The following is a 57,671-nucleotide window of genomic DNA, read 5'->3' on the forward strand; positions in this document are numbered from 1 at the left end:
CACTCCTTCTAGGCGACATTGTCGCCGATTAAAAGTGTCCGTTAAACTGGGGGAATGTCAGATCTACATTTAAGCATTTAGAAAACGTGGCAGGTGGAAAGTGAAGAAATCTATTTAATTTGGATCCAACCCTTTTTATTTTTTAGAGTGAAATCATGGGGTCAGACACGATTGATTATTTCAAGCCCCCAAATTTCAGTTTTGAGACGGATTATTTCTTCTTACGACGCCCAGCCCTGTTAAACGCAGAATAAAGCTGGTAAAGAATATACGGGGTGATAGCCAATATCACTGCTTCTGTACCCGTCAGTTTTTCACCTGCCAGTACAAGAATAATGATCAGCAGAAATCCGACAGCCAAGAGCTTGAGCAGCTTGATCGATTCTTTAGCTAACACCTTCTGCATTTTGCTTCCTTCTCTATAATTCCAACAACGCTGAGACGACTAAAATAATCCCAAGGGTTAATCTACTCTTTTGTTTGCAAACCTAGCAACGCATTGAGCCAGTTAATCTGATAATCATTCGATGATTAAAATTCAAATGCGGTATATGCCAAGCCTCATTAGCAAATGTCGCAGCATGATTGCCTATGAAAATTAACCCCAATAACGTACCCTAACTTCCCTAAAATCATATCGACCCGCGATATGAGATGATTCAGGAAATTAAATGAAACAAATCACTGTAGAAACTAACCCAAGCGAAGAGAAACTAAAGAAATTAGGTGTAAATCACTGGCCGACATGGCAGAAAGAAGTATCTGTGTTCCCCTGGAGCTTTATCACCACTGAGTATGCCTACATCCTTGAAGGGGAATGTGTGATGACGCCAGAAGATGGTAGTCCAGCGGTGACATTCAAAGCGGGTGATTTGGTGATTTTCCCGAATGGTTTCAAAGGTACATGGGAAGTGACAAAGCCATTCAAAAAACACTTCAAACACGCCAATGGCAATTTGGCAAAATGCTTCTTGTGCCGTGTGAAAATTTTGGTCAATCGTATCAAGTCACTGTTTGGCTAATCGACTTTTTGTGTCTAACTAATATTAACGAGAGAGAAAATGAGCGAAAACGCCCCAGCTGAAAAAACATTCCAAGAACGTTGTGATGAGTTTATTGACGTTGCTAACCAGCAGCATGCAGAAACCGAAGCAGAAAATGTGAATTCTGCAATACTCTTTTCTGCCGCACGTTTCAGCGTATTTAGTACGGCACCTCAGTTTGATGAGGTTGAAAAGTTAAAAGAAGAAAAACAAAAAATCATTGAGTATTTCACTCAGCGTTTTGCAGAAATGATGGCGACGAATCTCGACGAATATATCGAACGCTTTGATGAGTACAACCCAAAGTAAGTTGACGTCGCTTATCCGCTTAAAATAAAAGCCGACATTGCGTCGGCTTTTTTGTCTCTGCGTCTATTAAGTGGCTAGCTAGTCTTACTGACCGACCGTATAGCAGCTTGAGATATCCGGCCATTGTTCAGCTTGGATAGTCGTGTAATGACTCCAGAAGGCATTGTCGATAGCCTTCAATTGGGTGGGTGTGTCGTCGCGACGGTATCGTGCCAAGTGTCCCGGCCCGCCGTTATAAGCGGCATAGGTTGCCTTTATCAAATTGTCATCACCGCCGGGCTGCTCGTGCTCGCCTCGCCGGATCGCATAATCAACCAAGTAATGGGTCAGAATGTCGATGCCGGCATTCACGTTGTAGTCGACCTCATCAACGAGGCGATCCAGATCGTAGACCTTGCGCCAGACCCGACCGTTGATCTGCATCATGCCCACTGCGCCACCGGCTGAACGCAATACTTGAGGATTGCTACTCGACCCTGTGAGTTGGCGCCAGCAGGATTCTTTCCATGCTGTAGCACGAACCAGAGGGTCGAGTCGCTTTGCCAGTCTTTTCGGCATCTTATTATTCTCGGCTAGCCAAGCACTGGACTGCTGTTCCAGTAAGTTGGCGACCAACTCAAGGTAATGATTCAGGTTCTCCGGCTGCGGGACTAGCCCCTTTAACGCCTCAGCTGGAGGGATGTTGTCGGCATAAGCGACCGGCAACAGCCAAGACCCTACCCGGCCAAAACCGCCGGCGATGTGTTGCGTTAATTCTTCCGTTGTCTCTTCAGCCTGATCGCTGTCATTAAACCCAAACAAATCGCGAAACTCGGGATCGACCTCCAAAGGTAACGGTGTAAAACTCGGCGGCACCGCTTCGTTCAGCAGCAAGCGGGCAAGCCTGCGCAGCCCGTCACGCGTGATCTCAAAACCATATTCAGACCCAAGCGCATCAAGTGCCTTCAGTGCGTCACCACCCGCTATAAACGCGGCCAGCCTGAAATCAGCTTCCAAACCCGGAGTCGCCAGACTTTCAAGTTCGCTCATGAGTGGTCGTAACCTATCCCATGTCGTCAGGAACAGTTCTCGAACAGGATCAGAATCAGGATCATCGATGGTCAGCGCCTCGGCAATGGCGTGTCGTGCATCCAGGAGCACGGCGAGTAATTCAAGGCGTAAGGTATGAGAGTTTGTTGAGTGGGCCAGCGCCGAAATGATGGTGGTCAGAAAGCCGTCTAACTCATCTTCAAGCGTTTGCCATTGAACAAGCTCGTTCTCGTCAAGAATTGGCTCGGACACGTGTTCGGCCGGTTCAGGAGTACGTACCTGAAAAGCTAGCCAAGCCCTGACGCCTGTTTCTTCCGTTTGGAGACGGCTAATACGCGTCCGCTGAACCAAGGTCTGTTCATCACCCTGTCCCAGCGATTGCTCAATCAATGCATCAAGGCTACTCAGTGGCTCGGCCAGGTCAATTTTCACACTTTTCATGCGGGGCAACACCAGCGTATTGGCAATAACCTTAGCGGGTTTGCTCAAAAGGCCGGGGCTACTATCTGGTCGCGACAATTCGATCGAATCAGGCACAAACTCTATGGCCAGTCCCGACTCCATAACCCGCGGAGTCAGTTTCAATGCAAGACGGCCCTTCCCTGGCTTCAGGCCGCGGCAGGCACCGAGCACGTGGGCACCGGTCGTGGCGGTCAATACCATGCCGACAGACAGTTGGGCATCCTCGGTCACCACCTGCAGATCTGACAGCTCAAGACGGTTACATGGGTCGTCACCCAATTTACCCTGACCGTTTTCATCAAATTCAAGGGCGCGACCGATCGCAGTCTGGAGGTGAGCAGTTTCAGCCAGTAAAGGGATTTCAACTTCGCCCGCAGACAGCGCGTTCGAACTGAATAAGACGCAAACCAGCCAGACAATAGACTTCATTCGAAGGTTTTTCTGACTAACGTGAAAACTCAAGGGAATCAATGGCGTAGGCAACTCGAAAATGGGTGTCCTCGATCAGACACCGAAGTCGCGAATTTTACAACAAATCAAAAGCAAATCAAAAGGGTCACAAATCAAAAGGGTCAGACACGATTGAAAACGGATCAATGGTAAAGGTCAGATTTCTAATTTATTGTTAAAGACTGCGATTCGGTGTTCATTAGCTGACCACTACAGACACAATTGAGATCATTCTGATAAATAAATCCACCCTGCCCCCGTTGATCATTAGTGGACGTCCCTGTCCAGCTTAACTCTCAGTATTGTTTATTCAGTAACAACCTGTTCGTAATTAGCAAAAGCTTTATGCAGGTTTTCATCCTGTTTTTTCAGGAAATCTTTTTTTGCTTGTTGATTACCAAAACAGTATTGGTTGCCGTTCGGGCCAGTCCAGTCGACTGAACAGTCTGTTTTGAATTCTTCGCCCATGACAATGCCCATCGCACAGCGACCACCAAATTCAGGGTAGTCTGCGGCTATAACAAAAGATGACATAGCAAGGACAAGAGGAGAGATTGTGATAAGAAGCAATTTTTTCATTTCTGCCTCCTTGATTGATGTGTTTGGTATTTGAATAAACACCATCATTATGACAGCCCATTAACGCTCTAAGTTTTTGAAGTTTCGCTTTTTATCTCTCAGGTTTTATGTAAACCCGGACACCATTATAGGCGGTATCACAGCAAATCAAGGGGCCAGATCACTTGAACTACGTGGTTTCGGCAAACGTATTACAGAGCCGCTATTTCCATTGATCACTGTTCCGGTGATGGGTATCTGGAGTACACATGACCACCACCTGCTGCAAGCGCAAATGAAAGAATCAAGGTGGAATGTAACCGGCACGTGGCGCTATGAAAAGATAGAAGATGCAGGTCACAGGTTCATGCTGGAGAAGCCAGCAGAAATTAATACAGTCTCCAGGATTCATGTTAATCAGGCACTAATGCTTTTCAGCACTTCCTCAAGTTTCGCCTTGGCATCGCCGAAGAACATGCGGGTGTTTTCCTTGTAGAAGAGAGGATTGTCCACACCGGCATAGCCTGTTGCCATACTGCGTTTCATGACGATCGTGGCCTTGCCTTTCCAGACTTCCAGTACTGGCATGCCGGCAATCGGACTGTTGGGTTCTTCAAGCGCTGCCGGATTTACAATATCGTTTGCACCTATGACGATGGAAACATCCACTTCCGGAAAATCTTCATTGACTTCTTCCATCTCAAATACGATATCGTAAGGCACATGCGCTTCTGCGAGTAATACGTTCATGTGTCCCGGCATACGTCCCGCCACCGGATGAATACCGAAACGGACATTCACACCTTTATCGCGCAAGGTTTTGGTGATTTCAAAAACCGTATGTTGTGCCTGTGCGACGGCCATACCATAACCCGGCACGATCATGATTTCTTTGGCATCAAGCAACATGCCGGCAACTTCATCTGCTTCGATCGGATTTACTTCTCCGGCTTCTTCACTACTGGCTGCAGCTCTGCCGCCGCTGGTACCGAAACCACCGGCAATTACAGCAACAAATTTACGGTTCATGGCGCGGCACATGATGTAACTCAGAATAGCGCCACTGCTGCCGACCAATGCGCCGACAACGATCAGCAAATCATTGTTCAACATAAAACCGGTAGCCGCCGCCGCCCATCCGGAATAACTGTTTAACATGGATATGACGACCGGCATATCTGCACCACCAATGGCCATGACCATGTGAATACCAAAGATCAATGCAATTGCAGTCATAATTGCGAGCGGTATCATTCCGGAACCAACAGCAGATTGATCAACAAAATCGAAACACAACCATATGGAAGCGATCAATAAAATGAGATTAAACCAGTGACGTCCGGGAATGAGCATCGGTTTACCAGTAACTTTGCCGCTGAGTTTACCGAATGCGATCACAGAACCGGTAAATGTTACGGCTCCGATCAATATACCAAGATAGGTTTCGATATCATGAATGGTTTTATCGACACCGGTGATAGTTGGATCATGCCCCATGAAATTGGCATAACCTACCAGGACAGCGGCCAGGCCGACCAGACTGTGCAGTATGGCAACCAGTTCCGGCATCTGTGTCATCTGCACTTTTTGCGCAAGGATATAACCGATTACCCCCCCGACGATCATGCCGCCGAACAATATTTCGTAATTATCAGAGACAACGCCAAAAATGGTGGCAAGCAGGGCAATACCCATGCCTGTCATACCATAATAATTTCCACGTCGGGATGATTCCGGATGACTTAACCCACCCAGGGCCAGAATGAAAAGGATGGTCGCCCCGATATATGAAACTGTAACTAATCCTGCTGGCATCTTGGCTCCCCTTTATTATTATTTTCTGAACATCTGCAACATACGGCGGGTCACTGCAAAACCGCCGGCGATATTGATGCTTGTTATTAGGATGGCGAATCCGGCCAGATACATGATCCATTTTTCTGGTGATGAAATCTGGATAAGCGCGCCAATGATTATGATGCTGCTGATCGCGTTAGTCACACTCATAAGTGGAGTGTGCAGGGCAGGAGTGACATTCCAGATCACCATGTAACCGACAAAGCAGGCCAGCACGAATACTGTAAAGTGCTGCATGAATGCGGGAGGTGCAACCAGTCCCAGACCAAACAAGGTGATACCACCAATAATAAACGGTACCAGGAAACTCAATACACCAGGTTTCTTTACTTCTTTCTTGACGGGTTCAACTACTTTGGCTGCTGGTTTGGCAGGTACTGCGGACAGTTTTGGTGGTGGCGGTGGCCAGGTAATCTGTCCATTATTTATAATGGTTGTGCCACGAATCACTTCATCGTCCATATCAACAGTGATGACACCGTTTTTCTCCTTGCACATATCAGTCAATAAATGCCGGATGTTGGTGCCGTAAAGCTGACTGGATTGTGTAGGCAGGCGGCTGGGTAAATCGGTATACCCGATAATCGTCACACCATGTCTGGTTACCACGTTGTTGGCTTCTGTCAGTTTACAGTTGCCGCCTTGTTCTGCTGCAAGGTCAACGATCACACTGCCTTCTTTCATGGTTTTCACCATGTCTTCGGTGATGAGTTCGGGCGCAGGCTTACCGGGGATCAGTGCAGTGGTGATAATGATGTCAACTTCTTTGGCCTGTTGTGCAAACAATTCCATTTCGGCCTTGATGAATTCCGGACTCATAGTCTTGGCATATCCGCCAGTTCCCGTTCCTTCTTCTTCAAAATCCAGCATCAGGAATTCCGCATCCATACTTTCAACCTGTTCTTTTACTTCAGGGCGGGTATCAAAAGCACGGACTATTGCGCCCAGGCTTTTTGCAGTACCGATAGCGGAAAGGCCGGCCACACCAGCACCGATGACCATTACTTTTGCCGGGGGAATTTTACCGGCGGCGGTTATCTGGCCAGTGAAAAACCGGCCAAAATGCTGGGCAGCTTCAATAACTGCGCGGTAACCGGCTATATTTGCCATGGAACTCAAGGCATCCATTTTTTGCGCGCGGGAAATTCTTGGAACACTGTCCATCGCCTGGACAGTTACTTTTTTGGCAGCCAACCGATCCATTAATTCCTTGTTCTGGGCCGGCCAGAAAAAACTGATCAGGGTCTGGCCTTCATGGAGCAATTCAGTTTCGTTATTGTCCGGCGCCCTGACTTTCAGGATAAGGTCAGCGGATGACCACAGGGAACGGGTGTCACTGACGATTTCTGCACCGGCTGCTTTGTAATTTTCATCGGTGAATTTGGCGAGTGTACCGGCACCGGATTCAACAGCAACAGTGAACCCCAGTTTTTGTAATTGAGTAACGACCTCAGGGGTGGCGGCGACACGTCTTTCGCCCGTATAAATTTCTTTAGGAATACCAATTTTCATTCTTATTCTCCCGGTATACGCGAGTCAGATCAGATTGGTAATAACTGGGCTTTAACATTCCCCCAATAAAACGGACGGATTTAGTTAGAGACTCATTTTGCCTCGTATTCCTCAGGACTTACGTAGTTCAAATACGAGTGCCGCCGCTTTCGATTGTAAAAGACTTCGATATATTCGAATAGGCTTTGTTTGGCCACTGTTCTTGTTAGGTAGTCCTCATGATCGACCAACTCGGTCTTCAGTGTGCCAAAGAAGCTTTCAGCCACAATCAAAAGGGTCAGACACGATTGAAAATCAATTCATCCATCCCTTTTGATTGGTGTTGCATTTGTGAGGCCCGTCGATACTCCGCTCAATTGCAAGCAGACAAACAATAATTGGGGTCAGATCCGGATTAAAGACCAGCTTGAAACATAACTGATGATTGAAATATGTGGTTGAGTTAGGCTACTGCCTAACCCAACCTAGCAAATGGACTATCCCCCATTTTTAAATCGCTGCTTTCACTTTGATATAGCATACCAATCCTTTCCATGGCCACGATAACAATCAGGCAACGGCCGAGCATATTGCTTCGACATGCCGATGGTCGGTGCCACAGCAACCGCCCAGCACGTTAAGGTTAGGCAAGATCTGCCGCAATTGCTGGTAGTGGTTGCCCAGTTCACGCGGATTACCATCGTCCAGTTCGGTGCTTTCATCCAGTTCAGCATGACTGCGCTTCGACGCATTGGCCCGCACACCATGAATGCGTTCTCTCCAACCACTAGCGTCATTGAGCACGTGCTCAAAGTGCGTGGGATGGGCACAGTTGATCATGTAGTACACAGGATAAGCGTCAGTTGCCTCGTCCGTTTTCTGGATCGCCTCAGCAAGGGTATCGCCTGAAGGCAGGAGGCCGTCAGTTTCCACGGTGAATGAAATGGCCACCGGCATGTTGTTATCACGCGCGGCCAGTGCAATACCCATTGCCTCTTCGATATAATTCAGGGTGAGCACCGACACCATATCCGCGTCCGTTTGTGCGAAGGTTTCAATTTGCTGCTTATGATAGTCACGGGCTTGCGTGACACTCATTTTCGTATCAGCCACATAACCGTCACCGCGCGGCCCCAGATTACCGCTGATCACCATGGGTGATGCCGACGTTTCATAAGTTTCACGAACTTCCAGCATCAAACCGATGGCCTTGCGGTTGGCATCGGCCAGGGTAACGGCATCATAGCCAAGCTGTTCGGCCCAATCCCTGCTGGCGCGCCAGGTTGGGGCTTCCAGGATAAACCCCATACCCCGTTGCCGCGCAATAGTGGCGTAGCGTTCGTAATAACTGCGCAGCGTATCGATGCCCTGCTCGTCTTTTAACAGATCGAAGGCCGCAAACAATGGCAGCGCCAGTTCTTCATGAAACACAAGGGTGGTTTCCAGGCCACCATCGGTCACAAAAAGCTTATCTCTCAATTGTGGCAAATTGTTACGATATTTACTCATGCCAGATCCTCCTTCGATGTTTTAAACTCATGATTGTTCAACGGTTAACACTGTTGCAATTGCTGTTCTCCTTGTGTTTTCCGTTGATGCTTTGCAAGATACGCGTGTTGGCACTGAAAGATTAAAGCCATTTCGGCAAACATCTGGACATATCGGCCATGAATACAGAAAAAGCGACTATTGGCTTGCTGATTTTCCCGGAAACCACGGGAGCCGTAGTCTATGGTATGTATGACCTGTTCCTTTCCACCGGCCATGATTGGGATGTCATTACCCAGGGCACACCGGGGCGTTCACTTATCCACACCTTGTTAATTGCCCGCGAGGCGGCACCGCTCAATATCTGTAACGGCGTAAACATCACGCCTCACACTGCCATGGCGGACTGTCCGCCCCTTGATGTCATTTGTGTACCAGAAGTGAATTTGCCACCCGGCACACCGTTAGCCGACAGATATGACAAAGAACTCCAGTGGCTGAGAGATCGTTACGAACAAGGCACGATTCTGGCGGCTGCCTGTTCCGGTGCCATGTTATTTGCCGAAGCGGGATTACTTGACGGATGGGATGCCACCACTCATTGGGCATGGTGTGATGTCATGCGGGAACGCTTTCCCATTGTTAAGGTGCACGAGCAGCGGGCGTTAGTTGTGACCGGAGAAGGCCAACGTCTGATTATGGCCGGTGGTGGTACATCCTGGCTTGATTTATCCCTGTATCTCATCGCGCGAAACGTGGGTGTGGAAGCCGCCATGCAGGTGGCACGTATCAACCTTATCGACTGGCATCATGTGGGCCAGCAACCCTTTGCGCGACTGGCCCGCACACGCCAGGTCGACGACGCGATTATCGCCCGTTGCCAGACCTGGATTGCCGAACATTACGATGAACCCAGCCCGGTAACCAATATGATCCGGTTATCGGGTCTTGCTGAACGTACCTTTAAACGGCGTTTTCAGCAGGCAACCGGCATGTCGCCACTGGAATACGTACACGCCATGCGCCTTGAAGAAGCCAAGCAAATGCTGGAAAGTGGTGACACACCCATTGAGGCCATCGCCAATGAGGTGGGGTATGAAGATGCAGGATATTTCGGCCGATTATTCAAGCGCAAGGTAAACCTCACGCCCGCGCAGTACCGTAAACGTTTTGGCGCATTGCGAAAATCACTAGAATCAAAGGGTCGGCCAACTTGATAATTTAAGGTTTATTGAGATATATACGGCCTATCCCTGATAACAATGGATTTGATATGAAAGAAAAAGGAAGTGCTGCTTATCAGCTATTTATGCTGTCATTGAGCATCTATGTGTTAATCGCTCTTTTTATTCAAGAATTCATCATCTCCAATAGCGAAGTAAAGCTCTTACTTCAATACGTCGACTTTGCAGTATGTCTGTTCTTCCTCGCTGACTTTTTTATCAATTTCTATACCGCTGAATCTAAACGCAGCTATATGAAATGGGGATGGATTGATTTACTAGCCTCGATCCCAATGTTAGATCCGCTTCGCTGGGGACGAATTGCCAGGATAGTGAGAGTAATCAGGTTTCTAAGAGCAATTAAATCTGTGAAGTTGCTACTGACAAACCTAAATAAAAGCAAGCTTCAGAGTCTAACGCTGAGTGTGATTTTGATTACATTCGTAACCTATACAATAGGCAGTGCACTGATACTCGAATTTGAAAGCCAAGCCAGTGGAGCTATCAAGACTGCAAATGATGCACTATGGTGGTCATTTCTCAATCTTTTAAATGCAAAAATGTCTATCGATCAGGCTTCAACCCATGAAGGGATGTTAATAACCGTAGCTCTCAATAAAATCGGTTTACTGGTCTTCGCATACCTCAATGCTATGATCATTGCTTGGCTTTTAAACCAACGTAATAATGCGGCTAGGTAGCCCACATAGATACTCCGTTTGAGTTCAAGCAGACAAATGCGTTTGATAAAATAATAAGGTTGCATCAAACGAGGTCCTTTTAGGAGGTAAAAAAACAGAGAGAATCACTGTTTTCAACTCGCATTAGCTCTGATCAACCACCAGGTCGCCATCAATGAGCAGGGTGGAAAGATCGGTAAAATCCCCCGTGACAATGATAGTTTGTGTCACTATAGCTGCATCTTCTGCCGCATCACCGTTATTGAAAACTTCAAATGTAGTATGAGTACCATCGAAGCTTGCTCTGAGGTAATCATCCAGACTATGCACGCCCCCAATATCCAGTGAGCCCTCAGGGTCCAGAAGTTGAGATATATCCATAACATCGTTGCCTTGTTCGAAATCTGTCACCGTGTCCGTGCCTGTTTCACCCGGCCCCCAGATCAGTTGGTCATTGCCATCACCGCTGGTAATAGTGTCATTACCGCTACCACTCCTGATGACATCATCACCATTTGTTCCCATAAGAGCATCATCTGAAGATGTTCCGGCGATAGATTCGACGTAGACATCTGAGCCATATTCTCCATTGAGAGTAAGATCAAAGCTCTGACTGGCTGTATCGCCATCGGTATCCTCAATTTCAACGGTGATACCAGTAAATTCCAGATCAGTGGGCGCAGAAGTGCTTGAGGTTGTAGCGACAATATTGTTTAAACGAAAGCCATCGTTGGTATCCTGGCTTGAGGCGTCACTTTCAACTTCTACAGCCCAAATTGTGTTGACGGAACTCAGGTCTGAGCCGAAGCCATCCAATTGGTTGAGCTGAATCGTCTGATTTGACTCGGCAGTGACAGAAAAACTCTCATAGTCAGTCTTCGACTCATCGTAGTAAACCGTTATATTGAGCCCGATGCTGTCATCTGATGGTGCTCCAGTAAAGCCAGTAGCAGCAAAACTGAAATCACTGACAGGGCGATCGAAGCTGAAAGTGATGGATTCACCCACATCAATCTGGTTATCATCCACAGCCCAGCCGAGCTTACTGGGGTTGACCTCATCCTGAGGCTCATTTGGCAGCGTGTCTCCATCACTACCGGTGATGGTCACATTTAACTTTTCGGAGTTGATGTATTTCACTAACTCGGGACCAGAGGCGCTTACCGATGAAGTCAGTAAAGGAATCGTTTCGATATCAAACTCTCTGTTAAATACTTGCAAGCTATCGCTACCATTCGCATTCAAAGTCAGTGTCGCAACGACCGCATCACCGTCAAGGAAATTCAATACGATGCTGTCCTCACTCTGTGATACCACTTGTGCATTCACCCCCTCCGGGATAGTAACATTGGCACTCGCAAAGCCATCTGCGCCGAGCACCCAGTCAGCCAATTGAATATCATCGTAGGTCGTTTGATCTGACTCACTGTTAAAGGCGGTCAGAGATACAGTGTTGTCAGCGTCGAACCCTTCATTCACGATAGTAAACGTCGGCACGTCATCCATAATCGTAAATTGAAGACTGACGGGGGAAGAGAAGTTGATACCATCATCAGAAACAGCCATGCCGAACAAGTCCAGCTCATCAGCGTCTTCGATATCTATAGCTGGATCGGTAAGGTTGTATTTGAATATGGCTTCACCTGTTTCGCTGTTATAGTCAATAATTAGCAGCTGCCCATATTGTCCCTGAATCAGGTTGTTATTACCCAGTTCGGCAATATCAATAACCGTATTGTTTATTTTGACATGGGTAATATCATCGTTGCCATCAGGATCAGAGAGTGTAAAGCTGCCGGTCAACGTATTGACTGTCATGCCGACGTTTGAGCCAGTGTTCAACCCAGCCTCATAGAGAATACCTGTCTGTCCCTCATTAACTGATAATGACGGCGGATCATTAAGCCCGACAAGGGAAATAGACAAGTTTGCCGAGTCGCCTAAGTTGACGCCATCAGTGACTTGATAGGCGTTTTCAAACAGGATTTCTGCGGTCTCTTCTTCACCAAGGCTTTTAAGAAGCGCTACACCGTTTGCATTTAAATCAAATTGGTAGTTGCCGTCGGCGGAGAGCGTCAATGTACCGTATTCATGATTGATCACAATGTCATCGGACGTTTCAATCCGAAGCGAGCCATTTTCATCATCCTGGTCAGCGTCAGTGTCATTAATCAGCACATTTCCAGTGACTGTAAAGCTCTCAACGCCCTCTTCGTCGTATATCGTATTGGCATCGTCATTAGCATCTGGTGTTGCGTCGTCGTCATAGATAGATACTTGTATCGTGTTAGCCTCTGGGTTGATATTCGCATTAGTGGCGCTCAGAAGTACCAATTGAAAAACGCCGTTACCCTCGTCGATGCGGTCTTCAACGACATGTACATTCACTCTGTACTCAGTCTGGCCTGCAGGGATAGTGATCGTCTGGGGCATGATGGAATTACCCAACCAGTCTTCACCAAAATCAGCAGCGGCATTGTCACTTACCGGCTGAAGTTGATAGGTGACTTCTACAGCTTCAGTGGCAACCTCGCTTAGACGAATGATAAACACGATTTCTTTCGTGCCCTCACTCGTCCCCTCAATCACGCTGGCACTGTTGCCATCAATCAATAATGAATGCTCTGGCGTAGGAGGACTGCCCGGTGGGAAGCCTGCTTCTCCCCCCTCAATCTCTACCGAAACGGTCAACTCGAGTATGCCAGGTGTTTGTTGCTGTACAACAATATTGTCTTCTTCAGGAAGCGTGTACTCATTGGTTACGCCTGTGGTGTCAAAACCAGCCTCTGGAATGACTTCAGGATTCAGGTAATCAACAAAAACGGCGTCGTGTCCCTCATTGCCGGTTTGCGTGCCGGCACCCGCTGCTGTTGCTTCTTGAATTAGTGTCGGATCTTCACCTTCCAACACTGCCTGTTGAATCGCTTCAACATCGGGCGATGATGGCTGTCCGGATGCGCCCGTGGTTGTCGCATCATAAATATCGCCGTCCAGCATTACTTGTGAGTTTCTGCCCAGATCCATGGTGTGATTGTTAGCAAATCCAATTTCAACAACGCCATTCTCTCCAGTAATGATAAGGTCATCTTCATACACCACATCATTGAGCTGAAGGTTTCTGATGGTTCCATCAGAGCTTGTTGCGCTTACCGCACCTGAAACTGCGTTGACTGTACCGATCTGCTTAGCCATGGTTAACTCCTTTCAATACTGTCTGGCATTCAGCAATAAATGCTGGTCTTAGAATTTTAAGCATGTGGCTATATTTGTTTTTTGTCCACTGTACCTAAGTACTAGTTCGGTTGTCTTATCCGCCTGATACACTCTCCGCGGCTGCAATAATTGTGACCCCAATTATTATTCATCATCGGTGAACGCAGATCGATGAAAAGCTGCAGCTTCCGTGACTTCCTTGATCCCGCTTTCTGCCAATTCCGGTATATCTCCCCCGGCCAGTACTTCTAACACTGCGTGAACACCTCGGGCGAGCGATGTCAGGTTGTAACCACCTTCCAGCACAAGGGCTAACCTGCCATCACAGTGTTGGTCGGCGATATCCTGAACAATACGAGTGATAACCTTGAAGCCATCATAAGTGAGATTCAGGGCCATATCATTGTGATGCGGGTCGAACCCCGCCGAGACCAGCACCAGGTCGGGTTTAAAATACTCGGCAGCCGGAATCAGTATTTCACGAAAAGCTTTCTCGAAAGCGATGTCCCCGGCGGTCTCAGGCAACGGCACATTGATGGTATAGCCCTCACCGACCCCGGCGCCCACCTCATTCAAATATCCTGAGCCAGGATAAAACGGGGCAGCGCAATGGGTATCAAAGAAAAGCACATCGGGATCAGCCCAGAATATTTCCTGGGTGCCATTACCATGATGTGCATCCCAGTCAACTATCAGAATACGTTCGCAGCCCAACTTCGCTTGAGCATGAGCCGCTGCCACAGCAACATTATTTAACAGACAAAAGCCCCTCGCCCGAACCGGAGCAGCATGGTGTCCCGGTGGCCGTACCAATGCGAATGCGCTTTGTGCCCCACCCTTTACGACGCTTTCTACCGCCGCGATGGCATTACCAGCCGCCGAGGTGGCAGCTTTGATACTGTCAGGGGATACAGCGGTGGTATCACTATCCAGCCAGGCTCGTTTCCCCGCCAGCGAGAAAATATGGTCCAGATATGCCGTGGTATGTACTCGGCCCAGCTGGTCGTAGGTGGCACTGGGGCCAGACTTGAAGTTAACACCTGGCACAGGGTTTTCTTCCAGGTACTTTGTAATCGCAGCCAGCCGTCCGGGATGCTCGGGATAGCTCCATTTGAAATTTAGTTCTTGCAGCATGGTCCTGACGCGCTTCTCCACCCGACTGGGAAGAAAAGGCAGATTCACTTCCGGGTTGTGGCCCAACATCACCTCGTCAGTAAATACATTTACGCTGCGATCGCCTATCACTTAATCCTCTCTTTGGCCTCAAAGGCACTTGTATACAGGCGTCATCTTCATGGCCGTTTTGCCAAGGCATCCTGCACCGTTTGTATGAAGGCAGCAGCGCGGATACCCGTGGGTTTAAATCCGAGCTTGGTCCACACCGCTTCCGCTTCTTTATTGGAAACGGCATATTCAAGGATCAGCTCATGGACACCGTGACTTTCAGCGAATGCAACCAACTCCCGAATTATCGCGCTGAAAATACCCAGGTTCCTGAAATCCGGTTCCACCCAGACATCATCAATGAATCCAGACTTATATTCTACCTCTCCTGCCTGCTCCCAAATGCCCTGGTCACGCCACACGTATAGATACCCCATCCCTACCGGGCTGGCATCAGTTGTTTCTGCTACGATGAGCAGCTTGTTCGGATCGGACAGGGAAGAAAGCAGCACATTCATAAGCCGGTTTCTCTCTTTTTTCTTAAGGCTTTGATGCGACTCCCCTGCGACATGAAGCGCCAAGCTGCCAAGAAAGTCGACAAGCACAGGGAGATCGGCTTCCATCGCTTTCCGTATAACAAATTTATCGGTCTTGCCCTGCTTTATGGCCATCTGGACACTCCTTGCTATCAAGCTTGAATTAACGGCTTATTCACATGCCCTGGAATATAGAGACTCCTCCAGATAATGAATTGCTTATCAGACAACCTGCTGAATCGGCGTTAGCTATAAATATGCTTGATGATTGAAATATGTGGTTGGATTAAAGATCGGGGGCAGGTTCAGAAACTCATAGGCAATTAATGGACTCCCGCCTTCGCGGCAATGACAAAGCCTATCAACTCACCCGCCGTTGTCCCGACTTTGTTGGACTGCCTCTAAGATTTCTCGACTGACGCTCGAAATTACATAGTAAAAAGGCCCTCATTTTGAGGACTTTTTTACTGATGTGAGACTGATTGCACGATGAGTTATGTTCAGCGAATATTCAGGAACCGCCTGTTTTAATCGTTTCTACACTTACTTGCATACAATGTGAGTTTCGGCTGATAAATTTTTACGTCTAATGTGTATAGTCAATGAAAATTGAAAGGAGATAACAATGAAACGATTTCTGCCCTTACTTTTGAGTTCTTTAATCACCACAACAGCAATGGCTGATAACTCAACTGTTGATGCAGCCATTGGCGGTGGCATTGGTGGTGCTATCGGCGCGGCTGTAGGTAATGAAGTTGGCGGTCGTGACGGTGCCATTGTCGGTGGAGCAGTTGGCGGTGCAGTCGGTGCTGGTGTGAATACAGACGATGATGAACATCGGCACTATGAACGGCACGAAGCTGAACGCGATCATCACCGTCATCACGACGACTGGGATGATGACGATAAGGAATACTGGAAACACAGAAAGGAAATGGCGAAGGAAGAACGCAAGCACCATGAGGAGATGGAGCGAGAACACCGCAAGCATCATGAGGAAATGGAACGTGAGCGCCGCCAAGAAGAGGAAGAATATTACCGCGAACGTTATAAAGACTAAGTTCTGGGTTCCCGCCTACGCGGGAATGACTCTAATATTTCCCGGCTGACGCTCGAAATGACATAATAAAAAAGCCCTCAAAATGAGGGCATTTTGTTTATCCGAGCTGTTGCAGCAAATTAAATTAGATCAGCCAGAATATTATTAAACGTTTCACTCGGCCGCATAATGTTCAGCATCATGGCATCATCCGGCAGGTAGTAGCCGCCCATATCGACAGCTTTGCCTTGTACAGTTGTCATGTCTTCAACGATTTTGGCTTCATTTTCTGTCATGGCTTGAGCGATCGGTGTGAACAGTTCTTTTAACTCACTGTCTTGGTTTTGCTCTGCCAAAGCCTGTGCCCAGTACATCGCCAGGTAGAAGTGACTACCACGGTTATCCAATTCACCGGTCGGTTCTTTCGGTGATTTGTTTTCCTGCAGCAGTTTGCCGGTGGCGGCATCCAGCGTATCGGCCAGCACTTTGGCTTTGGCGTTATTCTGGGTGTTGGCCAGATGTTCCAGCGAGGCAGCCAAAGCCATCAGTTCACCCAGCGAGTCCCAGCTCAGATGATTTTCTTCAATTAGTTGAGTGAGCAGTTTCGGCGCGGTACCGCCAGCTCCGGTTTCAAACAGACCACCACCTTGCATCAAAGGCACGACTGACAGCATCTTGGCCGAGGTACCCAGTTCCAGAATCGGGAACAGGTCGGTGTTGTAGTCACGCAAAACGTTACCGGTCACTGAAATGGTGTCTTGCCCTTTACGCATTCTGTCCAGCGTGATTTGCGTGGCGACAACCGGGTTCAGAATACGGATATCCAGTCCGGCTGTGTCATGTTCAGTCAGGTATTCATTGACCTTTTTGATCAGTTCGGCATCATGGGTCCGGTTTTCATCCAGCCAGAAAATCGCTGGGGTGTCAGACAGGCGTGAACGTGTTACGGCCAGTTTGACCCAGTCACGGATGGGTTCGTCTTTGGTCTGGCACATACGGAAGATATCGCCCTCTTCCACATCAAAGTTGAAGATGGTTTCACCTTCAAGATCGGTGACGATAATATTACCGGCAGCCTGTGCCTGGAAGGTTTTATCATGCGAGCCGTATTCTTCGGCTTTTTGTGCCATCAGGCCGACATTGGGCACGCTACCCATGGTGACCGGGTCCAGGGCACCTTTCGCTTTGCAGTCATCGACCACGGTTTTATAAACGCCGGCATAGCAGCGATCCGGAATCATCGCCAGGGTGTCTTGTTGCTCACCGTTTTTGTCCCACATCTTGCCGCCGGCACGGATCATGGCAGGCATCGAGGCATCGACAATGACATCAGATGGCACATGGAAGTTGGTAATGCCTTTGTTGGAATCGACCATCGCGAGATTAGGTTGCTTGGCATACACCGCTTCGATATCGGCTTCAATCTGGGCTCTGGTTTCAGCATCGACGTTTTCCAGTCGGCTGTAGAGATCACCGAGGCCGTTGTTGAAGTTAACGCCCAGTTCTTCAAACAAAGCGCCGTGTTTTTCAATCAGCTCTTTGAAATAGACTTTGACCGCAAAGCCGAACAGGATGGGATCAGAGACTTTCATCATCGTGGCTTTCAGGTGCAGTGAAAGCAGCACGTTTTTCTGTTTCGCCCGGGCAATCGCATCGGCATAAAACGCCTGTAGGCTTTTGGCACGCATGCAGGTGGCATCGACCACTTCACCCGCCAAAACCGGAATGGATTTTTTCAGCACAGTTTCATTGCCGTTAGCGTCAACAAAGGTGACTTTATAATCATTAGCTGCCGATGCGGTGACGGACTGTTCGCTGCCATAAAAATCATTGGCAGCCATATGCATGACTTCGGTGGCAGAATCGGCGTTCCACTCGCCCATAAAGTGCGGGTTGGTGCGGGCAAAGTTTTTCACGGCTGCCGGAGCACGACGATCCGAGTTACCTTCACGCAGAACCGGGTTCACGGCTGAGCCCAGCACCTTGGCATAACGATCTTTAATCTTCTGCTCTGCGTCATTTTTCGGGCTGTCCGGGTAGTCTGGCAGGTCGTAGCCCTTGGCTTTGAGTTCTTTTATAGCCGCTTTTAATTGCGGGATCGACGCCGAGATATTCGGCAGTTTGATGATGTTGGTGGCCGGGTCCTGGGTCAGCTTGCCCAGTTCAGTCAGGTGGTCAGAAATTTTTTGGGTTTCGGTCAGATTGTCCGGAAAGTTGGCGATAAGTCTGCCAGCCAGTGAGATATCACTGATTTCAAACTCAATATCTGCGGGCTTGGTGAAAGCACGAATGATGGGCAACAGCGAATAGGTTGCCGAGGCAGGCGATTCATCGACTTTTGTGTAAATAATCTTAGACATTCTTATTCCTTGGTAATCCTCTTATATTCAGCACTTTGGGGCGAATTTTTGCCGGGCATATTAAAGCCGTGCTAAGAACAGGCTGAAGCTGGTAGACCGCGCTATAGCTGATTCGGTCTAAGCTATTCGCCCTTCGGTGGCGCACATTATACGGCAACAATGCTTTTACCGGAGGCTTTGCCGGCATTTGTAGGTTTAGGTTGAATAATGAAACCCAACATGGGGCTGGATACATGTTGAATTGTTGGGTTTCGCTAAAGCTCAACCCAATCTACTCACTGTTTTCGCGGGCAAATACTGCTAATGGATGGGTAGTCGTGATATGCAGCATCACGCGCTGACCGGGATTGGCGATGTTTTCATGACTGCAACGGATTTTGACGGTGGAGCCATCATCGGTTTTGACCGCATAAAGGCGGGCACTGCCTTCATAACGGCTCCAGACGACTTCGCCATTGCCCTGCTCAACAATATTTAGCGACAGATCATCCGGCCTCAACAACAGATCGACATTTCCATGAGTCCCATTCACCGGAGAAGCCGGTGCGTTGCCCAATGACGTAGTAACAACGTTACTGCCCTGCTCCAATGTGCCCGGCAGGAAGCTGGCATCACCGAGGAAACGGGCGACAAAACGATTGGCCGGTTCACTGAAACAGGTTTCCGGTGTGTCGATCTGCTCCAGCTTCCCGTCTCTTAACACACCAATGCGATCACCTACTGATAAAGCTTCTTCCTGATCATGGGTCACCCAGATGGCGGGCACGCCTGCATCTTTGAGGGCATTACGGATTTCCCAGCGCAGATCGTCTTTGAGCGCCGCATCAAGGTTCGACAGCGGTTCATCAAGAAGCACAAAGGCAGGTTCATGGGCCAGGGTGCGTGCCAGTGCCACGCGCTGTTTCTGGCCGCCCGACAAATTGGCCGGATGGGCATGCCGCCAGGGGTTGAGGCCCAGCAAATCCAGCCAGTGATCGGCCTTGTGACTATTTTTGAGTCTGAAGCTGACGTTCTGCTCGACGGTCAGGTGCGGAAATAAAGCGAAGTCCTGAAACACCATACCGACATGGCGTTTTTCCGGCGGAAGGGTCTTCTGCGCGGTCACGGTCTGAGAACCAAGTTTGATTATGCCTTCCGAGATCGGAATCAGCCCTGCCAAAGCCTGCAGGATGGTTGTCTTGCCGCAGCCCGTCGGCCCAACCAGTGTGAGCAACTCTGAATCGCCCAGCATCAGGCTGAGATCATCAACGACTTTTTTTGAGTCGTAGTGGACAGAGACATTCTGAACTTCAATCATGAAAGCGAAGACTCCTCAAATACATCTGTTTGATTCCAGCGTTCACCGTAAAACATGATCGCCAGCGCCAAGCCGGAAATCACTACCAGTAACAGCCCCGGAATCGCGGCCTGACCAAAATAGCCGGCTTCATAAACTCGCCACAGGTAAGTAGCCAACGTTTCAAAATCCAGCGGGCTAAGGATCAGGGTGGCGGGTAATTCTCGCATGACTTCGAGGAACACTAAAGCTGCACCGGCCACGATACCGCGAATACTGAGCGGCAGCGTGATACGCCGGAAAGCTTCTTTGCGGCTGGCCCCCAGTAATCGTGCGGCCTTGACCAGGCTGGGATCGAGCCGCTCTGATGTCGAGCGGATGGCCCCCACCGCAAGCGGCAAAAAGCGCATGACATAGGCCAGTACCAGCAAGGTCAATGTCTGGTAAAGCACGGAGAATGTTAATCCCACATAAACCAGTGCCGTGCCCATAACAATGCCGGGCACGCCAAAGCCCAGAAAGCTGACACGCTCCATCAGGCGTCCGAATTTGCCGCTGATGGCCGCCTGCGCCACTGGCAAGGCAAACACCACGGTGGCAATCGCCGCGAACAAGGCGGCATAAGCCGAGTTCCAGGCATAGACCAGTTCAAAATTACCCGCGCCCTCGCGCCACAGCCAGACACCAAAAACGGCAAGTGGCAAAATGATCGCAAGCAAAACCACCGGCATACAAGCCAGCAGCATCAGGGAAGTACGCAGACGTCCGGGCCAGAGTGTCAAAGCTTTACCAGGGCGCTCACGCGTGCCTTTGACGCGTGACTCCAGAAACAAAATCAGACCGACAATCACCAGCAACTGCAAGGACAACATGGCAGCCTGGCTCAGGCCGAAACTGTTGTATTCGACATAGATCATGCGGGTGAAGGTATCGAGCCGCAGGATGGCCGGTGTGCCGAAATCAGACAAGGCATACATCGCGGCCAGCAAAGCACCGGCGGCTATGCCATTGGTAATGCGGGGTAAAACCACGAACCAGAGACTGCTGAACAAAGACATGCCAAGGGTGCGGGCGGCATTGACCAGACTGGCGTCAAGACTCAGTAAAGAGGCACGCACGGTCAGCATCACAAATGGGTAGGTATAGAGTGCCATCACCACACTGGAACCGAACAGGCCGTCAAAGCTTGGCGTGGAGATGCCGGTCAGTTGTTCTATTTCACCGCCGGGGCCAAAAGCGGCATAGAGTGTGAAAGCCCCGATATAGCTGGGAATAGCCAGTGGCGCCGCCAGCAAAACCAGCCAGAATTTTGCCCAGGGAAGCTTGACATAGGCAGTCAGCAAGGCCAGCGGCACGCCAATCAAGACTGCCCCGGCAGCGGTCAGCACCATCAGGGCCAGGGTATTGGTCAGGATCTGAAGGTTACGCGCATCGAACAGTTGCAGGCTGTCGGATGCCAGCACCAGCAATACAGCCACCGGCATTAACGCCAACAGCGCAATGACAAAGGCCAGTGGATAGGATGGAGACCATTGCGTCATAAAATGCCGGCGTTACGCATCAAATCAACTGTCGGGCGCAAATCGGCCAAACGGGTCAGATCGACTTTCGGTGGATTGATGGTTGTCAGTTTTGGCAGTCCTTCCGGTGGCAAGACATTGCTGACCAGCGGGATCTCATAGGCCTGTTCAGCCAAATAAGTCTGGACTTCTTTTGTGAGTAAATAACGGACGAAGTTAACCGGCAATTCGCCTTCTTTCAGGGCCAGAATGCCCGAGGCATTGACCAGGCAACCTGCGTCATTGCGGGTAAAGGCCAAATCAACCCTGGCATCGGGCTTGCCGGATTTCAGGCGTAGCGTGTAGTAATGGTTCGCCAGACCGATATCGACTTCACCCCTTTCTACCGCCATGACCACACCCAGTTCACCGGCATAGGTCTTGGCACGCTTGTTCATTGCACGCAGCCAGTCGGAGGTCGCTTTGTCCCCTTCCAGAATACGCATAGCGGTGACAAATGATTGAAACGCCGCATAAGCCGGTGCCCAGCCGACACTGAAATCACTGTCCGGCAAGGCCATAATATCGTCGGGGATCTTGTCGGCAGTCAGACGCTCGGTGTTAAAGGGAATGGTACGAATCCGGCCGGTGACCGGCACCCAGTCGGGAAAGCGGAAATCTTCACGCAGTTGCCCGGTGAGATCGTCGGGTAAGGCTTGCGCCAGTCCGGCTGCTGTGACCATGCCGATGGCGCCGGAGTCAACGGCCCAGAAAAGATCGGCGCGCCTTACGCCGGCCTTGGCTTCGGCCAGAATAGCATTGGCTAAGGAAGCCGTCGGACCACGGCGGATACGGAGTTTGAAGTCCGGGTTGCGGTCTTCAATGGCTTTGATCACATTTTCATACAGGCCACCCTCGCCTCGGCCGAGATACAGCGTCAGTTCGCCTTTAAGTTCTGGCAAATCATCGGCAGACACTGCAGCGGCCGGGTCGGCCAGGACCTGGCTGATACTCAGTGGCAACGCCCCGGCAGCGACCAGCGCAGCCATGGACTGTATGAATGTTCTGCGCTGCATTTAGAAAACGTCCTTTCTCTCTTCTGCAGATTGTTCCAACAGTGAATAGGCTGTGTTCAACTTGCCCTGCATGGTGTTGACCACGTTGCGCACCTCATCAACCGTGGCACCATTCTGAATAGCTTGCGGTAGAACCACATTGAAATCTTTTTCCAGATCTTCCACCAGCTTGGCGTCCAAGGCGATCAGTTCACCTTCCACCCCTTCGAACAGGTTCAGGTAAGTATCATGCACAATCGTAACCGCTTCTTTCGGCAGTTGCTCAGCATACTTGGCGATCACACGATTGAGATGATTTTCGATGGCGCTCAGCGCTTCCAGTGAATTGGTCGGGTTTTCCTGAGTTGCCTGGATCTTGCTGGTAAGGCCACGGTCCTGATATTGCGCCGCCAGTTTCACTGCGCCCAGTCCCTGCCAGAGAGATTGTTCCAGCAAACGCTGTTCTTTGCGAACCTCTTCAATTGACGCGTTGCTTTCAATCGCGCCTTTGACGCCAAACAGGCCTTGCCAGATGGACGCATAGACCGGCACATAGTTGGTTTCAATAGCGGAATGGAAGTTAACCGCTTCCCAGTGTTCTACCAGCAAATCAGGATTGGCTTCTTTAACACCGCCCTGCTGATAACGCTGAAGCATCTCGTCAACTTTGCTGTTCAACCAGTTCACTTCTTGCGTGTAATTTTCAAGGTTATCCGACAAATGGTTCACATGTTCACCAATTGGACCGTTGGCGAGAGTTGCTTGTGCTGTGAATAATGCGGCGGCACCCAGTATACTGATCGCGTACTGGCGTTTTATCCAATTGATATTCATTGTGTTTTTTCTCCGGAATTGCAATGCTTCATAATAGATTGAGGATATTCATTGATAATGATACTCATTTCTATTAGCAAGGTAAACCAACACTTTTACAGATAGTGCCCGTAAAGCACCATCTCAGCTGGTTTAACCCAAACCTGGACTCAGACAGAGTCCGTAAGGCTAAGTTCACCGCCCCTTTACTCAGGCACTGCACAAAACGATATAGTATGAAGCAAAACCGGTCTTTCTCCTATCCTTGTACTTGAGCAATGACGTGACTTTTCATGCTGATCGGTGATACGGGAATGGGGTCGTTGTACAATGACCACCTTTTATTTCTTAAAAGAACCTGACTCAACATGAAAATTCAAAGCGATTTTGTCGATCTTGAGACCCCTACTGGCGTCATGCGTACCTATATTCACCGCCCAGTGAGTGAAGGCAGCTACCCGGTCATTCTGTTCTACTCGGAAATCTTCCAACAAACCGGCCCGATTGAACGTGCCGCGCGTCTGATGGCCAGTCACGGTTATGTCGTGTTGGTACCTGAAGTATTCCATGAACTGAACCCGATAGGCACCGTACTGGGCTACGACGATGCCGGTCGTGATAAAGGCAATGCCGATAAAGAAGCCAAAGATGTGCAGGGTTATGACTCTGACAATGTCGCCATGATTGAGTATGTGAAAACACAACCCTGGTGCAACGGTCATATCGGCGCGATGGGTTACTGCATTGGTGGTCATCTGGCCTTTCGTGCAGCATTGCAACCGGAAGTGAAAGGTACCGCCTGCTTCTATGCCACTGATTTGCATATCCAAAAGATTCCTAGCAAACCCGGCCAGCACAGTATGGAACGTCTGGCTGAGATTAAAGGCGAGTTGCTAATGATCTGGGGTAAGCAGGACAATCATGTGCCCAGAGAAGGTTTGGACAAGATTCACAACATGCTGAACCAGACTGACATTACCTTTACCTGGCATGAGTTCAATGCTGAACATGCGTTTATGCGTGATGAAGGTGATGGTGGTCGTTATGACGCACAAACGGCGCAATTAGGCTATCAATTGGCTTTGAATTTATTCAGCCGTACATTGCGATAGTCTTCATGCCGACTCCTTCGGCCTCGCTCAGGACAGGCTCGGCGGAGGCATCTTCGGTGAACAGAGATTCCTCGGCTTGCGCGCGGAATGACAGTCCCCTCGCCGGGCTCGGGTATTGTTTCTGACTTGGTAAAGAGCTGTGTCATGCCGACCGGAGTGGAGGCATCTTTGAACAGGTCTGAGATCTCTCGTCTTCGCTCGAGATGACATAGTTCTGGCATCCTCGCTTTGCTCGCCCTTCGACTGTTCAACGCATTTTGTGCCGTTGTCCCGCCTACGTGGGAGTGACACGTTGACGGGGGAAATAATTGAGCCGCATTACGCTTTATTATTTCCCCTTTTTTGTGTGAACACGCTGGTTAATTGAAGCCTAAGTTTCTCTTTCACCAGCGGTTTCAAAAAAAGCCCAAATTAGGGCTTCAAATTCTGAAAAGATGTTGTAGAATGCCTCGCTTTCTTGGGGTGCTTAGCTCAGCTGGGAGAGCATCGCCCTTACAAGGCGAGGGTCGGGGGTTCGAACCCCTCAGCACCCACCAAGAGTTTCAGGGTCTGTTCCGAAGACATTGGATGTGATTCGTTGGGTCGTGCCCCACTCCCCTATTCACCACCGCTTCACGACTGCCTATCACTGTGTAAGTTTGCTTCCCATCAGAAATAAAAAGGCTCACGATTGAAAATCAATTCAACCGGCCGATTTAAACCTTAAAGATAAATGTGAGTAAAACAACCGAGTCAACTACAGCTTTAACAGAATATGGCTCATCGGGCTTGAAATAAAGCAATTGGCCGGAGGTTAATACTTGTGCTTCCCCCATTGCTGCGCACTCAATTTCTCCATTTATACAATGGACTATGGCTGGCCCTGATACTTTTTCATTTGCAAATTCTTTACCTGCCGGAAGGGCAAGACGAGCCAGTTCGACTTCATCTGTTTTCGCAATGACTTTGGTTTTTCCATTGGGGACGTCTTGCGCCCATGTATCCAAGTCAACGATTTCACCTGGTGATGCGTGATGTGTGGCCATGAATACCTCCGATAAGTTTACAGAATCAAAGAGTCAGCTCACTTGAGCTAATAGGTAGACATTTATCTTAGTGTTTCATCTTCCATTGTTGTACTGACTGTTCGGCTTGATTGATTTCAGTTGCGGTCATTTTCTTAATCAGTGCAGCTTTAATGTGCTCGAGGTCATTAGCACCATTTTCTTCTGCTAATGACCACCACATATAGGCCATTTGATAGTCCTGCATAACAGCCAAGCCCTGGTAGTACATATTGCCAAGATTGCTTTGCGCTTCTGTATAGTCCTGATTGGCAGCAAGCTGCATCCATTTTATTGATTCTGAATGGTTTTGTTCAACGCCTTGGCCGAGCTTGTACATGATGGCAAGATTGAATTGCGCCGGTGCATAGTCTTTATCCGCAGCATGACGAAACCATTTAGCTGCTTGTTGATAATCCTGACTCACACCTTGGCCATTTAGATACAAAAAGCCCAGTGTATTTTGGGCAATCACATTGCCTTTTTTTGCGGCGCTTTTACATTTTTCTACATATTCTTGTGTCTGTTGTGCAGTTTTAGTCACAGTGCTTTTATTCCGGTTATTAGGTTAAGTTAAGCGTTGAGTGTTTTTATCAGAATGGCGTGCTGTTCAGCTTATGTAAGCTGAACCATTTCTTGATATGTGCTTGCCATTGGGTCTGTAATAATCTGGACGCGTAAGCGAGAATAGGCGTTTATTGAATAATTGAATCGGGTAAATACTAAACATGAACACAAACGCTGAATCCGTTATGACATTGTATCATTGGAATATCCTGATACTTCCATCGGATGAGGAGATCTTCGTTGGTTTACGTCAACGGCCTGAAACGGTGCCGCCGTTCAAGCCAGTAGAAACTGATGACAAGTTGTTGCCATTTACACTGCGCAACAGCAGCTCCATCAAGGAATTCGATAAAAATTCCGGTGTGGGTTTTACTGAATCAGGCAGACGTTATGTGGTGATTGGTCAACCCAGTGACCCAACAGGAATGATTCGCTTCAGTGTTGATCAAATGATGGCAGCTGATAACATTCGCTGGAAGTATGACTTTATGGAATAAGTCACCCATCAGTTTTCTGTTCGCGTGCCTCTAGACGCGCATAAGGTTCAAATCCGCTTGCCGGCCAGCTCGTGCCTAATTGAGATTATTTCAGGTGTGCTGGATTATGCAGTTTACGCTCGTCTTGTGGCGGTGGCGTCCACTGGTAAAGCCAGGTTTCTGAAAGCGGTTGGCCATCAGCCTCAAGATAGACCCTCAGGTTGATGGGATCGGTACTGTTATCAGGCGGTACCAAATCAAATATTGCCCGGTATCCAACTATCGCATCTTGTGGGCGTGCAGAAGTAATCTCAACTTTGCCAGCAGAGGCAGTGATCACAGGTCTCACCCCTGCAGCTTTCGTCAACATCGACAAATTACCTCCAGCGAAATCAATGACAAAACGCTTACTGTAGTATTGACGTTTCCTGCCGATGACTCCGCCAAGGCCCGTGAAGGTATTAACCACTTTGGCGTTCTCCGGCTCAACCGGTGGTCCACCCCAGTACATGTTGTAACTGTATAGCAGCTCCTGACCGGGCACGACAGGCTGTTCCGGATTCCAGAACGCAACGATGTTGTCAAAGGTTTCATCCAAAGTCGGGATTTCCACCAGTTGTACTGCTCCTTTACCCCAGTTATTGATCGGTTCAATCCAGAGACTTGGGCGACGGTTATAGAACACACCATCATCCTGATAGTGGTCAAAGTTGCGATCACGTTGCATCAGTCCGAACCCTTGCGGGCTGGTATCACTATAGCTATTAAAGCGAAGATTGCGTGGGTTATTGAGCGGACGCCAGATCCATTCACCGTTACCACGGTGTATCGCGAGACCATCTGAATCATGGATTTCCGGACGCCAATCCCAATCAGTGCGTCGATCATTCTCTCCGATCATGAACATGCTGGTCAGCGGCGCAATGCCGAGCCGTTCAATCGATTTACGTGGATAAACGGCAGCATCCACCTTCACCTCCAGACGCTCCCCCGGCTGAATATCGAAACGATAGGCACCGGTAATACTAAGTGAATCAAGCAGCGCATAGATGGTTGTTATTTCACTGCCAGGTTTAGGCTGTTCTAGCCAAAAATTGGTAAACACCGGAAACTCTTCAGGCTGGGGCAGCGCCGTATTAACCGCCAATCCTCGTGCCGACAAACCATACTGCATCTCTTTGCCAACGCCGCGGAAATAGCTTGCGCCGAGGAATGCCATCACGTCGCGTTTCCAATCAGTATAAAACTGCATCCGGAACCCGGCAAAGCCGAGATCTTTGGGCAGCGTATCGCCGTTGACGCCCGACTGGCCATAGTCGAACATCGAGGCTGAATATTTGACCGGTGTCGTTTTGCCGTCTTGCAAGCGGTAAATATGTACGGGTGTGTCATAGTTCAGTCCGAGATGAAACATCTCTATTCGAAACTCAGAGTCTTCGTTACGCCAAAGCGCTTTGTCTTTGTTGTAGTGCAACTGCTGATACTCATCCCAGCTCATTTTCTGCAGGCTTTCCGGCAGCTTCCTTTGCTGGCTTACATAGGTTTTTTCCGCTAAGGCTTGCGCGTACCCTTTGAGCCAGGCATAGCTGAACATTTCACCCGACGGCGGCGCTACGCCACTGGGAGTAGCATTAGCCGAGTGACTTAATAATATGCCGATTGTCATCACCAATCCGGTCCACACATGGTGCCAACGAGTCGTGCTGCTGATGTTGTGCTTGGAGATATTAGCTAAGGAGCTGACATGGGCCGGACGAGGAACAGAATTTTCATTTCGGTAACAAAGGTTTGTTTGCATAAACGCGCTCCACTTAACTGCAAAAATCAAGGGGGGCCGGCAACTTGATTCCCCAGTCATAACAATATAGTCACCAGTGATGAGGGTCACCTCAACTAGACCTAATCATTCTCTGCTTTTTTAAGCCGCCAATAAAGCAGCAAACATAAGACTGTCAGCATTAGAACCCTCAACGGCGAGGAAAATAGGTATTTATTTATTGGCGCTGAACCGCTTTATGTTTGAGTTCGAAGACAGATTGGCGGACTTCGTTTGAAAACGGCAGTTACACAGAATTATTTGGCTCCATGGGGGATGAAACATGAATCTCAATAATACAAATAAACACAGAGGCAGAAATTGTCTCTGTGTTTATTCCCTCCTCCCAATTAATGGGTTAAGACACATATTTTCCCATTAATGAAAAAGCCATGGCAGATCGATAATCTCTAGTGAAAAATTGTCAAAAAAACACATGAGCGTTAGAGTTTGATAACCAACCTTCCAAGTTGGATAGATGAGGTTAGGCACATGCAACATAAAATCATCGTTATTGTGGCATCAGTCTTCGCTGCATCAACACAAGCAACTGAGCTTGAACGGCACAATATCACCAGCTGTGCCTATCAGGCGGGTACAGCCTATGAAATTCAGCAAATCAGACAGACGGAAGGTGATGATTGGCAGGCGTTTGAACAAAACATAAAGAAAATATACAAAGACTCGCAAGGTCGCCGGGATCTGCTTGATATCGCTAAACAGGTGTATATTCAGCCAGCAACCACCTCAGTTGACGAGATACATGATCAGATATTCAATGCCTGCGTGCAGCGACAACAAGGGACAGAACCCCTTACTTGATTTGCTTAACATTTGAAACGTTTTATTGCACTGCGAGCAATAAATTTAAAGCCAAAGTCACAAAAACCATACCGGCGATACGATGTAAATAAACCTGTGCTTTTGCTGATTGCCTGAGCCAGCTGCCAAGCCTGTCGGCGAGCATAGCGATACCACAAAAAATCACTAAAGCGATGGCACCAAAAACCGCGCCCAGCAGGAAAATCTGTGGGGCGATGGGACCGTAAAGCTGGCTGGCAAATTGTGGCAGAAACGCCAGGAAAAAAATCGAAACCTTGGGGTTGCTGACATTCATAATGATACCGCGCAGATACAAAGCCCTCGCTGGCAATAACGCGCTGCCACTATTCAGGCTTTGTGGCTGACTGTTAAAAGCCTGCCAGCCCAGATAAAGCAAATACCCTGCACCGGCAACTTTCAGTGCCGTAAAAGCCAGTTCGGAAGTTTGAAACAGCGTTGCCACACCTAAAGCGACGATACTGGTGTGAAAAATCAGCCCGGTACATAAACCCAATGTGATAAGCACCCCGCTGCGTTTGCCATACAACATCGATTGAGTCAGAACAAAAATATTATCCGGCCCCGGGGCAATGCTCAGCAGTGCCGAGGCGATGATAAAAGGTAAAAAAGTCTCGATTGGCATCGGTTTAAATTACAGGGTTTCACTGACTTAAACCAAACACTAGATATGAAAAAGCCCATCTCCACTGTCCGCGAAGATGGGCTCAAGTTCATCACAGACTCAGTTTACCACTGAGATTCACCGGTTGCAGGATCGTACATTTCATGATGGATCTTGTTACGGTTTGCGATCAGCTCATCAATTGTTGGTGAGCTTGTCATGGCACGTTGGATAGCCAGTTTCATCGCTTCATAGTTGGTGCGATACAGATCTTTACGATCCACATCCGGGTTAGCGGCGGCATCAGGTGCAATCCAAACCATCGCGACGATACAAAGATCATCAGCGTGCTCTTTAGGAATCACACCTTCAATTACACTATCCAATACCGCATCAGCAATCGCTGACTGTACAGGCCCGCCGAACAGCTCGACATAAGCGCTGGATTTAATCGTGACTTTCGGCACGATCATGGTGGCAGGTTTGACCTGTTGATTAGTGGCACGAATGGCAAACATACGGGTATGGCCTTCGGTTTGCCCCATCAGGTTAGCAAAGGCATGGCCTGCTGGTCCCTTAACGCTGCCAATCAAAATTTCAGGCATTGCATCGGTGCCTTGATCCTCGCTCGCAAACACGGTTGCTTCAGCGGTTCTAAACCATACTGGTTCTGACATATTTCACTCCGGAAAAATAAAAAAAGCGGGCCATTCTATGCCCGTTTCAAGCGGACTCACAAGTATTAAATGATCTTGGCTTAGTCGGGGTGAGGTTGGAATGATCCAGAATGATTAAGCCAAAAGGATCAGACGCATTTTGTGCACTCATCGCCCTACTCCTATTATTGATGCAGGTGGCAGACGCAGGGAGAGCACGCCGGCAGCAACGACAAAAATGCCGGACCAGATCAGGCAGCCAATTAAGCCTTGCGTCTGATAAATCAGACCTGACAGTACCGTGCCGGCAAGCCGACCGCCGGCGTTGGCCATGTAGTAAAAGCCGACATTCATTGAAACCTTGTCGCGTTCCGACCAGGCGACAATTAAATAGGAATGGAGCGCCGAGTTGATGGCAAACACTACCCCGAAGATGATCAAGCCGGTGATAAGTAAAAGTTGTGGCTGTAGCTCGAGATGTAAACCAAGGGCGATAAGTACGGGTAAAAAAGCCAGGGTAAAAACCCAGAACCTGGCTGTGTTGCCATCCGGCCCTTTGCCATGATGGCTGTGACGGATGAGCCGAGGTGCGCAGGCTTGTACCAGGCCGTAACCGATGACCCAAAGCGCCAGAAAACCGCCCACTTCCATAAAACTCCAGTCAAAAACGGAGTACAGATAAACAGGCAATGCCACCACGAACCAGACATCACGCGCCCCAAACAGGAAAAAACGTGCGGCCGACAGCCAGTTAATGGCTGGTGTTTTGGAAAATACCTGGGCGAACTTGGGTTTGCTTTTTGATTTGCCCAGTTGCGACGGCAACAGCGTCATAGTGATCAGCATCACGACAAAAAGCCCTGCCGCCAGAACTGCCAAAGCACCGCGGAACCCGAGTGTTTGTAACAACATGGCCCCGACAAAGAACCCTACCCCTTTCAAGGCGTTCTTTGAGCCGGTCAAGACAGCTATCCATTTGAATAAGCGGGATTCACTCCCGTACGCAGGCAATAAGGTTTTGATACTGGCTTTGGCCGACATCTTGTTCAGATCTTTGGCGATACCGGAGAGTGCCTGTGCAAACATGACATAAGCCACCGACAGCCAGGCGTCGGGCACCATAAGCATGCTCAGTGCCACCACCTGCATACCCATGCCGATATGCATGGTCAGGTTCAGGCCGATACGTGAACCCAGCCAGCCTCCCACCAAATTGGTCACGATGCCGAAGATTTCGTAAAACAAAAACAACATGGCGACTTCGAACGGCGTGTACCCCAACAGGTGGAAATACAACACCACCAGCATACGAATCGCGCCGTCGGTGAGGGTAAAGGCCCAGTAACCTCCGGTTACAATAAGATAATGTCGTAAGCCTTGTTCTAAAGACATTTTGCGACTTTCGCTGCCAATTCCATCATGCGGTTCACATAGCCCCACTCATTGTCATACCAGGCATAAATTTTGACCTGGGTCCCATCAATAACCATGGTGGAGAGCGCATCGATAATGGCGGATCGAGGATCATTAAGGTAATCAACCGACACCAATGGCCGTTCTTCATAGCCAAGAATGTCTTTCAGTTCCCCTGTTGCTGCCTCCTTGAAATAAGCATTGATTTCTTGTTCCGTCACCGGGCGTGAGGCTTCGAAGACAAAATCTGTGAGCGAGGCATTCAACAAAGGAATACGCACGGCATGACCATTGAGCTTGCCGGTTAATTCAGGAAAAATTTTGGTAATGGCTTTGGCCGAGCCCGTTGTGGTCGGGATCAGCGACTGGCTACACGCCCGGGCGCGGCGCAGATCCTTGTGGCCCTTATCGACAATGGTTTGCGTATTGGTAATGTCATGAATGGTCGTCATACAACCGTGGACTATGCCGACTTTCTCATGCATCACTTTAACAATAGGCGCGAGGCAGTTGGTGGTACACGATGCTGCAGTGAGTACGTGATGTTGCTCAGGATCGTAGAGATGGTCATTAACGCCATAGACGACATTCAAAGCCCCTTCGGTCGGTGCCGCCACAATCACCTTCTTTACGCCTTGTTCAAAATAGGCATTCAGGGTCTCCGGCTTTTTATGATGTTTGCCGGTCGCTTCGATGACAATGTCACAACCAGACCAGTCAGTGTCGGTTATTTCCTTGTCAGATGAATACTTGAGCGGCTTGCCATCAATAATTAACATGCCATCGCTGGCAGCCATTTCATGTTGCCAGGGGCCATGAATTGAATCGAACTCGAGCAAGTGAGCCGAGCCGGCGGCATCAATCGCAATCTCGTTGATCTGAACGATGTCATAATCTGTCTTGCCCCATGCGGCCCTGAAACCCAGGCGCCCCATGCGACCAAAACCATTGATGCCGACACGTATTGGCATAGAGAACTCCTGCTTCCAATAGACCTCTTGCACCGCTGCAAGCAGTCTGATTTTTGATAACTTGAAAGAACATTACGCGCAACAGCTGGCACCCGGGCGGTCAGGCATAGCGTGCAAGGTAGTCAGATCTTCATAAAAAGGTGATTTTTTCTTGTTGGCCTCTGCTGTTGTTTCCAGCACTGCTTGCGCCCAGTTTCCCAGGTCAGGGTTAATGGAATAAAAAATCCATTGCCCCTTGCGACGATCGTTGACTATGCCGGCTTCTCTCAGTAACGCCAGATGACGGGAAATCATCGGCTGGGCGAGCGCCAGCGCATGGGTCAACTCGCAGACACACAACTCGCCTTCAAGCTGCAACAACATCAGGCAACGCAAGCGTATCTCGTTAGACAAGGCGGAAAATAGAGTATTGGCTTCGATTTTCATTGGCCGACAATATATGAAAAATCGTATATACGGTCAAGAGCATATTAAAAAGTGACCCTCCTGCAGGCTCCTATTCGATACTATTTTTATGGGGTTCAATAGAGGCAGATCCCAGATTGCTGTTTCCGTGAGAACACAAAAAAAAAACCGGCCATCGCCGGTTTTTTTGAATCAATCCGTTTGAAAATGATCTCTACTGGTTAATCCACTCACCACGTGCGTTACGGCAAGCGGTGCCTTTGATAACATCGCGTTGGCCGTCGATGTATGCATCCATCTCATATTCGCGGCACGGCGCACTGGCAGTCTCATAAGTCCGCGTCGGTGTAACACTGTACCGCGCACCTGAGTCCGGATTGTGCCAGGTGTTTGTTCTGCCTGTAGGATAGGATTCCAGCGTATCGGCAGCTCGCCGGCGGTCCAGTTCATCCATTTCAGCACCGATATGGCCACCGATAATCGCGCCCAATAAAGTACCGCCAATAATGGCAGCAGTCCGTCCGGTGCCACCACCGACATTCGCGCCAAGTACCCCACCGGCCACACCACCGGCAGCTGTGCCAACAGTCTGCCTGTCAGCGGTACAACCAACCAACGCCATAGATAGTGTCGCAGCAACTACTGTAGTCATTACCTTTTTCATAGCGTTTCCTTTTAAGCTTGGTCATTGATGACTATTAGACACAACTTTAGTTTTCAGGTTCATGGGATACTTCCCCCTAAAAATAGCTGGGACGGAGTAAAGCAAATGCGTTTGCTTGCTAGAGTTGCGGTCTTTTAGCTGGTGGGACGCGCCAGCCTGTTATCACTGATTTAGCGGGGCCAGCCATTGAGTACCGCCCAAACGGCGCTGTTGTTCAAGATTCCAACTTGCACGCTCACGTAAATGTTGGGCAGGTCTGGCCGGATCGTAATTTAACGGGCTGGGCAAGCATGAAGCCAGCAAGGCAGACTGCATCGGTGTCAGTTGTGAGGCCGGTTTACCAAAGTGATATTGGCTGGCGGCTTCCAGCCCGAACACACCCTCACCCCACTCGGCAATATTCAAATACACTTCCAGAATGCGTTGTTTGCCCCAGGTCAGTTCAATCAGCATGGTAAGCCAGACTTCCAGCCCTTTCCGCAGCCAGCTGCGGCCGGTCCAGAGATACACATTCTTGGCAACCTGTTGACTGATGGTGCTGGCGCCTCGCAACTGACCGCCGTTTCCTGCCGTTCGCAGCACTTTGATAATGGCATCGACATCAAAGCCCTGATGCAATGGAAAACGCTGATCTTCTGAGGTAATAACGGCAAGGGCTGCCTGTTTTGGAATCTCATCCCAGCTCAGCCAGGTCTGACGCAATCTGAAATATTCATCACCGGCATGCAACCAGCGATCCGCCATGACCATGGTGAGCGGCGGGTTGAGCCAGCGAAACGGTACAACCACTAACAGGCTGAGCACGATCACGGTCAGCATTAGCAGCAGCAAATATCGAATTATCAGGCGTCTGAGTTTTTTCACAGGCCGATCGTACCAGAACTGTAAAACATGTACCTTTTCTCAATTCACTGGCTTGGTGAGGTTTATGTTTAATTATTGTGACTTTCAATATCGATTTTTGTAGTATTCCAATAAACACAAGGCTTAAGGCACTTAAATCTGTCACATCAACGGAACGGGTAAATAATGAAAAAAATATTCCTCGCTACCATTCTGGTCGCCCTTGTTGGCTGCACCACTGCTTCACCAAAACAGTACTACCGCGCTGCCGGTGAAGCTGAGCAACTGGAAATAGCCGGCAGGTTCAACCAAATCACTTTTGAGCATAATGTATTGGTTAACGGTGAAACCGTAGTGACCGGCAGCTTACCCTATAACTATGATGATGCCAGTTTCGATGGTGTCTATCTATGGTGACACGGCTGTCACCTCTGATTGCCACTGGCAATCGAAAACCGACCTTGCCTGTCTGGTAAAAATAAATGGTGAAATGGCCGCTACGCTGACTTTCTAAGTCGGCGGGCATCTCTAGGGGCGGTTAAAGATCTTCCAGCCGATTGGCGCTTTGCGATATCCGCATCGCTTCATGATCCTCGACGTCAAGCAACTGTTTTAACAGCTCTTTTTCCGACTCCACCGGCGCCCTGTCATACAGGTCTTGATACAAGTCAATCACTTGTTCGTGCAGTTGGGTCACCGTCTCCATGATTTGCTTTGTATCCAGTTTAGAAAAAGGTACGTCACTGTGTTTGTGCTTGATAACCGGGTGTTTGTCGAGATATTCATAACACCAGGTATTCAGTGCATTGAGATTGGCCGTTCTTTCAAATTCGGCAACCATGTTTTCCAATGTTTTTTCATGCGTGGCAAGATAGCCGAGTAATAACTTTGCGCGGGCATTTTCATTTTTGTCAGTGCAATCTTTCAGACACGCTGCAAGCTCATGATGAAAGTGTACCGTCCATTCCAGAATGTCTTTTATGCTTTCGACTTGCATGTTAATCCCCTATCGCTTTATGAAAGTGCTTTTCTAAAACCAGAATCTCAAGCCGATAACAAGGCTGGTGTCATTTGGGTCTTCTCCCCTGGCCAGGGTCAGATCTTTGGTATCACCAAACTGATTATTCCATTCAACCCCGATATAAGGGGCAAACTCGCGTCTGAATTCATAACGCAGCCTGATTCCGGCACTGATGTCAGACAAACCGCTTCCCAGGCCACGCGCCTTGTCATCTTTGCCGTAGACATTTGCCTCGATGCGCGGTTGAAGGATCAATTTTTGGGTAAACAATAATTCATATTCTGCTTCAAATCGAAGCGCGGTGCGCCCGGCCTCGCCGATATAGGCTGCGGCATCCACTTCAAACCAATAAGGCGCAAGTCCTTGTAGGCCAAATGCCAGCCAGGTGCGGTCAGGATCGGCGCCGCTATCGTATCTGACACCTAATTGCGTGTCCCAAAATGCGGTAAGGGCATGCCCCCAGAGCAATTCAGTCCTGGCTTGCTGCAATCTGTCGTTGTCAATCTCTCCTTCGGCTTTTAATACTGCTCGATCGTAATCTCTACCATACCAGGCTTGTAAATCGTAATCAGCAGACGTGTTGCCATCTGTTCTGGCCAGTTCCAAACGATCTACCAGTAGTGATGCAAAATGATGTTCATCCGCAAAGACCGGCCGGGGCATATCACCAAAATCGTAACCATCGGAATAAGCGTGTGGATCGCGCGCGTCTGCGGGCGGCGCACCACCCTGCATGGATGACATCGTAGGCTCCATATCTTGCCCATCCGGGGTGGTTTGAGGTTGCATGGTGTCACCGTGTTCCATTTGCGAATGGTCCATCTGATCCCTGCTGGATTCTTGTTCTCCCGCCATAACAAACAGCGTATTGATGATAAGTGCTATAAAAAGGCCCCAACCGGTGTTTGTCTTGTTCATCGGTAGATGTCCTGTAATTGATTAAAGGCTGACTCAGTCAACAACCACCTCTCTAAACATTCCCGCTTCCATGTGGTAGAGCAGATGACAATGCCATGCCCAGCGTCCCAATGCATTTGCCGTTACCAGAAAGCTTATTCGTTGGGCGGGTTGCACACTTATAGTATGCCTGAGCGCCTGTAAATGACCATCCGGGTTTTGCAGTTCACTCCACATGCCGTGCAGGTGCATGGGGTGAGTCATCATCGTGTCGTTATGCAGAATAACCCGCAGTCTTTCATTATGATTGAAATGTACCGGTGTCGATTTACCAAACTCCAGCCCATCCAGTGACCAGGTATAGCGTTCCATATTGCCGGTCAGATGCAGTTCAATTTCCCGTTCCGGCTGACGCTGTTCCAGGGCGCCGCCTATTGTATGAATATCTGCATAGGTCAACACATGACGGCCATTATTTCGAAGTCCGATACCGGGGTCGTCCAGATTGATGCGCGGTGTATCGACTCGCATATCAACACTGGGGCCATACTCTGTTTTGGCATGATTGACCTGAATAGCTGATTGCGCCCCGTGCATACTATGTTCATTGGCTGGCATATTCATACCATCATGCATCATGGCGCCCATCATATCGGCCATCGTCAGCCATTCGGGGGTATCCACTTCGGGTATTTCAGCAGTCATACCCGGATTGGGTGTCAAGGTCCCGCGGGCATAGCCTGAACGCCCTATTGTCTGTGCAAAGATCGTATAAGCACGGTCATCACTGGGCTGTACCACGACATCATAAGTTTCACCGGAGCCAAAACGAAACTCATCAACTGTCACCGGCTCAATATTCTGACCATCGACCTGGACAACGGTCATTTTGAGTCCGGGAATTCTTACATCGAAAAAGGTTTGGGTGCCACTGCCTATGAAACGCAGCCGCACCCGTTCGCCCCGCCTGAACAACCCTGTCCAGTTAGCTGCCGGGGGCATGCCGTTCATCAAATAGGTATAAGTGTATCCGGACAGATCAGCAAGATCGGTGGGACTCATGCGCATGCGGTTCCACATACGCCGTTGCTTGACGGCAGCCGTTAAACCTTGCCCGGAAACATCCTCAAAAAAATCTGCTACTGTCGGTTGGTTGAAATTGTAATAATCACTCTGTTTTTTAAGCTTGGCAAACACATCCATGGGATCTTCATCAGTCCAGTCCGACAACTGGACCACATAATCCCGATCGGCTCTAGTATCTTCCCCTTCAGCCGGATCGATAATGATGGCACCGTACATGCCGGTTTGCTCCTGAAACGCTGTATGTGAGTGATACCAATAGGTTCCGGACTGCTTCACTTTAAATTTGTAAGTAAAGGTCGTGCCCGGTGCAATGCCTGGAAAACTGATGCCCGGCACACCATCCATCTGGTAAGGCAGGATAATGCCATGCCAATGAATAGAGGTGGAAACCGGCAGGCGGTTGGTCACTCTTAAAGTGATCGTGTCGCCCTCTTTCCAACGCAGCGTTGGCGCCGGAATAGAGCCATTGATGGTGGTCGCCATTCTCGGTTTGCCGGTAAAGTTGACCAGTGTTTGAGCAACCGTGAGATCAAACTCTTTGCCCGCTAGCTGTTGGCTTGTCCCCACCGAGGTAGCGGGGATCTCAGCTGCCAGTGATTTGTTAAATAAAGGAGCAAGTCCCAACACCGTACCACCGGCTACCAGGCCCTGTACAAATTTACGGCGTGCCGGGTTCACTGACAAGGGAAGGAGAAAGGTATGTTTCATAGCCAACAAAGCTCCCGTAATATACGTGACTTTTATTGTTATTATAGGCCTCAAAAGCAGCGAACAATTCCCCCATGCCAGCAATAAACATGAGACCGCTGCCTGGTTGGCTGAGTGCCTATCGTAAACTTGGGTCAAAAATATCGAACGGAAAAAGCTTCTGGCTGCAATTGCCCGAGATTGCAGCGATAACTGGTGCACCTTTTATTTGGGTTGACAGCCTTGTTTCTAATTTAAGGCCATTTTGCTATTATTTTCCGGCTCATCAGCCAGTTCCACCACGATTCGTTCCAGCTCTGCGGTGTTGGCTTCCAATACGGCAACGCAGTCGGCATCTAATTTATTAAGATGTTGCATGCGTTTCAGCTCTTCAATCGCTTCCCTGACCGGCCATACCTTTTTGTAAGGACGTCTGCTGGTCAGCGCATCAAAGATATCGGCGACGGTAATAATGCGGGCTTCCAATGGTATCTCATCGCCGGCAAGGCCGTTGGGATAACCGGAACCATCCAGATATTCATGATGATAAGCCACAATATTGAGCATCATTTCCGAATCACGCAGGTCGGCCAGTTGATAATTACTCAATACCTGTTTAAGAATTGACACACCTTTTTCAACATGTAATTCCATGGCAGCACGCTCGTCCGGATCAAGCTTTCCCGGCTTCATCAGAATACTGTCCGACACCCCTATTTTGCCGATATCATGCAAAGAGGCAAACATATAGATATGTTCAACAAACTCATCGTTGAGCTGGTATGACTCTGGCAGCTGGCTGGCAATCATTCTTGAATAATGTGCCATCCGGTCCAGATGTAAGCCAGTTTCACAGTCATGCAGACTTGTAAAATCTTTCGCTAATTTCACCGTTACCAACAAAGTTCGCACCAGCGATATCTCCGATGCAATTGACATGATTATCAGCCGCGAACAAAGTAATAAATCACGCTGGAGCTGGTCGGTAAAAACACCGGTTCTGGAGGCATCAAAAAAGATAAACCCCGTAAACTCTTCTGCATTGAACATAGGAACAATGAAAGATGATCTGTACTTTTGCCGTGGCAGCCCGTCTGACTGTTTCACCATTGGCCGAAGATCATCATCAATATTGTCTATCACCCTGCATTCGGCAGATGCAGCCAACTCTGACAGAATCTGACTGTCGGAAAGCCTGAACTGATAACCACTGAGGGGGTGGTCATTGCAGCTGCTGTTGAGAAATGTTTTTAAAAAACCGCTATTGGGCTCATAGAGCATACAGGCAAGATGTTCAATTTCAGGCATTCTGTCCAGCAGCGTAGCGTGCACGCTTTCCAGTAGGTCGTTCAGTGTATCCGGTTGGCTGACTAGCATTGACATAACGCGTGCGTCCATATCAACCTCCCTGTTTCCCTTAAGAGTTCCTAGTCTAGTCTTGCCAATGGTGGAATGGAAGCTGAACGGGTTTAATTGCCTGGATAATCTCGTTGTTCTCGATGCTTAGTAATGCTTTTCAACAGAAAGACAAACCGGCAGTAAATAAAGGGACGGTTTCTGCTATTATTCGTCCGTTACGCTGTGCGTGACATCGTCCCATCAACGATGATTGGCTCTGAAGCGCCTTCAGAGCAGTTAATAAAACTTACGAATCAGGATATTTATGCCTCAAATTAAAATTGAAAAGAACCCAAGCGAAGCACGTCTGCAGGAAATGGGCGTAGCCAGCTGGGAAATCTGGGATTGTCCCGTCTCGGAATTCAGACTCGACTTTGATGAAACCGAGAAAGCTTATCTGCTGGAAGGTGAAATTATCGTCACGCCGGACGGTGAGGAACCAGTTCGTGTGGTCGCCGGTGACTATGTTGAGTTTCCGGAAGGTCTGAACAGCTTCTGGCAAGTTGTGAAACCGCTCAAGAAGCATTACAGCTACGATTAAACAAAAAGGCATCTTCGGATGCCTTTTTTATATACCGAAACAACCTGATCTGGCGCTGGATAATAAAACTCACTAAGCGCAAAATAAAACTGTATTGGCAAAGTAAATGATACAACACTGCCTGTTTCATGAATCGGGCTTACCCTGTTTAACCGGGTAGAAAGATGAAAGATGCCATTAAACAGATGCTGAAGACTATCGAGGCCGAAGCCAGATACACCGCTTCGCGTACCGGCCGGCCCAGCTTCGCCCAAAAAGTCATGAAAGCCATGGCCGAGGTGGAAAGAGCTGAGTTTGTTCCAGACTATTCACGCACTTATGCTTATAATAACGGCCCATTGTACATCGGCTTCGGCCAGACTATATCCCAACCCTACATCGTCGCGCTGACAACAGATTTACTCGAGGTCGAACCTGATCATATTGTGCTTGAAGTGGGCACAGGCTCAGGTTATCAAGCGGCAGTGCTTGCCAAGCTGGTCAAACAAATTTTCACTATCGAGCGTGTGAAAGAACTTGCCGATGCGGCCACACTGCGCTTGCAGACGTTGGGTTATCACAATATCGAAACCCGTTGCGGCAACGGTTATGAAGGCTGGCCGGAGCAAGCCCCTTTTGATCGTATTGTCGTCACGGCCGCCGCACCTGCCATTCCCCCCGCTTTGCTGGAGCAGCTCAAACCAAAAGGCCGCCTGGTTATCCCGGTGGGTCAGCCCTATATGTACCAACAGTTGATGGTTGTCACCAAAGATAATGAAAACAACATCGATACCGAGCCGGTTCTCAGTGTGGCGTTTGTCCCGTTAATCGACGACACTGATGAAAACAGTGAAAATGAAACGGCTCTTTGATATGGATCAGTATCAGTCCATTTTTTATTTACCTTCAAGACGATTATGTTTATAAATTGAATATCGAAGCAGCGCCATATCGACGCTTATTCCGCTGGGGCTATTGCATGCTTTCCGGCAAAGGAGGATTAGATGGCTATTATCGGAATAGATTTAGGTACATCCAACTCTGCAGCAGCCGTATTACGAGGTGGCAAACCAGTCATCATTCCCAGTGCCGAAGGTATCAGCCTCGGTGGCAAAGCTTTTCCCAGTTATGTCGCAATTACCGCCGATGGTCAGACTTTGATCGGCGAACCGGCACGACGGCAGGCCTCGGCCAATCCAGAAGGCACCGCCACCGTGTTCAAGCGCAGCATGGGGCAACGCAAAAAAATCCAGTTACGAAACAAGAGCTTTTCGCCGGAACAACTCTCCGCCTTTCTGCTGCAGAAAATCAAGCGCGATGCCGAAGCATTCCTCGGCGAACCTGTCAGCAAAGCGGTCGTGACTGTACCGGCCTATTTCGATGACAACCAGCGCAGCGCTACTAAAGATGCCTGCAAAATTGCAGGCCTGGAAGTCGTCCGCCTGGTCAATGAGCCGACGGCCGCCTCCCTTGCTTACGGTCTGGACCGGCTGGGCGAAGAGCTGCGTATCGTAGTGATTGACTTCGGCGGTGGTACGTTGGATGTCACCGTCATGGAATTCGGCAATGGCGTGTTTGAAGTCAAGGCCACCAGCGGTGATACCCAGCTTGGCGGCACCGATATGGATGAAAACCTGCTCAACTACCTTGCCGAAAAATACAAGGGCGAGACCGGCATCGATGTTCTCGCAGACGCCAAAGCCAGCGCGCGGCTGAAAGAAGCGGCTGAAATTGCCAAGATCGAATTGTCCACCAGCACCTCTGCCCATATCAGCCTGCCCTATCTGACCGTTGCCGGCGGCGCCCCCCAGCATCTGGAAATGGACCTGACCCGCACCGAACTGGAACGTCATGTCTATGACGTTGTAGAACGCTGCGGGGGGCCGATAGAACAGGCTCTGCAAGATGCCAATATCCGCTCGACCGAGGTCGACCGCATCGTCTTTGTCGGTGGTCCGACACGGATGCCTATCGTACGTGAGTATTTTGAAGGTCTGTTTGGACGCAAGGCCGAGATGGGCATCGATCCGATGGAATGTGTCGCCTGCGGTGCTGCAATTCAAGCTGGTGTGTTGAGTGGCGAAGTCGGCGATATTGTGCTGGTCGATGTTACGCCATTAACACTCGGTGTCGAAACACTGGGCGGTGTTGCCACACCGCTTATCGCTCGCAACAGCCCTATTCCCGTTAAGCATACCGAAACGTTCACCACCGCCGCGGATATGCAGACAGCAGTGACCATACACATTTATCAGGGCGAGCGACCTCTGGCTACAGACAATACCAGTCTGGGGGAATTCAACCTGGAGGGACTGGTGCCAGCGCCGCGCGGCGTACCGAAAGTGGATGTCACCTTCGACATCGATGCCAACGGCATTCTGAACGTTGCCGCCGAGGATCAAGCGACCCGTAAATCACAATCGATCAGCATCAGCGGCTCAACACGGCTCAGCGATGAAGAAAAACAACGGCTGGTCAACGAAGCCGAAAAATATGCCGAAGAAGATAAAAAACGGCGTGAAGACGTTGACAAGCTCAATAATGCCGACAATGTCTGTTATCAGGCAGAAAAGCTGCTCGCCGAGTATCGAGACAAACTCTCAGATGGCCAAGTCAGTCAATTGGAACAGCATATGTTCGAAACGCGCGATGCCATGAAAGAAAAAAATGCCGTTCTGGCCTCGCAATGTGCGGCGCAGTTGGAAAAAGTGATTAAGGAAGCCGGCGCCGCGATTTATGCACAAACTACTCAGGAAACCGCTGCACCGCACGCAGCGCCGGATACAAGCCGGGCCGGCGGTGAAGCCAAAGCGTCCGGTTCCGGTCCACGAGGCAAAGTGGTGGATGCCGATTATACTGAATCAGGCTGACAGGAAGTAACGGCTTATCATGGCTGCCGAACAGCGTGATTTTTATGACGTTCTGGGGGTTGCGCGTGATGCCGATGCCAAAACGATCAAGGATGCTTTTCGTAAACTGGCGCTGAAATATCATCCTGACAGAAACAAGTCCCCTGAGGCTGAGTCCCGTTTCAAGGAGATTGCCGAGGCTTACGCGATTCTGTCCGACCCTAAAAAGCGGGCTGACTATGACGCTCGCGGTTTTGCCGGTGTCGCCGGTTTCTCGACAGAAGATCTGTTCTCTGGCATCGACTTCGGCGATATTTTCGGCGATATGGGATTCGGCTTCGACTTCAGCGGCGGCGGCCTGTTCGGCAATTTATTCGGGCGCCATCGCAAGCCAGCCGGCCCGGCCAAAGGCAGTGACCTTGAAGTCAGAGTGGTCATACCGCTGGAAAAAGTGAACAGTGGTGGCGAAGAATCCGTCCATTTCCATCGCCCCGTCACCTGCCCAGACTGTCGGGGCAGCCGTACCCAGCCGGGTACCGAGCCGCGAAAATGTGAAGCCTGCCATGGCACCGGCCAACAGGTCAGCAGACGTCAGCAAACTCAGGACAAAGGCACCATCAGTTATCAGCAAATCAGCACATGTCCGATTTGCCACGGTCAGGGGGTGTTCATTGACACACCTTGCCGGACCTGCCACGGACGCGGCGAGATAGACAAGGATGATCAGATCAAGGTCTCTATTCCAGCAGGCATTGAGGAAGGCACGGCATTACGGATACCCGGTCATGGTCTGCCTAGTCCTGATGCGGGCGGTCCACCCGGTGATCTTTACATGGAGGTGAGGAGCAAGGCTGATCCGCGCTTCGAACGTCACGGTGCTGATCTGTGGCGTATCGAGACGCTCGCTATTCCGGATGCGGTGCTTGGAACAAAAATCACCGTGCCGACTCTGGATGGCAGTGTAAATGTCACGATTCCTCCAGGCTCTCAACCCGATCAGGTATTACGTCTCAAAGGCAAGGGATTGCCGGTATTCGGAGCGAATATGCATGGCGATATCAATATCCGGCTGCAAATTGTCGTACCGGCAAAACTATCGGCAGAGGAAAAGGCTCTTTATCACCAACTGAGCAAACTCAGCACTGACAGCAAAAAACACTGGTGGAACCATTGATTGGCCGTCACAGGCCCGGCATGCCGTTAAATTGTCAGCCGTTACATTTCATATTAATAGGCGCATCATAATAATAGTAGTTTCAATGCCTTCCGCGGCGACTATTTCTAAATCGCTGCCTGTAACTTACAAAGGAGAGATGACCATGAAAGTTGGAGACGTTTGCACCCGCAGAGTCATTATCATCGAAAAGAACGAAACGGTTCAGGAAGCTGCCAAATTGATGCGTCAGCATCATGTCGGAGACGTGGTCGTAGTTGAACGGCATGATGGCAAAAATCATCCGGTCGGTATCCTTACCGATCGCGATATTGTGGTGGAATTACTGGCTGAAAAGGTCGATCTTGATGCCGTCACGATTGGTGACGCGATGAGTTATGAACTGCTTACAATCAAAGAAAGCGATGACTTGACAGACACCCTGAAACGTCTGAGCAGAAAGGGAGTTCGCCGTGCACCGGTCGTGGCGGAAGATGGCAACCTGGCGGGTGTGGTCAGTGCGGATGATTTGATAGAAGTGTTTGCAGAACTGTTGCGGGATTTAACAATGCTTATTTCCCGAGAACAAACACGGGAACAACTGGCCCGCAGTGACTGAAACTATGGTTGATCGTTTGGCGTCATAAAAGTGATTGGCGGGTCTGTGTGAGCGACCGGATTTCTTACGGTTGTGGCAAGCTGCTCAAGTATGACGTTCGACTACTTTAATATTGTCATAGTAAAACATGATCTCCCTGCAGCTCAGGTTCTATGAAGAACTGAATGATTTTTTGCCGTCGGAGCGGCGAAAAATGGCGTTTCAGCATACAATTTATCGTCATGCTTCGGTTAAGGATGTGATTGAATCCCTCGGTGTGCCGCATACTGAAGTGGAATTGATTCTGGTTAATGGTATCTCTGTAGATTTTTCCTACTCCGTTCGCCATCAAGACCGTATCAGTGTTTATCCGGTGTTTGAAAGTCTGGATATCAGTCCGTTGTTGCGTCTTCGTGACAAACCGCTTCGCAATCCCCGCTTTATCGCCGATACCAATCTGGGAAAACTGGCGCATTATCTGCGTCTGTTGGGGTTTGACTGCCTCTACCGCAATAATTTCAGCGATGCCGAAGTCGCCGAAACAGCCAGTCAACAGCATCGTATTGTACTGACCCGTGATCGCAAACTGTTGCAGCGAAAAATTATTACACATGGTTATTTTGTGCGGGCAGTCATGCCCCGTGAACAGGCAAGAGAAGTCTTGAAACGTCTCGATTTATATCAGGACATCAATCCTTTTAGCCGCTGTGCAAACTGCAACGGCCCGTTATTATATGTGCCCAAATCACAGATTGCTGATCGCTTGGCGCCTCTGACCCATAAGCATTACGATGATTTCCGAATATGTAACGACTGTGGTCAGATTTACTGGCAAGGCAGTCATTATCACCGAGCCATGAAATTGCTAGCAGATCTGGAACAGTAAGCGGGGGGTCATTCCGTCGCTAACGAAATATGACAGCATGATTACGCTTAAAAACAGCTTCAGATTAATTATCACAAGCAGCTTCCAGCATCACCAGTTTAAACGGGTCGGTTTGTTGGTTAACTCCGTTTTGTGCACGCCAATCATCTTGCAGGCGATAAGCCTCAGCTTCTAAAACGCCCCAACATTTCCTGGTATGCTCCCCGTTGTGCCACTGTATATAGTGAACCAGCTCATGCAGCAGTCTGGACTGGTCGGCAGGATCAGCAGGATCAAATTGCCGATACAGGAAGATCGTTTGACGTTCGTTATAAAAGCCCTTGAGTTGCGTGGCCTGGCAGATGCCGAAACTGACAATGCCGTAGTTCAGGCACAGATTACCTTGTTCAACAATAGCGATATTAGGCACTACGACGCGGGTGTCATATTCGGTGTGAAGGTTGAGCCAACCTATCATTAATAATAGCAGCGCTTCCATAACGTCCCCTGCTAAAAACAGGATAGATTCAGTATAGCCCTCACTGTGATTTTATTGAAATATATTGCTTATAACCCATACACTTTTTATTAAAACAGTTAGGGTCTGTTTATCTTTCATCTCCGCCTCTGTTGTGATCTGAAAAAGTGTCAATCAAGGCGCGAGGAGCGCAGTTTGCGAGATACATCCATGTAGGCCACGCCGACCTGCGCGCAGCCTCCTGGCGCGCAGGCATAGCGTCCATCCATGGACATAAGTGGCGCTTTTTCAGACATACCCCGAAGAGACTATGTTTCGAGTCAAGCTTGCATCTGCCCTTCTCTCCGGTCAGTGACTATGGAATGGCTTTTTCAAACGCTTTATCACTGCCCACATTTGAGTTTGATAATAAAGCCCTGCTCAAACGTATTACCTTAATCTGCCGGGATGATGTGATTGAGAAAGTGTTTTACCCGGTATTCCCGCCGGATAAAAATGCTGAACAGGTCATTTCATATCTGCAACAAGTTTAGTTGATATCTTTTGTCTATTGGAGAAATATCCGGAATAGGGCAAACAATTAAATTACCCGGCTCTGTTGCGTATGACCCTAGCGATATATACGCTGCCTCTAAAACAAGCCTGCCAACACCAAAAAACTGAGGTTAAGATATGTTGAGACTCTTTAAGATAGAGAATGGCCTTATCAGAGAATTATCAGATTCAGATGGGGACATTGAGCAACAGTTGCATGATGCTGACTGGATAGACGCCCATGATCCTGATGCTAAAGATCGAGTACTGCTCAATGCCCTGATCCCTACAGAAATACCCGGGTCAGGAGATATAGAGGAAATAGAGGCCTCAGCCCGCTGCTTTGTAGACAGTGCGGGAATCCATACGCATTCGTTGTTTTTGTCACAAAGCGAAGGCCGCCACAGTACCGTTTCTATTGCCTGTATTTTGCAAAAGAAACGGCTTATTACTATCCGCGAGGGTGATCTTGCCGATTTCAGATTACTCCGCATGCGTGCCCGACGTGGACAAGTAGAAGTGCGTTCGCCTTCGGAACTGTTGATAACCCTGTTCGAACAGAAAGTTGAAAATCATGCTGACGCACTGGAGGATATTCACAAGCAACTGGAAGCAGTGAGTCATCTGGTACTTGAAGACAAGGATGCCGAGCTTGATGATGTCATCAACAGGCTGGCCCGCCTGGAAGACAGCAACGGCAAAATCAGACTGTGCCTGATGGATACCCAGCGTGATATTTCATTTCTGCTGCGTCATCTGAAAACCGAAAATGATGAGGCAGAAACCCTGCGGGAAATCATGCGTGATATTGAAACACTGATGTCCCACACCACATTTTTATTCGACAAAATAAACTTCCTGATGGAATCCACCCATGGTGTTATCAATATCAAACAGAACCAGATTATCAAAACATTTTCCATCGCCGCCGTCGTGTTTCTGCCGCCAACTTTGGTGGCCAGCATTTACGGAATGAATTTTATCTATATGCCGGAGTTACAATGGCTGGCTGGCTATCCCTGGGCACTGGGATTAATTTTGTTGTCCGGTTTTTCACCTTACTGGTATTTCAAACGCAAAGGCTGGCTATAGATTCCCTGCATGCCAGTAAAACTGTGCAGTAAACTATTGACATACTGAAACGGCTTTGTCCAAATGAATGCAAAATGGGTTTTATTCGCTATGGTGTTCATCGGGCTCAGTGCCGGAGTGCCCTATGTCATCTATACCGAGCTTGATATTCAAACGGCGATTTTTGATGCCCGGTTGTTTAATGCGACAACAGTAACCACTTCTCTTGTATTACTTTTCATCTATTTCATCAGCGACGGCTTACGACTCTATTATGTGTTGAGAGCCCTGGGGCACACGATTCCCGGCAACAGCCTGCCAACACTGGTATTTATGAATATCCTGGTTTCCAATATTACGCCGATGGCAACAGGGGGTGGCGTCGCTCAAATTTTATATCTACGTCGCCACAAGATTCACTTGGGTGCAGCAACGGCTGCGACCACGATTCGGACCTTGTTGGCAATGGTTTTTATTTTCCTTCCCGTCCCATTTCTAATGGTGCTGTTCGTTCCGATAACTCAATCAGCCTTAGGGGGACAGCCAGCCATTTATTTAGGCAGCTTTGCCATATTCTATCTGCTGATTTTTGCAGTAGTCGTCATTAAAACGCGATGGGTATTGTGGCTGATAGACCAAATATTTCTACGTCTGCGCCGATATAATCTCATCACAACAAAAAGACTGCGGCGCTGGCGTTTCAAACTTCGGCGTGAAGCAATGCGGTTCAGTCGTGCCCTGAAAGTATTTCTACGTGCGCCAAAACATGATGTACTGCTATCCGCACTGTTCACCATCCTGTTTCTGCTGACCCTTTTTTCGTTTCCAGCCGTGTTGTTACATGGACTTGGCTATTCAGTTGATTACTTTCAGGTGCTGGGGCTGTTAGTGGTTACAACTTTCATTATGTACTTCTCACCGACACCGGGAGCATCCGGCATTGCCGAGGGTGTGTTTGGTTTGTTTTTTGTGAATCTGGTTACTCATGCCGATCTGGTGTTGACTATTATTGCCTGGCGTTTTCTGACGATTCATTTAGGCATGCTGATAGGGCTGCCTGTCACGTTAGTCGCCATGATGGGCAGGAAGTCTGGAAATGTTTAGCTACTCCAAACTGAGGTTGCTTTTCTTATTCAATTTATTGCTTGTTCTGACTTTAATCGGTTACAAGATTTACCTGAATTTTTTTGAGCGCGACTTCACTGCTATACACTCACAACAGGTTGAAAAAGTCGAACAACTGCTTGATGGACGTGATAATTATTCTTTTGCCGTCATCGGTAATATCAATAATTCTGTAGGGGTCTTTGAAAGAAAAATCATTCCCATGCTCAACCAAAGGGACATTGATTTTGTCATTTCGGCTGGCAACGCCGTCAACAGTGGCGGCGAAGATAAGTACCGCGCTATCCACCGCACCCTCAGCCACCTGGATAAGCCTTATCTGCTGACTTTTGGCGAAAATGAATACAGCAGACTGGGCAGCTTCAGATTCTACGACCATTTTGGGCCTTACCTGTTTTCTTTTGCTGCCGGCAACAGCCGCTTTATTTTCCTCGACAGCACCGGCAAAACGAGCTTCAGCTGGCAACTCCGCTGGCTTGATGAAGAGCTGGCAAATGCATCCGAATCACATAAGTTCGTGTTCAGTGGCCATCCGTTACAGCCTGTCAGCAAACAGGGCATCCTGGATTTTGATGAAGAATATCTGTTTGATGAGATTGCGCGCTCATCATTTACCAGATTGATTGAACAAGTCGGAGTCGACGCGGTCTTTTCTGCGAACCTGCCGCTATATTCACTCCAACGGCATCAAAATACCGACTACATTCTGACGGGTGGTGCCGGCGGTTTAGTGCTGAATAATCAGCATAGTTATTATCATTATGTTGAAGTCCGTATTAATGGCAACTCGCTGGAGATTAACCCTGTTCGTCTTGATGTCGGTCAGCATCCCGCCTGGAGAACGGTGGAAAGTTTGTGGTTTTTCGTTCACTCGGTCTTTTACGTCGGCTACTTGAACTTTCTCATTTTAGTGAGTGGGCTGATTGTGATCGCCATATGGCTTAACAGACTTGTTTTCAGCGAAAGAGACTACTACCCGAACTTCAATCTTGATCCCGAGCCTTTTTTAAAAAGGCCTTTCAAGGTAGCCATGTTTACTAATAATTATCTACCGTTTATCGGTGGCGTACCTATTTCTATCGAGCGATTACGACAAGGGTTACAATCACTGGGCCATACGGTGTCGATAATCGCTCCCGGTTATGGACGCCACGAAGACACTGACGCTTCCATTCTGCGGGTTCGTACTTTGTTTCCGTTTGGCAAAAGCGGTGAATTCCGGCTGGCCAATATATTTTCTCTGAAACTTTACAAATTTATGGCTGCTTACCACCCGGACATTATTCACGTGCACCACCCTTTCTGGCTTGGTAGTGTTGGTTTGTTTCTGGGCAAACGTTTTAACATCCCTGTTGTGTACACTTACCATACCCGCCTGGAGCATTATTCTCATTATGTCCCCCTTCCAGGGCCACTGTTTCGTAACTTAATCGCCCATGCTGTGGTGAAACGTTTTGCTAACCGTTGTAATGGCGTGATAGTACCGACACAATCCGTAGAAGAATATCTGCGAATGATTGGCGTCACTAGACCCATATTTGTCCAGCCTACCGGTATAGATTTTAAAGCTTTCCAAGCCGTTGATGCATCAACCACTCGCAGACTTAAATCCGAGCTTGGGCTTCAGCGTGAAATTGTTCTGGTGAGTGTATCCAGGCTCAGCAAAGAAAAAAATATCGACTTTATGTTCGATGCGCTAAAAACGCTGCGTGACCGCTGTTCCCGGCCATTCAAACTTTTACTCATCGGTGATGGGCCGGAACGTAAACATCTGCAGACACGTATTGATGATGAAGGGCTGGCTGACCATATTGTACTTGTGGGCGCGATTCAACCGGATCTGATCCCGCAGTACTATCACTTGGCTGACTTATTTGTATTTGCTTCACTCTCCGAAACGCAGGGAATGGTGATATTGGAAGCAATGGCGGCGGGACTGCCTGCAGTTGCGGTCAGAGCGAGCGGTATCGATGATGTCATACATGATGAATTCAATGGCCTCAAAGTGCCGCTGTCCCTGGAACGCTGGTCGCAAGGCATCGAACGGCTGATTAATGATGCCAGGCTCAGACAAGAACTTGCCACAAATGCCCGTGAATTTGCAGCTCAGCATGACATCGAGATGTTCAGTCAACAAATTGCCAAAGTCTATGCGACGATCTTTGCCGAAAAAGCGTATTTTCTTTCCAAGCAGACAAAACATGCTGCTCGTCAGTAACTGCACAGTCTGAACCGGAAGCATAACCCCGGCCAGACCGGGAAAATGGTAGTTCCCACAGCATAAGTTCGTCTTAGCAGTAAATTCTCTGGCCCGGGCATGGGCGGCAGGGTACTTTAATTCAGTAAAGCGGCGGTGCAATCAGGTATTGACTGCTTGCGTTGATTCGATATCGTCAAAGGTTGTAGTGGTGTTTCTACCCGCATTTTTCGACGCATACATCGCTAGATCCACATGCCTGAACAAATCATCAAAACTGCTGCCCGTTGCTTGGGCAACGCCGAGACTGATAGTTATGTGCCTTCCCACACCAAAGTCAGTTGATGCAATAGTTTTACGGCAACGTTCCGCAATCTCATAAGCACCTTGAATGTCTGTATTAGGCAGCAAGATGACAAACTCCTCACCTCCCCATCTTGCCAGAGAGTCAATATCACGCAGCTCGTTTTTAATGATTTTTGCCATGGCGATAAGAACTTCGTCTCCTTTTTGGTGGCCGAAGTCATCATTCACTTGTTTGAACAGATCGATATCAAACAATATCAGGCTGTAATGCTCGCCGTAGCGCTTGAACCGCTGGTTCTCCTGCTCGAGCAGTCTTGAAAAATAGGCTCTGGAGTATACGCCGGTCATCAGGTCATATTGATAATGTGCTTCCAGTTCGGCCAGCAGCATTTTTTTCTGTAATGAAATAATACCCACCACAAAAATGGCACTGACTAATACCGTCAAAAACAACTGCAACTCGACCAGAAATAAAACGGTTTCAGCACGGCCAAAAGGCTGAGTGAGAATATTGGTTAGCCAAAGCGCCAGACTCACAATAATGAGCGTGCTGATAAACGTCACCCGGAATCCGAGTCGCAACACCGCCCAGAGTAAAAGCGGCACGGTTAATAACAGCGGACTGTGTAATACAAAAACTGTTGTGTCATATCGATAAATAAATACGCATGCCAACGCAAACACCAGACAGTAAAGGACCAGCTCGATCGGCCTGTCGCGAAGCCTGGATTCATGTGCATTGAAAAAGAAAATCAGTATTAACGGCGCAACCAGCAACACGCCGACAGCTCCCCCTGCCCACCAGGTCACAAAAGCGAGCAAGGTGTCGTGCCGCGGTAAAATGCCGGTGAGACTCAAACTGCCCACACCGAAGACGGCACTGACCAGCGGCCCCAGCACAACGCAAAACACCAGAAACAACCAGAAAACATGGAAGCTTTTGAAGATATCTATGGCATGGGCTGTTCGTTTAAGCAGGTAGACTGACCCCACGGCTGCCAACACCTCACCGATACTGTTAGCCGTACCCGATATCACCGCAGTAAAAGAGGTGTTGAATGTAGCAAAGTCAATATAAGCGGAGACATTGCCGATAAAAGCGCCGATAAAAATGCCCGGCCAGACCCTATTGCCGTATATGACAACCATTGCCACAATGAATCCCGAGGGAAACCACATCGGTGAAATATTGCCCGGATATATGGCAAAAGTTTGACTGAGTTTAGCCAATAGAATGTAGAGCAATGCAACCAGTACGATGATTGTCGTGCTTCTCAATACCTGCCGATTCATCAGTTGCAGCCTTTTATCCGGATTGTCTCAGCTTAATCTGTCAATCTTGGTTTTTAAAGCTTTTTAATTGGCCTCGGGTCTCATGCCGCACTGTTCAAGCAATGTCTGCCAAAGCTCGGTGTGTTGTTTTAATGCCCTGTCAAACTGATACCAGACACTGCTCACAGCTTCATCGCTTAATACGGTGCGGTAATAATCCTTGAAGCTGGCAGGCATAATGTTTTTCTGCTGCTCTGCCATAGATTCCAACAAGCCAAATATTTGCTTGCTTGCACGGCTGGCATCGGAAACATAAGGCTGAACCCGGCCTATGTAGACACTGGAAAACATGCTTTCCAGCTGCCGGGCCTGGTTGTTCGGTTTGCCCCCGTAGCAAAGCGGTCTCTCATCCAAACGCTGCTTCATCAGGCGGCTGGCATCGTTAAGTCTGGCGGTAATGAGACGCGCACTGTTAACCAACTGGCCAGCATGACTACTAAATGCCCAGCCCTGCTGCACCTTGCTCAGATACGTCAGATCCTGCTCCCACACACCATTGAGCAAGGTATCAACGGTCTCCTGTGTTTTTTGCAGATCAGTGGCCAGCACAGATACTGACTCAGTGCCGCCTTCAAGCGGAAAATAACCTTTCGACAGTGACAATAAATTGGCAATTTCGTCCCCTGACCAGATCGCATTCCAGATTGTCGCCGGCAAAATCTGCTTTTTATATTGGATAGCTTCTTTCAGACTGGTTTCAAGCTGTGGCTTATCAACCCTGGGCAGACACTTTTCAGCAGCAGCAATAAATCGCAACTCATAGCGCAAATGGTTTAACGGTGACATCATCCGGCCCAAAATCGAATTACGCTCACCAACTATCACCTGTAACTCACAACCATAGAGAGATAAGAAGTCGAGCATATTGATATCCAGCCTCGGGATATCTATTCTGCGATCCCGTGGCCGCGGTATCGTCATAACATCCGGTATCGGCGATGGCATAGATTCGGTTTCCAGTACCCATGCCAGCCGCTCGACATATTCGTCCATCATTGTATCTGGCTGCTCAAAAGGATCGCAGGCAGTCAACAGCAGCATTACTGCAACCAACCGCCATAATTTCAGCACAGCCATAATCAATCAGGTTACAAGCGTAATGGCCTGTTGTGTTGAGATAAACAACTCGGCATCAGTCAAGGCAACAATATCGTGCTGTTCACCTGCACCGGTGAACAGATAGTCACCTTTTATCAGTTCAACACCTCCCATCAACACCCGGCCATTGAGTACGAAAACCTCCTCATCGCCCTGATGAAAATGCTGTGGGAAATGAGCCCCTTTTTTCATCCTGACCACCGACGTTCTGCCTCCCTGGTCATTGCGTCTGAACAGACTCCGTTCTATACCTTCGTAATCAGTGACATTCCAGTCACGATCAATTGCTCTGTTGACTAACATATCAATTCCATTTTCGTTGCTTGTATTTTGGTTAAATCAATCGATATAAGTTGCTGCAGCCTGGATAATGCTTAGTGAGTCCAGCTCTGTCAGCCAGACAGCAATCGCAGTTCGCCGCTGCCCGAATTCGGGCACAGCGGGCAAATTTAGCCGCCAGTCCGATTTCCCCTGTTGTTGCAGTAAATCAAGTACCACAAAATCATGCTCCAATGTACGGTTACGGTTTTCTCCTGACTCAACCTCTGTTTTTAGCCCGAGGCCAAGATAAGCAACATTTAATTGCAATACCCGGTCCTGTTTAAAATGAACTTGCAACAGACCGTTTGCAAGTGTGGCCCTGAGAACACCCGGTTTATTTTCAGCGACCGGTACGCGGCGTTGTCCTTTAAACCAAGCGCGCCATTCAGCACTGTTAACCACAATGCCTGGCGTGTAGACTTGGGATAACAACCCTTGCCTGACCAGTTGACGCTGCCGCTCGGAAAAAGCTGATTGGGCAAAACGATCCTTCCAGCCGAGTTGATCCCAATAATCGACATGAAATGCGAGCGGCAACAGGGATTCAAACAGCCGGGAATCTTGCTGCATATGCGACAACCATTTGTCAGCAGGTGGACAGCTGCTGCAGCCTTCAGAGGTATAAAGCTCTACCACCGTAGTAGCTTGCTCATGACTGGAAAACTCAACAGCCAGCGCACCGTGACTGAATATCAGCAAGATAATCAGGAAACGGAGCATGACAATCGCCTCGGTATGTGTGGCATCAGGGTCATGTTGATGAGAACACCTGTGCGGAGTGTAGTTCCAATCAGAAAACCAACCACTGGTAATAATGATCTTCAAAACAGATTTATTCATCACCGCTCACGGCATACGTAGCCTGAGTAATTACCGGAATATCATTTTGAAGGTCGGCCCTCCAAACTGGTTATCAGCTTTGTGGTAGTGATGGTTTTCGCGTCAGATAAGCGATTCCCCTTGAACCAACCTCGCCATCCTGCAAGTCCCGTTATGCTTGAGCTTTTGTTTATGTGTAAAATAATTTTGACAGGACCTGATAATCACTATACATTGGAATTAGCTTGAAAGTTGATCTGATATTTATTTTTCATTTCGATGCATTACCTATTAGTAGCTCGTCCTGTTTTTTAATAAGTACTCTGCACACCTTCCAGCTATACCCGCCTCTCACGAGGTATATTTACTTTTTATGAATTAGGATTTTTTTATGTCTACTACTACTGGTACTGTTAAATGGTTTAACGAAGCTAAAGGCTTTGGTTTTATCGAACAAGAATCTGGTCCTGACGTTTTTGCTCACTTTAGCCAAATCAAAGGCGATGGTTTCAAAACTCTGAACGAAGGTCAACGCGTTGAATTCACCGTTACCCAAGGTCAAAAAGGCCCACAAGCTGAAAACATCGTTGCCCTGTAAGCAACTTTGACAGCTTTCAGACTCAACAGAGTACTGAGAATACAAAAAGCCCCGGTTTTGCCGGGGCTTTTTTTTGCCTGATTATTCGGTATCTACCGCCTCTATAACCTGGCGTGCAAAGCTTTCGTAAACCTGCCACATTTCTTTGGCCATGGTATCAGGGAACAAATGGAATTCACCTTTGCGCAAAGCTTCGATAATACCTTCCGCCACCAGACTGGCAGGTTCAGCAATCTCTCCGAAGCCGGCCTCATTAGCCATATCGGTGGCAATCGGTCCCGGATGCACACTTAGCACCACCGTATTTTGTTGTGCCAGCTCATGGCGCAAAGACTGAGTAAGGGAATACGCAGCAGCTTTGGATGCGGCATAAGTGGCAAACGCCGGGAAGGATCGTAACGAGGCTATAGAGTTAAGCTGGACAAAAGCACCTCCTCCGTTTGCTTTTAACACCGGCGCAAAAGCTTGTGCTATACGCAATAAACCGCCGACATTGATATCCATCTGCCAATTCAATGCCTCCACTGATTCCGGTTGTAGCGGACTGGCATTTTGCAATACCCCTGCGTTATTAACCACAATATCAACATCTTGCGCATTGGCAGCCGCGGCAGCAATGCTATTTGGCTGCGACAGATCGATATGTATCGGCGTCACCCGATCCGCAAACTGCTGCTCCAGATCCTGAACCGAATCAACATCGCGAACGGCAAGATAAACCTTGCGTACCCCCTTATTAAGAAAGGTTTCGGCAATCGCTCTGCCAATGCCACGATTGGCACCGGTAACCAAAGCCACCTTGTAGTCAATGTCAAACGGTGTATTCATTTAATGTCCTCTACAGACGCTAATCGATAAAGATAAAAAACTGTCAATTTCATGACCCGACTCCGAGAATAAAGTTCAGGCCACCGATGATTTATTGCCATTCTGGTATCACTCACCTACATTAGCCAAGGTTCGCATTTAAATTGAAGACTTTCTGTTATGGACATCAACAACTATAAAAATCTGTTTGAACAGTTTCTAAACACAGCTTTGCAATGGCTGAGCAGTCCCCAATTTTATTCTCAGCTGGGTCTGATCGTTCTGGCAGTGTTGCTGGCTTATTCCGTTTCGCAGTTTCTGAAATCGAGTTCACCATTGTTACGTCATGCGCCAAGTGAGGGGCCGGTACTGACTCTTCGCCAAGGTATCTATAAATTGAGAGAGTTGATTCTGCCATTGATGCTGGTACTGGCCCTCTCCATCGCCGTTGATATGGGCCAATCGCTTATTCATCAGAGCTGGCTAATCAAAATCGGACTCAGCTTTGCTGTCATCTTCATGCTCTACTCGATAATTAACGGTTTCGTAGAAAAGCAGTTGTTCCGCAGGTTGGCAATGTGGATGATTCTGCCTATTGCCGTATTACATGTATTTGACTGGCTGGATGCGGTGGTCAGTTACCTGGAGACCATTTCCTTACAAATTGGTAATTTCAAGATCTCGGCCTACGGTATAGCCCGTGTGCTGATTTTCGGTTCCATATTGTTCTGGCTTGGCAGGCTTTCCAACAATGCCGGTCAGCAAATCATCCGTAACCAGCAAGATCTGGACATAGGTACCCGGGAAGTCTTCGCCAAACTATTTCAGGTTACTTTGTTTTTTATTGTATTCCTGTTGCTGTTGCAGATTATGGGCATCAACCTCACCGCTCTGGCCGTGTTCGGTGGCGCTTTGGGTGTGGGTCTGGGCTTCGGCTTACAGGCCATTGCCTCCAA

At 48.7% G+C, this 57,671-nt stretch carries 55 protein-coding genes, 1 tRNA gene and 1 pseudogene (1 of these 57 running past the window's edge); 22 read left to right on the forward strand and 35 right to left on the reverse strand.

Going from position 1 to position 57,671, the window contains the following annotated elements; genetic code table 11:
* Positions 1-211: 211 nt before the first annotated feature.
* Positions 212-406, reverse strand: a complete 195-nt coding sequence (locus OMP95_RS03455; protein WP_266325981.1) for a hypothetical protein — start codon at positions 404-406, stop codon at positions 212-214.
* Between the two features lie 265 nt (positions 407-671).
* Here OMP95_RS03455 and OMP95_RS03460 point away from each other — a divergent pair, with 265 nt between their 5' ends.
* Both OMP95_RS03460 and OMP95_RS03465 read left to right on the forward strand, forming a co-directional pair.
* Entirely contained in the window at positions 672-1,022 is a 351-nt protein-coding gene (locus OMP95_RS03460) for a cupin domain-containing protein (protein WP_266325983.1), read from the forward strand.
* Between the two features lie 39 nt (positions 1,023-1,061).
* Positions 1,062-1,352 (forward strand): DUF3144 domain-containing protein, encoded by a 291-nt coding sequence (locus OMP95_RS03465; RefSeq protein WP_266325985.1) that lies wholly within the window; start codon positions 1,062-1,064, stop codon positions 1,350-1,352.
* An 84-nt stretch (positions 1,353-1,436) separates the two neighbouring features.
* Here OMP95_RS03465 and OMP95_RS03470 read toward each other — a convergent pair whose 3' ends face one another.
* From OMP95_RS03470 to OMP95_RS03495, 6 genes and pseudogenes are all read right to left on the reverse strand, one after another.
* Positions 1,437-3,272, reverse strand: a complete 1,836-nt coding sequence (locus tag OMP95_RS03470) for a lytic transglycosylase domain-containing protein (RefSeq protein WP_266325987.1) — start codon at positions 3,270-3,272, stop codon at positions 1,437-1,439.
* 327 nt (positions 3,273-3,599) lie between these two features.
* The gene (locus OMP95_RS03475) at positions 3,600-3,872 is read right to left on the reverse strand and encodes a hypothetical protein (RefSeq protein WP_266325989.1); all 273 of its coding nucleotides are present in this window, start codon (positions 3,870-3,872) and stop codon (positions 3,600-3,602) included.
* Between the two features lie 396 nt (positions 3,873-4,268).
* On the reverse strand, positions 4,269-5,666 hold the full coding sequence (gene pntB, locus OMP95_RS03480) for a Re/Si-specific NAD(P)(+) transhydrogenase subunit beta (protein ID WP_266325991.1): 1,398 nt from the start codon (positions 5,664-5,666) through the stop codon (positions 4,269-4,271).
* A gap of 18 nt (positions 5,667-5,684) precedes the next feature.
* Entirely contained in the window at positions 5,685-7,220 is a 1,536-nt protein-coding gene (locus OMP95_RS03485; RefSeq protein ID WP_266325993.1) for a Re/Si-specific NAD(P)(+) transhydrogenase subunit alpha, read from the reverse strand.
* Positions 7,221-7,312: 92 nt separating this feature from the next.
* Positions 7,313-7,483 (reverse strand): annotated as a pseudogene (locus OMP95_RS03490) (IS3 family transposase); the annotation flags it as partial.
* 286 nt (positions 7,484-7,769) lie between these two features.
* Complete coding sequence (locus tag OMP95_RS03495) at positions 7,770-8,708, reverse strand: homocysteine S-methyltransferase family protein (RefSeq protein WP_266325995.1); 939 nt, start codon at positions 8,706-8,708, stop codon at positions 7,770-7,772.
* A 158-nt stretch (positions 8,709-8,866) separates the two neighbouring features.
* Between OMP95_RS03495 and OMP95_RS03500 the strand changes: the two genes are divergently transcribed.
* Positions 8,867-9,904 (forward strand): GlxA family transcriptional regulator, encoded by a 1,038-nt coding sequence (locus OMP95_RS03500; protein WP_266325997.1) that lies wholly within the window; start codon positions 8,867-8,869, stop codon positions 9,902-9,904.
* A 56-nt stretch (positions 9,905-9,960) separates the two neighbouring features.
* Complete coding sequence (locus tag OMP95_RS03505; RefSeq protein WP_266325999.1) at positions 9,961-10,611, forward strand: ion transporter; 651 nt, start codon at positions 9,961-9,963, stop codon at positions 10,609-10,611.
* Positions 10,612-10,734: 123 nt separating this feature from the next.
* On the opposite strand, the gene OMP95_RS03510 is transcribed toward OMP95_RS03505, so the two are convergent.
* The 3 genes from OMP95_RS03510 to OMP95_RS03520 all read right to left on the reverse strand — a co-directional run bounded on the left by OMP95_RS03510 (position 10,735) and on the right by OMP95_RS03520 (position 15,638).
* The gene (locus tag OMP95_RS03510) at positions 10,735-13,782 is read right to left on the reverse strand and encodes a retention module-containing protein (protein WP_266326001.1); all 3,048 of its coding nucleotides are present in this window, start codon (positions 13,780-13,782) and stop codon (positions 10,735-10,737) included.
* Positions 13,783-13,947: 165 nt separating this feature from the next.
* The gene (locus OMP95_RS03515; RefSeq protein WP_266326003.1) at positions 13,948-15,048 is read right to left on the reverse strand and encodes a histone deacetylase; all 1,101 of its coding nucleotides are present in this window, start codon (positions 15,046-15,048) and stop codon (positions 13,948-13,950) included.
* 47 nt (positions 15,049-15,095) lie between these two features.
* Complete coding sequence (locus OMP95_RS03520; RefSeq protein WP_266326005.1) at positions 15,096-15,638, reverse strand: GNAT family N-acetyltransferase; 543 nt, start codon at positions 15,636-15,638, stop codon at positions 15,096-15,098.
* 490 nt (positions 15,639-16,128) lie between these two features.
* Here OMP95_RS03520 and OMP95_RS03525 point away from each other — a divergent pair, with 490 nt between their 5' ends.
* Entirely contained in the window at positions 16,129-16,563 is a 435-nt protein-coding gene (locus OMP95_RS03525) for a glycine zipper domain-containing protein (RefSeq protein ID WP_266326007.1), read from the forward strand.
* A 119-nt stretch (positions 16,564-16,682) separates the two neighbouring features.
* Here the strand turns inward: OMP95_RS03525 and OMP95_RS03530 are convergent, their stop codons facing one another.
* The 5 genes from OMP95_RS03530 to OMP95_RS03550 form a co-directional block, all read right to left on the reverse strand.
* Entirely contained in the window at positions 16,683-18,902 is a 2,220-nt protein-coding gene (locus OMP95_RS03530) for an NADP-dependent isocitrate dehydrogenase (protein WP_266326008.1), read from the reverse strand.
* Positions 18,903-19,173: 271 nt separating this feature from the next.
* Positions 19,174-20,199 (reverse strand): ABC transporter ATP-binding protein, encoded by a 1,026-nt coding sequence (locus OMP95_RS03535; protein ID WP_266326010.1) that lies wholly within the window; start codon positions 20,197-20,199, stop codon positions 19,174-19,176.
* Entirely contained in the window at positions 20,196-21,719 is a 1,524-nt protein-coding gene (locus OMP95_RS03540; RefSeq protein ID WP_266326012.1) for an ABC transporter permease, read from the reverse strand. Before OMP95_RS03540 ends, OMP95_RS03535 begins: the two co-directional genes overlap by 4 nt.
* Positions 21,716-22,753 carry a substrate-binding domain-containing protein gene (locus OMP95_RS03545; RefSeq protein WP_266326014.1) on the reverse strand — a complete coding sequence of 346 codons (1,038 nt, stop codon included), beginning with the start codon at positions 22,751-22,753 and terminating at the stop codon, positions 21,716-21,718. Before OMP95_RS03545 ends, OMP95_RS03540 begins: the two co-directional genes overlap by 4 nt.
* Complete coding sequence (locus tag OMP95_RS03550; protein ID WP_266326016.1) at positions 22,754-23,566, reverse strand: hypothetical protein; 813 nt, start codon at positions 23,564-23,566, stop codon at positions 22,754-22,756.
* Positions 23,567-23,913: 347 nt separating this feature from the next.
* Between OMP95_RS03550 and OMP95_RS03555 the strand changes: the two genes are divergently transcribed.
* Both OMP95_RS03555 and OMP95_RS03560 read left to right on the forward strand, forming a co-directional pair.
* A complete protein-coding gene (locus OMP95_RS03555) occupies positions 23,914-24,657 on the forward strand; it encodes a dienelactone hydrolase family protein (RefSeq protein ID WP_266326018.1) in 744 nt (247 codons plus the stop codon).
* Positions 24,658-25,117: 460 nt separating this feature from the next.
* Positions 25,118-25,193, forward strand: a tRNA-Val gene (locus tag OMP95_RS03560).
* 159 nt (positions 25,194-25,352) lie between these two features.
* Here OMP95_RS03560 and OMP95_RS03565 read toward each other — a convergent pair.
* Both OMP95_RS03565 and OMP95_RS03570 read right to left on the reverse strand, forming a co-directional pair.
* On the reverse strand, positions 25,353-25,682 hold the full coding sequence (locus OMP95_RS03565) for a hypothetical protein (RefSeq protein WP_266326020.1): 330 nt from the start codon (positions 25,680-25,682) through the stop codon (positions 25,353-25,355).
* A 67-nt stretch (positions 25,683-25,749) separates the two neighbouring features.
* On the reverse strand, positions 25,750-26,244 hold the full coding sequence (locus tag OMP95_RS03570) for a tetratricopeptide repeat protein (RefSeq protein ID WP_266326022.1): 495 nt from the start codon (positions 26,242-26,244) through the stop codon (positions 25,750-25,752).
* Positions 26,245-26,452: 208 nt separating this feature from the next.
* On the opposite strand from OMP95_RS03570, the gene OMP95_RS03575 reads away from it, so the two are divergent.
* On the forward strand, positions 26,453-26,764 hold the full coding sequence (locus tag OMP95_RS03575; RefSeq protein WP_266326024.1) for a hypothetical protein: 312 nt from the start codon (positions 26,453-26,455) through the stop codon (positions 26,762-26,764).
* Between the two features lie 85 nt (positions 26,765-26,849).
* Here the strand turns inward: OMP95_RS03575 and OMP95_RS03580 are convergent, their stop codons facing one another.
* On the reverse strand, positions 26,850-28,409 hold the full coding sequence (locus OMP95_RS03580; RefSeq protein WP_266326026.1) for a glucan biosynthesis protein: 1,560 nt from the start codon (positions 28,407-28,409) through the stop codon (positions 26,850-26,852).
* A gap of 642 nt (positions 28,410-29,051) precedes the next feature.
* Between OMP95_RS03580 and OMP95_RS03585 the strand changes: the two genes are divergently transcribed.
* The gene (locus OMP95_RS03585) at positions 29,052-29,381 is read left to right on the forward strand and encodes a hypothetical protein (protein WP_266326028.1); all 330 of its coding nucleotides are present in this window, start codon (positions 29,052-29,054) and stop codon (positions 29,379-29,381) included.
* A gap of 22 nt (positions 29,382-29,403) precedes the next feature.
* Here OMP95_RS03585 and OMP95_RS03590 read toward each other — a convergent pair whose 3' ends face one another.
* The 7 genes from OMP95_RS03590 to mtgA form a co-directional block, all read right to left on the reverse strand.
* Entirely contained in the window at positions 29,404-30,024 is a 621-nt protein-coding gene (locus OMP95_RS03590; RefSeq protein ID WP_266326030.1) for a LysE family translocator, read from the reverse strand.
* 104 nt (positions 30,025-30,128) lie between these two features.
* Positions 30,129-30,680 carry a formaldehyde-activating enzyme gene (fae, locus tag OMP95_RS03595; protein ID WP_266326032.1) on the reverse strand — a complete coding sequence of 184 codons (552 nt, stop codon included), beginning with the start codon at positions 30,678-30,680 and terminating at the stop codon, positions 30,129-30,131.
* A 147-nt stretch (positions 30,681-30,827) separates the two neighbouring features.
* Positions 30,828-32,051: an organoarsenical effux MFS transporter ArsJ gene (gene arsJ / locus OMP95_RS03600; RefSeq protein WP_266326034.1), complete on the reverse strand. Its 1,224-nt coding sequence runs from the start codon at positions 32,049-32,051 to the stop codon at positions 30,828-30,830.
* A complete protein-coding gene (locus OMP95_RS03605; protein WP_266326036.1) occupies positions 32,042-33,043 on the reverse strand; it encodes an ArsJ-associated glyceraldehyde-3-phosphate dehydrogenase in 1,002 nt (333 codons plus the stop codon). The genes arsJ and OMP95_RS03605 overlap by 10 nt, the downstream gene beginning before the upstream one ends.
* Positions 33,044-33,115: 72 nt before the next feature.
* Positions 33,116-33,469: an ArsR/SmtB family transcription factor gene (locus OMP95_RS03610; protein ID WP_266326038.1), complete on the reverse strand. Its 354-nt coding sequence runs from the start codon at positions 33,467-33,469 to the stop codon at positions 33,116-33,118.
* Between the two features lie 193 nt (positions 33,470-33,662).
* Positions 33,663-34,112: an RT0821/Lpp0805 family surface protein gene (locus tag OMP95_RS03615; protein ID WP_266326040.1), complete on the reverse strand. Its 450-nt coding sequence runs from the start codon at positions 34,110-34,112 to the stop codon at positions 33,663-33,665.
* A gap of 162 nt (positions 34,113-34,274) precedes the next feature.
* On the reverse strand, positions 34,275-34,976 hold the full coding sequence (gene mtgA / locus OMP95_RS03620) for a monofunctional biosynthetic peptidoglycan transglycosylase (protein WP_266326042.1): 702 nt from the start codon (positions 34,974-34,976) through the stop codon (positions 34,275-34,277).
* A 165-nt stretch (positions 34,977-35,141) separates the two neighbouring features.
* On the opposite strand from mtgA, the gene OMP95_RS03625 reads away from it, so the two are divergent.
* Positions 35,142-35,372 (forward strand): hypothetical protein, encoded by a 231-nt coding sequence (locus OMP95_RS03625; RefSeq protein WP_266326044.1) that lies wholly within the window; start codon positions 35,142-35,144, stop codon positions 35,370-35,372.
* Between the two features lie 121 nt (positions 35,373-35,493).
* Here OMP95_RS03625 and OMP95_RS03630 read toward each other — a convergent pair whose 3' ends face one another.
* From OMP95_RS03630 to OMP95_RS03645, 4 genes are all read right to left on the reverse strand, one after another.
* Positions 35,494-35,952 carry an ATPase gene (locus OMP95_RS03630; RefSeq protein WP_266326046.1) on the reverse strand — a complete coding sequence of 153 codons (459 nt, stop codon included), beginning with the start codon at positions 35,950-35,952 and terminating at the stop codon, positions 35,494-35,496.
* 33 nt (positions 35,953-35,985) lie between these two features.
* Positions 35,986-36,894, reverse strand: coding sequence for a copper resistance protein B (locus OMP95_RS03635; RefSeq protein ID WP_266326048.1), 909 nt, complete (start codon positions 36,892-36,894; stop codon positions 35,986-35,988).
* A 33-nt stretch (positions 36,895-36,927) separates the two neighbouring features.
* Positions 36,928-38,667 (reverse strand): copper resistance system multicopper oxidase, encoded by a 1,740-nt coding sequence (locus OMP95_RS03640; RefSeq protein ID WP_266326050.1) that lies wholly within the window; start codon positions 38,665-38,667, stop codon positions 36,928-36,930.
* Positions 38,668-38,895: 228 nt separating this feature from the next.
* Entirely contained in the window at positions 38,896-40,044 is a 1,149-nt protein-coding gene (locus OMP95_RS03645) for an HD-GYP domain-containing protein (protein ID WP_266326052.1), read from the reverse strand.
* Between the two features lie 265 nt (positions 40,045-40,309).
* Here OMP95_RS03645 and OMP95_RS03650 point away from each other — a divergent pair, with 265 nt between their 5' ends.
* The 6 genes from OMP95_RS03650 (at position 40,310) to OMP95_RS03680 (ending at position 46,050) form a co-directional block, all read left to right on the forward strand.
* Entirely contained in the window at positions 40,310-40,585 is a 276-nt protein-coding gene (locus OMP95_RS03650) for a cupin domain-containing protein (RefSeq protein WP_266326054.1), read from the forward strand.
* 164 nt (positions 40,586-40,749) lie between these two features.
* A complete protein-coding gene (locus OMP95_RS03655; protein ID WP_266326056.1) occupies positions 40,750-41,436 on the forward strand; it encodes a protein-L-isoaspartate(D-aspartate) O-methyltransferase in 687 nt (228 codons plus the stop codon).
* Positions 41,437-41,568: 132 nt separating this feature from the next.
* Positions 41,569-43,434, forward strand: coding sequence for a molecular chaperone DnaK (dnaK, locus tag OMP95_RS03660; protein WP_266326058.1), 1,866 nt, complete (start codon positions 41,569-41,571; stop codon positions 43,432-43,434).
* A 19-nt stretch (positions 43,435-43,453) separates the two neighbouring features.
* Positions 43,454-44,587, forward strand: a complete 1,134-nt coding sequence (locus OMP95_RS03670) for a DnaJ C-terminal domain-containing protein (protein WP_323135105.1) — start codon at positions 43,454-43,456, stop codon at positions 44,585-44,587.
* A gap of 145 nt (positions 44,588-44,732) precedes the next feature.
* Positions 44,733-45,185, forward strand: coding sequence for a CBS domain-containing protein (locus OMP95_RS03675; RefSeq protein WP_266326060.1), 453 nt, complete (start codon positions 44,733-44,735; stop codon positions 45,183-45,185).
* 127 nt (positions 45,186-45,312) lie between these two features.
* Entirely contained in the window at positions 45,313-46,050 is a 738-nt protein-coding gene (locus OMP95_RS03680; protein ID WP_266326062.1) for a Mut7-C RNAse domain-containing protein, read from the forward strand.
* A gap of 64 nt (positions 46,051-46,114) precedes the next feature.
* Here the strand turns inward: OMP95_RS03680 and OMP95_RS03685 are convergent, their stop codons facing one another.
* Positions 46,115-46,528, reverse strand: a complete 414-nt coding sequence (locus tag OMP95_RS03685; RefSeq protein WP_266326064.1) for a DUF6647 family protein — start codon at positions 46,526-46,528, stop codon at positions 46,115-46,117.
* Positions 46,529-46,869: 341 nt separating this feature from the next.
* On the opposite strand from OMP95_RS03685, the gene OMP95_RS03690 reads away from it, so the two are divergent.
* The 4 genes from OMP95_RS03690 (at position 46,870) to OMP95_RS03705 (ending at position 51,455) form a co-directional block, all read left to right on the forward strand.
* Positions 46,870-47,040: a hypothetical protein gene (locus OMP95_RS03690; protein ID WP_266326066.1), complete on the forward strand. Its 171-nt coding sequence runs from the start codon at positions 46,870-46,872 to the stop codon at positions 47,038-47,040.
* Positions 47,041-47,179: 139 nt separating this feature from the next.
* Positions 47,180-48,133 (forward strand): magnesium/cobalt transporter CorA, encoded by a 954-nt coding sequence (corA, locus tag OMP95_RS03695; protein ID WP_266326068.1) that lies wholly within the window; start codon positions 47,180-47,182, stop codon positions 48,131-48,133.
* A 63-nt stretch (positions 48,134-48,196) separates the two neighbouring features.
* Positions 48,197-49,216 carry a lysylphosphatidylglycerol synthase transmembrane domain-containing protein gene (locus tag OMP95_RS03700; protein WP_266326070.1) on the forward strand — a complete coding sequence of 340 codons (1,020 nt, stop codon included), beginning with the start codon at positions 48,197-48,199 and terminating at the stop codon, positions 49,214-49,216.
* A complete protein-coding gene (locus OMP95_RS03705; protein ID WP_266326072.1) occupies positions 49,209-51,455 on the forward strand; it encodes a glycosyltransferase in 2,247 nt (748 codons plus the stop codon). Before OMP95_RS03700 ends, OMP95_RS03705 begins: the two co-directional genes overlap by 8 nt.
* 141 nt (positions 51,456-51,596) lie before the next feature.
* Here the strand turns inward: OMP95_RS03705 and OMP95_RS03710 are convergent, their stop codons facing one another.
* From OMP95_RS03710 to OMP95_RS03725, 4 genes are all read right to left on the reverse strand, one after another.
* Positions 51,597-53,033 carry a diguanylate cyclase gene (locus tag OMP95_RS03710; protein ID WP_266326074.1) on the reverse strand — a complete coding sequence of 479 codons (1,437 nt, stop codon included), beginning with the start codon at positions 53,031-53,033 and terminating at the stop codon, positions 51,597-51,599.
* A 63-nt stretch (positions 53,034-53,096) separates the two neighbouring features.
* Positions 53,097-54,113: a DUF3080 family protein gene (locus OMP95_RS03715; protein ID WP_266326076.1), complete on the reverse strand. Its 1,017-nt coding sequence runs from the start codon at positions 54,111-54,113 to the stop codon at positions 53,097-53,099.
* Positions 54,114-54,155: 42 nt separating this feature from the next.
* Complete coding sequence (locus OMP95_RS03720; protein ID WP_266326078.1) at positions 54,156-54,473, reverse strand: cupin domain-containing protein; 318 nt, start codon at positions 54,471-54,473, stop codon at positions 54,156-54,158.
* A gap of 36 nt (positions 54,474-54,509) precedes the next feature.
* Entirely contained in the window at positions 54,510-55,331 is an 822-nt protein-coding gene (locus OMP95_RS03725) for a DUF1223 domain-containing protein (RefSeq protein WP_266326080.1), read from the reverse strand.
* A gap of 370 nt (positions 55,332-55,701) precedes the next feature.
* Here OMP95_RS03725 and OMP95_RS03730 point away from each other — a divergent pair, with 370 nt between their 5' ends.
* Entirely contained in the window at positions 55,702-55,908 is a 207-nt protein-coding gene (locus tag OMP95_RS03730; RefSeq protein WP_266326082.1) for a cold-shock protein, read from the forward strand.
* A gap of 81 nt (positions 55,909-55,989) precedes the next feature.
* Here OMP95_RS03730 and OMP95_RS03735 read toward each other — a convergent pair whose 3' ends face one another.
* A complete protein-coding gene (locus tag OMP95_RS03735; RefSeq protein WP_266326084.1) occupies positions 55,990-56,736 on the reverse strand; it encodes an SDR family oxidoreductase in 747 nt (248 codons plus the stop codon).
* Between the two features lie 159 nt (positions 56,737-56,895).
* Here OMP95_RS03735 and OMP95_RS03740 point away from each other — a divergent pair, with 159 nt between their 5' ends.
* Positions 56,896-57,671, forward strand: partial view of a mechanosensitive ion channel family protein gene (locus OMP95_RS03740; protein WP_266326086.1) — the 5' portion only. Its footprint extends 526 nt past the window's final position; only the first 776 of its 1,302 coding nucleotides appear in the window; it begins with the start codon at positions 56,896-56,898; its stop codon lies off the right edge, out of view.

The organism is Methylophaga sp. OBS4, from assembly GCF_026319305.1.
Lineage (GTDB): Bacteria > Pseudomonadota > Gammaproteobacteria > Nitrosococcales > Methylophagaceae > Methylophaga.

Excerpts from the sequence above, each read along its gene's own strand:
- OMP95_RS03670 (WP_323135105.1), top strand. The coding sequence starts at position 43,454 with ATGGCTGCCGAACAGCGTGATTTTTATGACGTTCTGGGGGTTGCGCGT.
- OMP95_RS03605 (WP_266326036.1), bottom strand. The coding sequence starts at position 33,043 with ATGCCAATACGTGTCGGCATCAATGGTTTTGGTCGCATGGGGCGCCTG.
- fae (WP_266326032.1), bottom strand. The coding sequence starts at position 30,680 with ATGTCAGAACCAGTATGGTTTAGAACCGCTGAAGCAACCGTGTTTGCG.
- OMP95_RS03625 (WP_266326044.1), top strand. The coding sequence starts at position 35,142 with ATGAAAAAAATATTCCTCGCTACCATTCTGGTCGCCCTTGTTGGCTGC.
- corA (WP_266326068.1), top strand. The coding sequence starts at position 47,180 with ATGTTGAGACTCTTTAAGATAGAGAATGGCCTTATCAGAGAATTATCA.
- OMP95_RS03525 (WP_266326007.1), top strand. The coding sequence starts at position 16,129 with ATGAAACGATTTCTGCCCTTACTTTTGAGTTCTTTAATCACCACAACA.
- OMP95_RS03610 (WP_266326038.1), bottom strand. The coding sequence starts at position 33,469 with ATGAAAATCGAAGCCAATACTCTATTTTCCGCCTTGTCTAACGAGATA.
- OMP95_RS03690 (WP_266326066.1), top strand. The coding sequence starts at position 46,870 with ATGGCTTTTTCAAACGCTTTATCACTGCCCACATTTGAGTTTGATAAT.
- OMP95_RS03680 (WP_266326062.1), top strand. The coding sequence starts at position 45,313 with ATGATCTCCCTGCAGCTCAGGTTCTATGAAGAACTGAATGATTTTTTG.
- OMP95_RS03585 (WP_266326028.1), top strand. The coding sequence starts at position 29,052 with ATGCAACATAAAATCATCGTTATTGTGGCATCAGTCTTCGCTGCATCA.
- OMP95_RS03735 (WP_266326084.1), bottom strand. The coding sequence starts at position 56,736 with ATGAATACACCGTTTGACATTGACTACAAGGTGGCTTTGGTTACCGGT.
- OMP95_RS03675 (WP_266326060.1), top strand. The coding sequence starts at position 44,733 with ATGAAAGTTGGAGACGTTTGCACCCGCAGAGTCATTATCATCGAAAAG.
- arsJ (WP_266326034.1), bottom strand. The coding sequence starts at position 32,051 with ATGTCTTTAGAACAAGGCTTACGACATTATCTTATTGTAACCGGAGGT.
- OMP95_RS03715 (WP_266326076.1), bottom strand. The coding sequence starts at position 54,113 with ATGCTGCTGTTGACTGCCTGCGATCCTTTTGAGCAGCCAGATACAATG.
- OMP95_RS03505 (WP_266325999.1), top strand. The coding sequence starts at position 9,961 with ATGAAAGAAAAAGGAAGTGCTGCTTATCAGCTATTTATGCTGTCATTG.
- OMP95_RS03470 (WP_266325987.1), bottom strand. The coding sequence starts at position 3,272 with ATGAAGTCTATTGTCTGGCTGGTTTGCGTCTTATTCAGTTCGAACGCG.
- OMP95_RS03555 (WP_266326018.1), top strand. The coding sequence starts at position 23,914 with ATGAAAATTCAAAGCGATTTTGTCGATCTTGAGACCCCTACTGGCGTC.
- OMP95_RS03530 (WP_266326008.1), bottom strand. The coding sequence starts at position 18,902 with ATGTCTAAGATTATTTACACAAAAGTCGATGAATCGCCTGCCTCGGCA.
- OMP95_RS03580 (WP_266326026.1), bottom strand. The coding sequence starts at position 28,409 with ATGACAATCGGCATATTATTAAGTCACTCGGCTAATGCTACTCCCAGT.
- OMP95_RS03630 (WP_266326046.1), bottom strand. The coding sequence starts at position 35,952 with ATGCAAGTCGAAAGCATAAAAGACATTCTGGAATGGACGGTACACTTT.
- OMP95_RS03535 (WP_266326010.1), bottom strand. The coding sequence starts at position 20,199 with ATGATTGAAGTTCAGAATGTCTCTGTCCACTACGACTCAAAAAAAGTC.
- OMP95_RS03650 (WP_266326054.1), top strand. The coding sequence starts at position 40,310 with ATGCCTCAAATTAAAATTGAAAAGAACCCAAGCGAAGCACGTCTGCAG.
- OMP95_RS03475 (WP_266325989.1), bottom strand. The coding sequence starts at position 3,872 with ATGAAAAAATTGCTTCTTATCACAATCTCTCCTCTTGTCCTTGCTATG.
- OMP95_RS03700 (WP_266326070.1), top strand. The coding sequence starts at position 48,197 with ATGAATGCAAAATGGGTTTTATTCGCTATGGTGTTCATCGGGCTCAGT.
- OMP95_RS03455 (WP_266325981.1), bottom strand. The coding sequence starts at position 406 with ATGCAGAAGGTGTTAGCTAAAGAATCGATCAAGCTGCTCAAGCTCTTG.
- OMP95_RS03635 (WP_266326048.1), bottom strand. The coding sequence starts at position 36,894 with ATGAACAAGACAAACACCGGTTGGGGCCTTTTTATAGCACTTATCATC.
- OMP95_RS03710 (WP_266326074.1), bottom strand. The coding sequence starts at position 53,033 with ATGAATCGGCAGGTATTGAGAAGCACGACAATCATCGTACTGGTTGCA.
- OMP95_RS03545 (WP_266326014.1), bottom strand. The coding sequence starts at position 22,753 with ATGCAGCGCAGAACATTCATACAGTCCATGGCTGCGCTGGTCGCTGCC.
- OMP95_RS03725 (WP_266326080.1), bottom strand. The coding sequence starts at position 55,331 with ATGAATAAATCTGTTTTGAAGATCATTATTACCAGTGGTTGGTTTTCT.
- OMP95_RS03500 (WP_266325997.1), top strand. The coding sequence starts at position 8,867 with ATGAATACAGAAAAAGCGACTATTGGCTTGCTGATTTTCCCGGAAACC.
- OMP95_RS03730 (WP_266326082.1), top strand. The coding sequence starts at position 55,702 with ATGTCTACTACTACTGGTACTGTTAAATGGTTTAACGAAGCTAAAGGC.
- OMP95_RS03520 (WP_266326005.1), bottom strand. The coding sequence starts at position 15,638 with ATGGCCATAAAGCAGGGCAAGACCGATAAATTTGTTATACGGAAAGCG.
- OMP95_RS03465 (WP_266325985.1), top strand. The coding sequence starts at position 1,062 with ATGAGCGAAAACGCCCCAGCTGAAAAAACATTCCAAGAACGTTGTGAT.
- OMP95_RS03655 (WP_266326056.1), top strand. The coding sequence starts at position 40,750 with ATGAAAGATGCCATTAAACAGATGCTGAAGACTATCGAGGCCGAAGCC.
- OMP95_RS03550 (WP_266326016.1), bottom strand. The coding sequence starts at position 23,566 with ATGAATATCAATTGGATAAAACGCCAGTACGCGATCAGTATACTGGGT.
- OMP95_RS03460 (WP_266325983.1), top strand. The coding sequence starts at position 672 with ATGAAACAAATCACTGTAGAAACTAACCCAAGCGAAGAGAAACTAAAG.
- OMP95_RS03640 (WP_266326050.1), bottom strand. The coding sequence starts at position 38,667 with ATGAAACATACCTTTCTCCTTCCCTTGTCAGTGAACCCGGCACGCCGT.
- OMP95_RS03720 (WP_266326078.1), bottom strand. The coding sequence starts at position 54,473 with ATGTTAGTCAACAGAGCAATTGATCGTGACTGGAATGTCACTGATTAC.
- pntB (WP_266325991.1), bottom strand. The coding sequence starts at position 5,666 with ATGCCAGCAGGATTAGTTACAGTTTCATATATCGGGGCGACCATCCTT.
- OMP95_RS03705 (WP_266326072.1), top strand. The coding sequence starts at position 49,209 with ATGTTTAGCTACTCCAAACTGAGGTTGCTTTTCTTATTCAATTTATTG.
- OMP95_RS03590 (WP_266326030.1), bottom strand. The coding sequence starts at position 30,024 with ATGCCAATCGAGACTTTTTTACCTTTTATCATCGCCTCGGCACTGCTG.
- dnaK (WP_266326058.1), top strand. The coding sequence starts at position 41,569 with ATGGCTATTATCGGAATAGATTTAGGTACATCCAACTCTGCAGCAGCC.
- OMP95_RS03615 (WP_266326040.1), bottom strand. The coding sequence starts at position 34,112 with ATGAAAAAGGTAATGACTACAGTAGTTGCTGCGACACTATCTATGGCG.
- OMP95_RS03565 (WP_266326020.1), bottom strand. The coding sequence starts at position 25,682 with ATGGCCACACATCACGCATCACCAGGTGAAATCGTTGACTTGGATACA.
- OMP95_RS03540 (WP_266326012.1), bottom strand. The coding sequence starts at position 21,719 with ATGACGCAATGGTCTCCATCCTATCCACTGGCCTTTGTCATTGCGCTG.
- OMP95_RS03645 (WP_266326052.1), bottom strand. The coding sequence starts at position 40,044 with ATGGACGCACGCGTTATGTCAATGCTAGTCAGCCAACCGGATACACTG.
- OMP95_RS03575 (WP_266326024.1), top strand. The coding sequence starts at position 26,453 with ATGACATTGTATCATTGGAATATCCTGATACTTCCATCGGATGAGGAG.
- OMP95_RS03685 (WP_266326064.1), bottom strand. The coding sequence starts at position 46,528 with ATGGAAGCGCTGCTATTATTAATGATAGGTTGGCTCAACCTTCACACC.
- OMP95_RS03485 (WP_266325993.1), bottom strand. The coding sequence starts at position 7,220 with ATGAAAATTGGTATTCCTAAAGAAATTTATACGGGCGAAAGACGTGTC.
- OMP95_RS03495 (WP_266325995.1), bottom strand. The coding sequence starts at position 8,708 with ATGAGTAAATATCGTAACAATTTGCCACAATTGAGAGATAAGCTTTTT.
- OMP95_RS03510 (WP_266326001.1), bottom strand. The coding sequence starts at position 13,782 with ATGGCTAAGCAGATCGGTACAGTCAACGCAGTTTCAGGTGCGGTAAGC.